The organism is Roseovarius sp. B-10 (assembly GCF_056859295.1).
Map to the genome: position 1 here is coordinate 1 of NZ_JBSXOE010000045.1, position 56,671 is coordinate 56,671.

At 60.9% G+C, this 56,671-nt stretch carries 56 protein-coding genes and 3 pseudogenes (1 of these 59 cut by a window edge); 27 read left to right on the plus strand and 32 right to left on the minus strand.

The window, feature by feature from the left end:
- A partial coding sequence (locus AC13D8_RS20460; protein WP_482970359.1) for a DNA-binding domain-containing protein occupies positions 1-852 on the minus strand: 852 nt, incomplete at its 3' end.
- 177 nt (positions 853-1,029) lie between these two features.
- On the opposite strand from AC13D8_RS20460, the pseudogene AC13D8_RS20465 reads away from it, so the two are divergent.
- Positions 1,030-1,287 (plus strand): annotated as a pseudogene (locus AC13D8_RS20465) (integrase core domain-containing protein); the annotation flags it as partial.
- Positions 1,288-1,538: 251 nt separating this feature from the next.
- Here the strand turns inward: AC13D8_RS20465 and AC13D8_RS20470 are convergent.
- Genes AC13D8_RS20470 through AC13D8_RS20485 form a run of 4 tightly spaced genes read right to left on the minus strand, consistent with a single transcriptional unit; the run spans position 1,539 to position 6,427 of the window.
- The gene (locus AC13D8_RS20470; RefSeq protein ID WP_093037098.1) at positions 1,539-2,642 is read right to left on the minus strand and encodes an ABC transporter permease; all 1,104 of its coding nucleotides are present in this window, start codon (positions 2,640-2,642) and stop codon (positions 1,539-1,541) included.
- Positions 2,642-3,736, minus strand: a complete 1,095-nt coding sequence (locus AC13D8_RS20475; RefSeq protein ID WP_093037095.1) for an ABC transporter permease — start codon at positions 3,734-3,736, stop codon at positions 2,642-2,644. Before AC13D8_RS20475 ends, AC13D8_RS20470 begins: the two co-directional genes overlap by 1 nt.
- Positions 3,733-5,487, minus strand: a complete 1,755-nt coding sequence (locus tag AC13D8_RS20480) for an ATP-binding cassette domain-containing protein (protein ID WP_217649895.1) — start codon at positions 5,485-5,487, stop codon at positions 3,733-3,735. Before AC13D8_RS20480 ends, AC13D8_RS20475 begins: the two co-directional genes overlap by 4 nt.
- Before the next feature lie 10 nt (positions 5,488-5,497).
- Positions 5,498-6,427: an HlyD family secretion protein gene (locus tag AC13D8_RS20485; RefSeq protein ID WP_454277193.1), complete on the minus strand. Its 930-nt coding sequence runs from the start codon at positions 6,425-6,427 to the stop codon at positions 5,498-5,500.
- On the opposite strand from AC13D8_RS20485, the gene AC13D8_RS20490 reads away from it, so the two are divergent.
- The gene (locus tag AC13D8_RS20490; RefSeq protein ID WP_482970360.1) at positions 6,417-6,680 is read left to right on the plus strand and encodes a hypothetical protein; all 264 of its coding nucleotides are present in this window, start codon (positions 6,417-6,419) and stop codon (positions 6,678-6,680) included. The genes AC13D8_RS20485 and AC13D8_RS20490 overlap by 11 nt on opposite strands.
- 78 nt (positions 6,681-6,758) lie before the next feature.
- Here AC13D8_RS20490 and AC13D8_RS20495 read toward each other — a convergent pair whose 3' ends face one another.
- The gene (locus tag AC13D8_RS20495) at positions 6,759-6,971 is read right to left on the minus strand and encodes a hypothetical protein (RefSeq protein WP_093037090.1); all 213 of its coding nucleotides are present in this window, start codon (positions 6,969-6,971) and stop codon (positions 6,759-6,761) included.
- Between the two features lie 375 nt (positions 6,972-7,346).
- Between AC13D8_RS20495 and AC13D8_RS20500 the strand changes: the two genes are divergently transcribed.
- Together AC13D8_RS20500 and AC13D8_RS20505 are read left to right on the plus strand one after the other, a co-directional pair.
- Positions 7,347-7,631: a transposase gene (locus AC13D8_RS20500; protein WP_441347332.1), complete on the plus strand. Its 285-nt coding sequence runs from the start codon at positions 7,347-7,349 to the stop codon at positions 7,629-7,631.
- A gap of 37 nt (positions 7,632-7,668) precedes the next feature.
- Positions 7,669-7,857, plus strand: coding sequence for a hypothetical protein (locus AC13D8_RS20505; protein WP_441347333.1), 189 nt, complete (start codon positions 7,669-7,671; stop codon positions 7,855-7,857).
- Positions 7,858-7,991: 134 nt separating this feature from the next.
- On the opposite strand, the gene AC13D8_RS20510 is transcribed toward AC13D8_RS20505, so the two are convergent.
- The 6 genes from AC13D8_RS20510 to AC13D8_RS20535 all read right to left on the minus strand — a co-directional run bounded on the left by AC13D8_RS20510 (position 7,992) and on the right by AC13D8_RS20535 (position 15,269).
- Positions 7,992-9,104, minus strand: coding sequence for an ABC transporter permease (locus AC13D8_RS20510; protein ID WP_008282866.1), 1,113 nt, complete (start codon positions 9,102-9,104; stop codon positions 7,992-7,994).
- 3 nt (positions 9,105-9,107) lie between these two features.
- Positions 9,108-11,849, minus strand: a complete 2,742-nt coding sequence (gene rbbA / locus AC13D8_RS20515; RefSeq protein WP_482970361.1) for a ribosome-associated ATPase/putative transporter RbbA — start codon at positions 11,847-11,849, stop codon at positions 9,108-9,110.
- On the minus strand, positions 11,846-12,889 hold the full coding sequence (locus AC13D8_RS20520; protein WP_065334265.1) for an HlyD family secretion protein: 1,044 nt from the start codon (positions 12,887-12,889) through the stop codon (positions 11,846-11,848). Before AC13D8_RS20520 ends, rbbA begins: the two co-directional genes overlap by 4 nt.
- A gap of 133 nt (positions 12,890-13,022) precedes the next feature.
- Positions 13,023-13,511, minus strand: a complete 489-nt coding sequence (locus AC13D8_RS20525; protein WP_065334266.1) for a luciferase domain-containing protein — start codon at positions 13,509-13,511, stop codon at positions 13,023-13,025.
- A gap of 23 nt (positions 13,512-13,534) precedes the next feature.
- On the minus strand, positions 13,535-14,428 hold the full coding sequence (locus AC13D8_RS20530) for an NAD(P)H-binding protein (protein ID WP_065334271.1): 894 nt from the start codon (positions 14,426-14,428) through the stop codon (positions 13,535-13,537).
- Positions 14,429-14,456: 28 nt separating this feature from the next.
- Complete coding sequence (locus tag AC13D8_RS20535) at positions 14,457-15,269, minus strand: DODA-type extradiol aromatic ring-opening family dioxygenase (RefSeq protein ID WP_008282860.1); 813 nt, start codon at positions 15,267-15,269, stop codon at positions 14,457-14,459.
- A gap of 128 nt (positions 15,270-15,397) precedes the next feature.
- Here AC13D8_RS20535 and AC13D8_RS20540 point away from each other — a divergent pair, with 128 nt between their 5' ends.
- The 5 genes from AC13D8_RS20540 to AC13D8_RS20560 all read left to right on the plus strand — a co-directional run bounded on the left by AC13D8_RS20540 (position 15,398) and on the right by AC13D8_RS20560 (position 21,487).
- Complete coding sequence (locus AC13D8_RS20540; protein WP_037275416.1) at positions 15,398-15,748, plus strand: winged helix-turn-helix transcriptional regulator; 351 nt, start codon at positions 15,398-15,400, stop codon at positions 15,746-15,748.
- A gap of 193 nt (positions 15,749-15,941) precedes the next feature.
- Positions 15,942-16,538, plus strand: a complete 597-nt coding sequence (locus AC13D8_RS20545) for a TetR/AcrR family transcriptional regulator (RefSeq protein WP_482970362.1) — start codon at positions 15,942-15,944, stop codon at positions 16,536-16,538.
- 143 nt (positions 16,539-16,681) lie between these two features.
- On the plus strand, positions 16,682-17,236 hold the full coding sequence (locus tag AC13D8_RS20550; RefSeq protein WP_482970363.1) for a TetR family transcriptional regulator: 555 nt from the start codon (positions 16,682-16,684) through the stop codon (positions 17,234-17,236).
- 1 nt (position 17,237) lies between these two features.
- Complete coding sequence (locus AC13D8_RS20555; RefSeq protein WP_482970364.1) at positions 17,238-18,371, plus strand: efflux RND transporter periplasmic adaptor subunit; 1,134 nt, start codon at positions 17,238-17,240, stop codon at positions 18,369-18,371.
- A gap of 32 nt (positions 18,372-18,403) precedes the next feature.
- Positions 18,404-21,487: an efflux RND transporter permease subunit gene (locus tag AC13D8_RS20560; protein WP_037239679.1), complete on the plus strand. Its 3,084-nt coding sequence runs from the start codon at positions 18,404-18,406 to the stop codon at positions 21,485-21,487.
- 236 nt (positions 21,488-21,723) lie between these two features.
- On the opposite strand, the gene dctP is transcribed toward AC13D8_RS20560, so the two are convergent.
- The 4 genes from dctP to AC13D8_RS20580 form a co-directional block, all read right to left on the minus strand.
- Positions 21,724-22,815 carry a TRAP transporter substrate-binding protein DctP gene (gene dctP / locus AC13D8_RS20565; RefSeq protein WP_008282854.1) on the minus strand — a complete coding sequence of 364 codons (1,092 nt, stop codon included), beginning with the start codon at positions 22,813-22,815 and terminating at the stop codon, positions 21,724-21,726.
- 15 nt (positions 22,816-22,830) lie between these two features.
- Positions 22,831-24,153, minus strand: coding sequence for a TRAP transporter large permease subunit (locus AC13D8_RS20570; RefSeq protein ID WP_197060303.1), 1,323 nt, complete (start codon positions 24,151-24,153; stop codon positions 22,831-22,833).
- Positions 24,143-24,643, minus strand: coding sequence for a TRAP transporter small permease subunit (locus AC13D8_RS20575; protein WP_482970365.1), 501 nt, complete (start codon positions 24,641-24,643; stop codon positions 24,143-24,145). The genes AC13D8_RS20570 and AC13D8_RS20575 overlap by 11 nt, the downstream gene beginning before the upstream one ends.
- 495 nt (positions 24,644-25,138) lie before the next feature.
- On the minus strand, positions 25,139-25,342 hold the full coding sequence (locus AC13D8_RS20580) for a hypothetical protein (protein ID WP_482970366.1): 204 nt from the start codon (positions 25,340-25,342) through the stop codon (positions 25,139-25,141).
- 52 nt (positions 25,343-25,394) lie between these two features.
- Between AC13D8_RS20580 and AC13D8_RS20585 the strand changes: the two genes are divergently transcribed.
- Complete coding sequence (locus tag AC13D8_RS20585; RefSeq protein WP_482970398.1) at positions 25,395-26,201, plus strand: acyl-CoA dehydrogenase family protein; 807 nt, start codon at positions 25,395-25,397, stop codon at positions 26,199-26,201.
- Between the two features lie 50 nt (positions 26,202-26,251).
- Here the strand turns inward: AC13D8_RS20585 and repC are convergent, their stop codons facing one another.
- From repC to AC13D8_RS20600, 3 genes are all read right to left on the minus strand, one after another.
- Positions 26,252-27,499 carry a replication initiation protein RepC gene (gene repC / locus AC13D8_RS20590; protein WP_348409308.1) on the minus strand — a complete coding sequence of 416 codons (1,248 nt, stop codon included), beginning with the start codon at positions 27,497-27,499 and terminating at the stop codon, positions 26,252-26,254.
- Between the two features lie 225 nt (positions 27,500-27,724).
- Positions 27,725-28,357, minus strand: coding sequence for a hypothetical protein (locus AC13D8_RS20595; protein ID WP_482970367.1), 633 nt, complete (start codon positions 28,355-28,357; stop codon positions 27,725-27,727).
- 112 nt (positions 28,358-28,469) lie between these two features.
- Positions 28,470-28,739 (minus strand): hypothetical protein, encoded by a 270-nt coding sequence (locus tag AC13D8_RS20600; protein ID WP_416551695.1) that lies wholly within the window; start codon positions 28,737-28,739, stop codon positions 28,470-28,472.
- Between the two features lie 621 nt (positions 28,740-29,360).
- Here AC13D8_RS20600 and AC13D8_RS20605 point away from each other — a divergent pair.
- The 11 genes and pseudogenes from AC13D8_RS20605 to AC13D8_RS20655 all read left to right on the plus strand — a co-directional run.
- Positions 29,361-29,909 (plus strand): lytic transglycosylase domain-containing protein, encoded by a 549-nt coding sequence (locus tag AC13D8_RS20605; protein WP_375342699.1) that lies wholly within the window; start codon positions 29,361-29,363, stop codon positions 29,907-29,909.
- The gene (locus AC13D8_RS20610) at positions 29,906-30,190 is read left to right on the plus strand and encodes a TrbC/VirB2 family protein (RefSeq protein WP_037239483.1); all 285 of its coding nucleotides are present in this window, start codon (positions 29,906-29,908) and stop codon (positions 30,188-30,190) included. The genes AC13D8_RS20605 and AC13D8_RS20610 overlap by 4 nt, the downstream gene beginning before the upstream one ends.
- A gap of 23 nt (positions 30,191-30,213) precedes the next feature.
- Positions 30,214-30,489 (plus strand): VirB3 family type IV secretion system protein, encoded by a 276-nt coding sequence (locus AC13D8_RS20615; protein ID WP_446192914.1) that lies wholly within the window; start codon positions 30,214-30,216, stop codon positions 30,487-30,489.
- A gap of 55 nt (positions 30,490-30,544) precedes the next feature.
- Complete coding sequence (locus tag AC13D8_RS20620; RefSeq protein WP_482970368.1) at positions 30,545-32,848, plus strand: VirB4 family type IV secretion/conjugal transfer ATPase; 2,304 nt, start codon at positions 30,545-30,547, stop codon at positions 32,846-32,848.
- A gap of 165 nt (positions 32,849-33,013) precedes the next feature.
- On the plus strand, positions 33,014-34,102 hold the full coding sequence (locus AC13D8_RS20625; protein ID WP_482970369.1) for a lytic transglycosylase domain-containing protein: 1,089 nt from the start codon (positions 33,014-33,016) through the stop codon (positions 34,100-34,102).
- Entirely contained in the window at positions 34,092-34,901 is an 810-nt protein-coding gene (locus AC13D8_RS20630) for a type IV secretion system protein (RefSeq protein WP_416616990.1), read from the plus strand. The genes AC13D8_RS20625 and AC13D8_RS20630 overlap by 11 nt, the downstream gene beginning before the upstream one ends.
- Before the next feature lie 3 nt (positions 34,902-34,904).
- Positions 34,905-35,393: a hypothetical protein gene (locus tag AC13D8_RS20635; protein WP_416616989.1), complete on the plus strand. Its 489-nt coding sequence runs from the start codon at positions 34,905-34,907 to the stop codon at positions 35,391-35,393.
- Positions 35,394-35,395: 2 nt separating this feature from the next.
- Positions 35,396-36,397: a TrbL/VirB6 family protein gene (locus tag AC13D8_RS20640; protein WP_458296347.1), complete on the plus strand. Its 1,002-nt coding sequence runs from the start codon at positions 35,396-35,398 to the stop codon at positions 36,395-36,397.
- Positions 36,398-36,399: 2 nt separating this feature from the next.
- Positions 36,400-37,044, plus strand: coding sequence for a VirB8 family type IV secretion system protein (locus AC13D8_RS20645; RefSeq protein ID WP_067296170.1), 645 nt, complete (start codon positions 36,400-36,402; stop codon positions 37,042-37,044).
- A 3-nt stretch (positions 37,045-37,047) separates the two neighbouring features.
- Positions 37,048-37,779 (plus strand): TrbG/VirB9 family P-type conjugative transfer protein, encoded by a 732-nt coding sequence (locus AC13D8_RS20650; RefSeq protein ID WP_067296172.1) that lies wholly within the window; start codon positions 37,048-37,050, stop codon positions 37,777-37,779.
- A 638-nt stretch (positions 37,780-38,417) separates the two neighbouring features.
- A pseudogene (locus AC13D8_RS20655) lies at positions 38,418-38,918 on the plus strand (TrbI/VirB10 family protein); the annotation flags it as partial.
- Positions 38,919-38,924: 6 nt separating this feature from the next.
- Here the strand turns inward: AC13D8_RS20655 and istA are convergent.
- A pseudogene (gene istA / locus AC13D8_RS20660) lies at positions 38,925-39,893 on the minus strand (IS21 family transposase); the annotation flags it as partial.
- Between the two features lie 229 nt (positions 39,894-40,122).
- Between istA and AC13D8_RS20665 the strand changes: the two are divergent.
- Both AC13D8_RS20665 and istB read left to right on the plus strand, forming a co-directional pair.
- Positions 40,123-40,692 (plus strand): Mu transposase domain-containing protein, encoded by a 570-nt coding sequence (locus tag AC13D8_RS20665; protein WP_482970370.1) that lies wholly within the window; start codon positions 40,123-40,125, stop codon positions 40,690-40,692.
- 10 nt (positions 40,693-40,702) lie between these two features.
- A complete protein-coding gene (gene istB / locus AC13D8_RS20670) occupies positions 40,703-41,461 on the plus strand; it encodes an IS21-like element helper ATPase IstB (protein WP_482970371.1) in 759 nt (252 codons plus the stop codon).
- 31 nt (positions 41,462-41,492) lie between these two features.
- On the opposite strand, the gene AC13D8_RS20675 is transcribed toward istB, so the two are convergent.
- Positions 41,493-42,335: a TniB family NTP-binding protein gene (locus AC13D8_RS20675; RefSeq protein ID WP_482970372.1), complete on the minus strand. Its 843-nt coding sequence runs from the start codon at positions 42,333-42,335 to the stop codon at positions 41,493-41,495.
- Positions 42,295-43,677: a Mu transposase C-terminal domain-containing protein gene (locus AC13D8_RS20680; protein WP_482970373.1), complete on the minus strand. Its 1,383-nt coding sequence runs from the start codon at positions 43,675-43,677 to the stop codon at positions 42,295-42,297. The genes AC13D8_RS20675 and AC13D8_RS20680 overlap by 41 nt, the downstream gene beginning before the upstream one ends.
- A 377-nt stretch (positions 43,678-44,054) precedes the next feature.
- Between AC13D8_RS20680 and AC13D8_RS20685 the strand changes: the two genes are divergently transcribed.
- The 3 genes from AC13D8_RS20685 to AC13D8_RS20695 all read left to right on the plus strand — a co-directional run bounded on the left by AC13D8_RS20685 (position 44,055) and on the right by AC13D8_RS20695 (position 46,473).
- Positions 44,055-44,900 carry a TniQ family protein gene (locus AC13D8_RS20685; protein WP_482970399.1) on the plus strand — a complete coding sequence of 282 codons (846 nt, stop codon included), beginning with the start codon at positions 44,055-44,057 and terminating at the stop codon, positions 44,898-44,900.
- A 144-nt stretch (positions 44,901-45,044) separates the two neighbouring features.
- Positions 45,045-45,923 (plus strand): TniQ family protein, encoded by an 879-nt coding sequence (locus AC13D8_RS20690; protein WP_482970374.1) that lies wholly within the window; start codon positions 45,045-45,047, stop codon positions 45,921-45,923.
- Positions 45,924-45,993: 70 nt separating this feature from the next.
- Positions 45,994-46,473 carry a recombinase family protein gene (locus tag AC13D8_RS20695; protein WP_482970400.1) on the plus strand — a complete coding sequence of 160 codons (480 nt, stop codon included), beginning with the start codon at positions 45,994-45,996 and terminating at the stop codon, positions 46,471-46,473.
- 75 nt (positions 46,474-46,548) lie between these two features.
- Here AC13D8_RS20695 and AC13D8_RS20700 read toward each other — a convergent pair whose 3' ends face one another.
- From AC13D8_RS20700 to AC13D8_RS20710, 3 genes are all read right to left on the minus strand, one after another.
- A complete protein-coding gene (locus AC13D8_RS20700) occupies positions 46,549-47,997 on the minus strand; it encodes an NAD-dependent succinate-semialdehyde dehydrogenase (RefSeq protein ID WP_482970375.1) in 1,449 nt (482 codons plus the stop codon).
- A gap of 123 nt (positions 47,998-48,120) precedes the next feature.
- A complete protein-coding gene (locus tag AC13D8_RS20705; RefSeq protein WP_482970376.1) occupies positions 48,121-49,179 on the minus strand; it encodes an enoyl-CoA hydratase/isomerase family protein in 1,059 nt (352 codons plus the stop codon).
- Complete coding sequence (locus AC13D8_RS20710) at positions 49,179-50,333, minus strand: iron-containing alcohol dehydrogenase (protein WP_482970377.1); 1,155 nt, start codon at positions 50,331-50,333, stop codon at positions 49,179-49,181. Before AC13D8_RS20710 ends, AC13D8_RS20705 begins: the two co-directional genes overlap by 1 nt.
- Before the next feature lie 149 nt (positions 50,334-50,482).
- On the opposite strand from AC13D8_RS20710, the gene AC13D8_RS20715 reads away from it, so the two are divergent.
- Positions 50,483-51,529 carry an AraC family transcriptional regulator gene (locus AC13D8_RS20715; RefSeq protein ID WP_482970378.1) on the plus strand — a complete coding sequence of 349 codons (1,047 nt, stop codon included), beginning with the start codon at positions 50,483-50,485 and terminating at the stop codon, positions 51,527-51,529.
- 3 nt (positions 51,530-51,532) lie between these two features.
- Here the strand turns inward: AC13D8_RS20715 and AC13D8_RS20720 are convergent, their stop codons facing one another.
- The 7 genes in view from AC13D8_RS20720 to AC13D8_RS20750 are tightly spaced (at most 9 nt apart) and all read right to left on the minus strand, a layout consistent with a single transcriptional unit that may run on beyond the window.
- A complete protein-coding gene (locus AC13D8_RS20720; RefSeq protein ID WP_482970379.1) occupies positions 51,533-52,405 on the minus strand; it encodes a 3-hydroxyacyl-CoA dehydrogenase NAD-binding domain-containing protein in 873 nt (290 codons plus the stop codon).
- Positions 52,393-53,325 carry a 2-phospho-L-lactate transferase CofD family protein gene (locus AC13D8_RS20725; RefSeq protein ID WP_482970380.1) on the minus strand — a complete coding sequence of 311 codons (933 nt, stop codon included), beginning with the start codon at positions 53,323-53,325 and terminating at the stop codon, positions 52,393-52,395. The genes AC13D8_RS20720 and AC13D8_RS20725 overlap by 13 nt, the downstream gene beginning before the upstream one ends.
- Positions 53,322-54,080, minus strand: a complete 759-nt coding sequence (gene cofE / locus AC13D8_RS20730) for a coenzyme F420-0:L-glutamate ligase (RefSeq protein WP_482970381.1) — start codon at positions 54,078-54,080, stop codon at positions 53,322-53,324. Before cofE ends, AC13D8_RS20725 begins: the two co-directional genes overlap by 4 nt.
- Positions 54,081-54,089: 9 nt before the next feature.
- Complete coding sequence (locus AC13D8_RS20735) at positions 54,090-54,788, minus strand: ABC transporter ATP-binding protein (RefSeq protein WP_482970382.1); 699 nt, start codon at positions 54,786-54,788, stop codon at positions 54,090-54,092.
- A complete protein-coding gene (locus AC13D8_RS20740) occupies positions 54,781-55,554 on the minus strand; it encodes an ABC transporter ATP-binding protein (RefSeq protein ID WP_482970383.1) in 774 nt (257 codons plus the stop codon). The genes AC13D8_RS20735 and AC13D8_RS20740 overlap by 8 nt, the downstream gene beginning before the upstream one ends.
- A gap of 2 nt (positions 55,555-55,556) precedes the next feature.
- Positions 55,557-56,501, minus strand: coding sequence for a branched-chain amino acid ABC transporter permease (locus AC13D8_RS20745; protein ID WP_482970384.1), 945 nt, complete (start codon positions 56,499-56,501; stop codon positions 55,557-55,559).
- A gap of 1 nt (position 56,502) precedes the next feature.
- Positions 56,503-56,671 carry the final stretch of a branched-chain amino acid ABC transporter permease gene (locus tag AC13D8_RS20750; protein WP_482970385.1) on the minus strand. The gene runs 695 nt beyond the window's last position, so 169 of the gene's 864 nt are visible here — the last part of the coding sequence; its start codon lies beyond the right edge, outside the window; it ends in the stop codon at positions 56,503-56,505.

Below are 56,671 nucleotides of genomic sequence, written 5' to 3' on the forward strand. Positions count from 1 at the left end.
GACCAGATCGATCCCCCATTCCGCACATGCCGACCGAAAGGCATGCGACCGGAAATCGCGCCCGTTATCGACGTGGATGCTATGCGGTTTACCCTGCGCGGGCCAAGGAACATTGCACACCAATTCCGCCAGAAGTTCCGCCTTGGGGGCCACAGCCTGTGTCAGGCAAAGCGCCACTGACAGACGCGAAGGGGCCTCCAGAGAGGTGTAGTATCCAGTTACCATCCGCGTTGCGATGTCGATCGCCAGCGTGACCCAAGGCCGCCCAATTGGTTGGCGTTCAAAGCTGTCGACAAGAATGATGTCCGCCGGCGTATGATCAATTTGGACGATCTCCAGTGGCACACTGGCCTTGACCTCACCTGTGACCGGCGCAAATTTCTGGCGGGCCACCTTTGCGCCCTCTCGTGCTTTCGCAACTTCGCGGGCATCCATCGCATCCAGACGACGCTGAACCGTCCGCCGTGTCGGCGGCTGCAAGCCTTGTTGCCAGCACGCGCTGCGGATTTCTGTCACGACGCGCGACAGGCTCGAACGCTCCCGGCGCAAGAAATAACGGCGAAGATGTTCTTCGATCACCGCTTCAACTTTGCCGGATATCAAAGTTGTTCCAGTCGGGCGGCCCCGTTTCCGCGGCACCAGAGCGCTCGTGCGCCCACCCTCTTCGGCCAGCCGCTTTAACCAACGCCATACCGTAGCCCTGCTGACACCGAGTTCCCAAACGGCATCATTGATGCCACTTTCCAGACCGCCAGTACCTTTCAGATATGCCTGAACAAGCGGACGCAGCACTGCAGCCCTGCGCGCCTCTTCTGCACCAACGGCAACTGAGTCTTCGCCATCATTTTCCATCGATATCTGCCGCACAAGCCTGTGAACCCTGTCTCAGGTTTAAGGGCAAAAATATCGGAATTAAAGGCAAAATCTCATATTTAAGGGCAAAACACAGTCGTTGAATTCATTGAATTTCTCATCTCACAATTAAGGGCTACGCGACAACCGCCAAGAAAAACGCCTGATAACAAGGCGTTGATCCACCACTCAGATCGCGGATCTCAATATCTGTCGATCAAATACACCGAGCGGCTCATCGAAGTGGGTATCGATCCATCGGTCGGAACTGTGGGCGATTCCTATGACAATGCGCTTGCAGAATGTGTCATCGAGCTGTTCAAGACCGAGGTCATCAACCAGATCGGCCCATGGAAATCGATGCGCGAGGTCGAGTGGGAAACCCTCAAATGGGTGGATTGGTATAACAACCGCCGCCTGCTCGGCCCCATCGGATAGCCGGTTTCAGATTGCCTCGCAGCATCACATCACAGGGTGGCCGGATGTCCCGGAATCGGCGGCCGGATGATCCCGGAATACGCAATGGACACCCAATTTCGGTTCAGACATCCGGGATGCCTCCTTTTTTCAATCAAAGAATGGTGGCCAGACTGATCCCGGCCGAGATGAAAACGACGAGGATCAGCAGCAAGGGCCAGACGAAGACGACCCAGCGGTCGAAAGATACGCGTCCGATCGCCAGACCACTATGGCTTGCCGCGCCGAAAGATGAGCATCGCTATGGCGAAAAGAGGCGCGCCGATCGCCAGGAGCGCGAGCGCCTGCGGCCAAAGCTCGGACAGGCCTATCCCTTTCAGGAACACGCCGAGGATCACGTCCATGTAATGGCGCAGCGGGCTCCCGAGAGAGAGAGTCTGCAACAGCGCGGGCATGCTTTCAACGGGTGCAAGTGTCCCGGAGAGGAACATCAACGGGAACAAGCTGAAAAAGCTTAGCAAAAGGGCCTGCTGCAATGTTCGGCTCACGCTTGCGATCAGCACGCCCAGCGAAATCGCGCTCACAAGGAATACGGCAGTGAGCGCAAGGAAGAGAAGGATGCTGCCCCGCATGGGCACGCCGAACCACCAGACGATCAAGAGGCTCGGGAATATCGAGAGGAGCCCGATAACGAGTGTCGGGAAGGTCTTGGCGACGAAGAGCTCCGCCGTGCCGATCGGCGTCACCTGGAGCTGCTCGATAGTGCCGGTTTCTTTTTCGCGGACGATGGAGGCCGCTGGATGGATCACCCCCACCATCATGGCGGCAAGCGCAATCATGGAGAGCACCACGAATGAGGTGTAGGTCTGGTCAGGGTTGTACCAGACCCGGACGACCGGCTGGACACCCCCTCCGGACACCGCTGCGATTGTCGGAGCCGCCCGGAAACGGTTGACGATCTCAAGCGCATAACCGCGGGCCTGTGCCGCCATGTTAGAATTGGTCCCGTCAAGGATTACCTGCAAGGTAGGCGCGTCGCCCCGCGCCAGATCATGCTGGAAGCGTTCCGGGATGACGAGCGCAACACGGGCCCGGCCCGTCTGAAGCCAATCTGTCGCCGCAGGCGCGCTGGCGGGATACCCGGCGGGCGCGAACGCGTCTGTTACCATAAAGCTTTCGACCAGGGCGCGACTCGCTGATGTCTGATCGAGGTCGACGACGGCGAGCGGCATGTCATTGACTTCGAAGGACAGGGCGTAGGCGCAGATGACCACCTCGATCGTGTAAAGCCAGAGGATCAAGACCAGCATCACGCGGTCGCGCAGCAACTGAATCATCTCCTTTACAAGGAGGCCCGCAAGCCGCGTGCCCATCACACCACCTTCTTTCGAAACCGCCACACTGCGAGCGCGAAGATGATCGCCGTATAGGCGAAGAGAAGCAGGACCGAGGGCCAGAGTTCCGGCAACCCAGCGCCCTTGAGCACGACGCCCCGCGAGAAGTCCACGAAATATTGCACCGGGAACAGGCGCGTATAGAGCTGGAGGACATATGGCATGGTGAATATTGGGAACAGGAATCCCGAGAACAGAAACGACGGCATCAGCGTCACGATAAGCGCCAGTAACATGGCGACGAGTTGGCTATTGGTGACCGTGGAAACCAGGAGCCCAATGCCGACGGTGCAAAAGACATAGACGAGTCCCACCAGAAGCAGGAGGCCGATGCTGCCACGCAGCGGAACATCGAACCACAGGAAGCCCACGGCGATAACCATGACGATCTGAACAAAGGCAATAAGGCCATAGGGCACGAGCTTGCCGGTCAGATACTCAGCCGGCGTAAGTGGTGATGCGAAGATCTGCTGAATCGAACCGCTTTCCTTTTCACGGGTGATGGCAAGCGCCGTCAGAAGAGGTGGAAACGCCATCAAGATCACGCCGAACAAGCCTGGAATCACGAAAGTTACGCTGCGCAACGCCGGGTTATACCAGACGCGGGCCTCAACGTGGACGCTCGGGGACGCCTCACTATGAAAATCCGAGACGATGGCTGCTGCGTAGGCTGCGACGAGGTTGGCAGTGGCGGAATAAGTGCCGTCCACGAGCACCTGGACAGGTGCCGTTCCATCGCGGGCGAGGGTGTTCTGGAACTTCGGCGGGATAACGAGCGCGAGTTTGACTGTGCCACGCTGCAGCCCCTTCTCGACATCCCGATCATCAGTGAAATCCTGTGCGAGCTGGAAGTAGCCGCTCTGAATGAAACGATCGACCAGTGCCCGGCTGTCCGGGGACCGGTCCTGGTCGAAAACCCCCATGGGAACGTTGTCCACGTCGAGCGAGATCGCATAACCAAACAGGAAGAGCATCAGTAACGGCATGAGAAGGGCGATCACGACCGTGATGGGATCGCGAACTATCTCGGTCGTTTCCTTTTCAACAATAGCGGCTATACGGCTGAATTTCATCCTGCTTCCTCGATTGGCCGAACTGCCTGCGTGCGCTCCCGCTCGATATAGGCAAGAAACACGTCCTCGATCGTTTCCAGACCATCTTGCGGCAGGCCGGCGCGCAAGGCCGCGAGGTCGCCCGCCGCGATCAGGCGGCCCTCGTACATGAGCCCGAGGCGGTGGCAGTAGGCGGCCTCCTCCAGATAATGCGTCGTAACGAGCACAGCTGTGCCGGCCGCAGCCAGCGTGTTGACGAGACGCCAGAAGCGGGAACGCGCCTGGGGATCGACCCCGGAGGTCGGCTCGTCAAGGAACAGGACGGCCGGACGGTGCAGGATGCCGCAGGCGAGTGCAAGCCGCTGGCGCACGGGGCCGGAAAGGCCGGAGACACTTTCGTCCGCGAGGCCATGGAGCCCGGTGACGGCGCTTGCCCAGGCTATGGCCTCTCGGGCCGGGCGGCGCTTTATCCCGTAGGCGCTGGCGAAGAATGCAAGATTCTCATGCACGGTGAGATCGTGGTAAAGCGAGAAACGCTGGGACATGTAGCCGATACGCTGGCGCAAACGGCGCGGTTGCGAAGCAATGTCGATACCCACGACGCGCGCGGTCCCGCTCGAAGGCGGCAAAAGGCCGCAGAGCATGCGGATGAGTGTGGTCTTGCCGGCGCCGTTCGGGCCGAGCAGGCCGAAGATTTCTCCGGGGTTCACCTCGAAGGTGACATCGTCTACAGCGACAAAATCACCAAAGCGGCGGGTCAGCCGGCGCGTTTCCACACTCTGGGCCGGTTCGCGATGACCCTTCGAAGCGGCAAGCCGGGCGACTTCTGCAATGCCTGTCGGAACCTCGGTACGCTCGCCCTTGCGCAGGACAACGAAGACATCCTCCATCGAAGGCGTGGCCGGTTCCACCCGTCCGAGCTGTTCGAGCTGTTTGCGTAACTCGTTCGAAAGACCCTTGGCCGACTCCACAACAAAGCGGAGGTCCGTCGGCCGCCACTGGCTTCCCAGCATCTCCGGAGCCTCACTCAAGACATCCTCGACCGCGACCGGATTGTCCGTTTCCACCTGAAAGACAGCTCCCTGCGCGCGAGCACGCAGCGCGTCGGGCGTCCCTTGCGCGGTTATCGAACCGTGGTCGAGGAAAGCGACGTGATCGCACATTTCCGCCTCGTCCATGTAGGATGTTGCAAAGACAATCGTCGCACCCTCGTGCCGGAAGTCTTCCAGCATCCGCCAGAGTTCGCGGCGCGAGAGCGGGTCCACCCCAAGGCCGGGCTCGTCGAGGAGAAGCAGGGGCGGCTGATGAATCAGGTTGGTGCAGAGGGCGAGCTTCTTGCGCATGCCGCCCGACAGTGTGCCCTCCCGGCGATGAAGAAAGGGGGTGAGCGCGGCCATCGCGAGGAGGCGCTCGCTCCTTGCGGCGTACACAGCCCGAGGCACGGCGCGCACCTTGCCGGCGAAGGCCAGGTTCTCCGCGACGGTCAGGTGATCATAGAGCGTGAAGCCTTGCGCCATGTAGCCAATCCGGGACGTGACTTCGGAGGCTTGCCGTACTGTGTCGAAGCCGAGGACCCGGCAGTTGCCCTCACTCGGATCGAGAATGGCGGCCAAGAGTTGAAGGAGTGTCGTCTTGCCCGCCCCATCAGGCCCGACGAGACCAAAGATCTCGCCCCGCGCAATTCGCAGATCGATTGCACTGATGGCCCGAGCGTGGCCGAACCGCCGGCCCAGTCCCTCGGTTTCAATCATGTTGTCGCCCGCGCCGCTCATCGCCCCCGCCTCACTGCGGAACGAAGAGTTGCGGTGGCCATCGCGTGCCGGAATCCCAAAGTATCCAGGCATCAGCAGGCATGCCGGGCTTGAGCACACCATCAGGATTGCCAAGAACGAGCGTCAGGCCGAAAACCATGCGCGTCCGCTCCTCCGGCATGTGGATATCGCGGGGCGTGAACTGCGCCTGCTGATCGACCCGCGCAACCCGCCCTTCGAACAGACGGTCGGGAAAGGCGTCCACCCGAACGCGCGCGGAGGCGTCGAGCTTGACCTTGCCGATGTCCTTCTCGGGAATGAAAACCTTGAGTTCGATGCGAGAAAGGTCGGCCAGGATAGCCACCGTTCGACCTTGCTGGGCGAACTCTCCCACCTCTATCGTCTTCGCCAGAACGGTCCCGGAGACCGGTGTGAAAACGCGCGTCTTTTTCAGTTGGTTCGCCACAACGGCAAGCTCCTTGCGCGCGGCTTCGATCCGGCCTTCGGTGGCGCCGATCTCCGCTTCCAAAGCGCCAACCCGGCCCTGGGCATTCCGGAACGCGTTTTCCGCCTGCTCGACCCGCTGTGGCGTCACGGTACCCCGCCTGCCAAGTTCCCGGTAGCGGGAGAGCTCACGCTCGGCAATCTCATAGTGATGGCGCCAGACCTGCAGCTCGCGCTCCGCCTGTTCGCGCTCCCGCCGTCGCGCCTCGACCCCGGCCTCGGCTTGCTCTTTGCGCAGGATGAAATCGGCGTCATCGAGTCGAAGCAGGAGGTCGCCTTTGGTGACGGTTACACCTTCGTCAATCCCACTCTCGACGACACGGCCCGCGACCTCGACGGCCACCCGCACTTCCGTACCTTCGATGTGGCCGTTGCCGTAAAGCAACTGTTCAGGAAGCGGCGCTGGCCGCAAATAGAGGAACAAGCCATAAGAGCCGCCAGCAATGATGGCCAGCAACAGCGCGCTCAAGAGCCATGTATTTCTCACGCGGGCGTCCTCCTTCGTTCTCCTTGTTTATATCAGCGCCAGGGAATTGTTACTATGCGTGATCGTATTCCGTGTCGAACTCACTCACGGTTCCCGGCGCGATGTCTCCAGGAAGCGAAGAGGCACGACTTCCCATGCGCCACCAATCTGGGCCATGGCCGGGCTTTCCGTCCTGGCGCTTGCTGCCGGGCTGCTGATGGTCCGGGTATTCGCGGGGCCGTGAGGTGCAGGCGCACATGACGCCGGGGCGAATGTAACGCGCGAACATTGATCCAGATTAATACCTGCGCAATCGAAAGCCTTATGATAACATAGGGGCGAGGGGAGATTCCGGGTCGGCCATGACGGGACGACGCATCACCTTGTCCTTGAAGAAAGTGCTGTCGGCAAGATCGCCGGTGCTGCACTTTCTCATCGTTGTGGCCATGGTGGTTTCGGCGACGTTGGGCCAGATCCACAACGACGAGGCGTCGGTGTCATCCGACCTATTGTAGGCGCGTCGCTTGACCGGCATGTGGATAGGTCAGCGGCTCCTGCAAGCAGTCCGTCAGGTCACTGCATGTCGGGTGCCAGCTGTTCCGGCGCGGTGCTTCCGGCGACGCTGGAAGCGCCCCTGCCGATTGCGATACGATCCAGTTCGTATTCCGTCATACGTGAGAGACCCGCGACCGGCTCTGTTGCACAAATTCCGTGAGGGATTCATCTTGTGAATCCAGTGTGGTAGCTGGACTGCATGAGCAGACCCATCCCCCCGCCTACAAGACCAGGAACTGGACGGCCTATAACGAAGCGCTCAAGCGCCGTGGCTCGCTATCGATCTGGTTCGATCCCGCCATGACCTGGGAAGCCGCGCCCAACGGTAAGCGTGGTCGCCCGCCCGACTACAGCGGTGAGGAGGGTCGGAAACAGTCCGGGGGACTGCTTCCCGACGAACCCGATCCAGACCTACCTGACGATGAAAGTTCTGTTCGGCATGGCGCTCAGGCAGACGACCGGGTTTGTCGAGAGCCTTCTGCGCCTGATCGGCCTTGACTGGGCGGTGCCCGATTTCAGCACGCTGTCACGTCGCCAGAAAACCCTGACGTCTCGAACCAGTGGCGTTCGTGCCCTCACTCCCGCCCCGCAAGAACGTCAAATCCTAGAAACCCGACACCGTCGGCGCAGTCGACCGTAACGAAATCCTGCGGAGATCGAAGCGCGGCGGAAGGACCATCTGGCGACGATGGAGCGGCTATCACCGCCGAAGCCGCGTCGAAACAAAGATGCATTGCGTGAAGCAGCTCGGCCAACGCTTGAGCGCGAGGGGTTTTGACCGTCAAGTCGCTGAGTTCCAGGTCCGCGTCGCCATGCTGAACGGCTTCTCCGCGCTCGGCATACCCATCACAGAGGCCGCAGGATGAGTCTGCCCAGGGAAAGGGGCCCCTCGGCCATCAGCCGATTTGTGCAACAGAGTCGCAAAAGGTCGTCAAGGAGTCTGAGCTTTCCACCAAGGCTGAACAAGTATAGCCGAAAAGCGGTTACGCCGCCCCCGCAGTCAGCGCAGAAAGGCGCGGAACCGGTGCAGGGCGAAGGCGAACATCACCGACCCGATCAGCATCAGCGCCACAAGTTGCGGCCAGACCACGGACAGCCCGGCCCCGCGGAACAAGACCCCTTGTGCCAGCGCGATGAAATGCGTGTTGGGGGCCGCGAGCATGATGTATTGCACGGCTTGGGGCATCGACTCGCGCGGGGTGACGCCGCCCGACAGGATATCGAGCGGCAACAGCACCAGCAAAAGCAGCATGGCAAACTGCGGCATAGAGCCTGCGATGGTGGCCAGCAGGATGCCCATCGAGGTCGTTGCAAAAAGGTGCAACGCCGCGCCCACAAGATAGAGCGCAACCGATCCCCCGATCGGGATACCCATCCCCGCCTGAACCACCAGAGTGAGCGAAAGCGCCGTCGCCACCAGCACCACGCTGCCCATGCTGAGCACCTTGCTCGTCATGATCTCGGCGGCGGTCACGGGCATGACCAGCAGATGTTCCAACGTGCCGTGGTCGCGCTCACGGATCAGGGCGGCACCCGAAAGGATGATGGACAGCATGGTCACCGTACTGATGACCGAGGTCACCGCCCCGAACCAGGCCGGGTCGAGCGAGGGGTTGAAACGGGCCCGAACGGCCAGATCAACCGGCATCCCGACCGGGGCGGCATCGCGTGCCAGCCATCCGGCAATCTCCTGATTGACAATGGCGCTGATACTACCCGCCCCGGTAAAGGCCTGGCTGACCCGTGTCGCATCGACATTGAGCTGTAATTCGGGCCGGTTCCCGGCCAGCAGGTCGCGCTGGAACTCGGGCGGGATCACCAGCGAAAAGGTGTCGATCCCGGCATCCATCCGCGCATCCATTTGCGCGATGTCGATCTGGGCGGGCGGCATGAAATACGGCGGCAGGAACGCATCGGCCACCCGCCGCGACAGCGGCGAGGCGTCTTCGTCCACGATCCCGATCGTGGCGCTGTTGAGCGATTCGGGGATGGCGGTCGCGCTGACATAGACGTCGAGCGTGAAGGCATAGGCGACCAGCACCATCAGAAGCGGATCGCGCAACAGCCCGCGAATTTCCTTCAACGACAGTTGCAGAACATGCCTGAGCCGCATCGGTTATTTCTCCTGTTTGCGCACGAAGATGGCACCCAGCAGCACCACCACGGGCACAAGCGCCAGCATCGGCAGGAAAGACCCGCCCAGATCATCGAACCCCAGTGCCTTGGAAAAGGTCCCGCGCGAGATGGTGACGAAATGGCTGGTGGGATAGATTTCACCGATCACCCGACCCATGCCGTCCATTGACGCAACCGGATCGATGATGCCACCATATTGCATCGCCGGGATAAGCGTCGCCATGAAGGTGAAGAACAGCGCCGTGACCTGGCTTTGGGTGAAGGCGGAAATCAGCAGGCCCAGCCCGGTGGCCAGCACGACATAGATCAGCGCCCCGAGCGAAAGCGCGAGCAGGCTGCCCTTGACCGGCACCCCGAAGACCACCACCGCCAGCGCCAACAGCAAAAGGTAATTCATGAAACCCAGAACGACATAGGGCACCTGTTTGCCCAGCAGGAATTCCAGCCGTCGCGCCGGGGTGACATAAAGATTGACGATCGAACCCGTTTCCTTTTCGCGGGCCACGGACAGGACGGCCAGCGTGGCCGGAATCAGCATCAGCAACAGCGGGATCATCGCGGGCACCATGGCCGCCAGGCTCTCGACATCGGGGTTGTAGCGGTAGCGCACCTCAAGCGTGAAGTTACCCGCCACCGCTTGATCGCCAAAGACCTGACGCATCTGCTCGGTCAGCCAGTGGGCGTGCATCCCCTGGATATACCCGCGCACCGTATCGGCGCGCATCGGCATGGCCCCGTCGAACCACGCGCCAATGGCGACGGGGCGGCCGCGTTCAAGATCCGCGGCGAACCCCGGCGGAATTTCCAGAGCCAGACTGATTTCACCCGCCCGCATCCGGTAGTCAAGATCGGCATGATCGACAAGCGGCGGTTCCTCGTCAAAGTAACGCGACCCGGCCAGGTCGTTGACATAGGATTGGCTAAGGATGCTCCGATCGAAATCGAGTGCCGCGAATTTGAGGTTTTCGACATCCATGGACACGCCATAGCCCAGCACGATCATCAGGATCACGCTGCCGAGGCTGGCAAGCGTCAGGCGGATCGGATCGCGGCGCAACTCCAGCGACTCGCGCCATGAAAAGCTCAGCAGCCGCGCCAGGCTGAACCCCCCGCGCCGCCGCCGGGCGGAGGTGGCGGGCCCGGCGGAAAGCTCTTCTTTCATCTCGGGCGCAGGCGGGGTATCCTGATCCTGCGCGCGTTGCAGATGGTGGACAAAGGCATCGTCCAGCGTCTCTGCGCCGACCTCCTCGCGGATCGCTTCGGGCGTGTCGCTTACAAGCACGCGGCCCTGGTGCATCAGCGAAATCCTGTCGCAGCGCGTGGCCTCGGCCATGTAATGGGTGGAGATGAAGATCGTCACGCCATCGTTTCGGGACAGATCTATCAGCGATTGCCAGAAGATATCGCGCGCCACAGGGTCCACCCCCGATGTCGGCTCGTCTAGGATCAGGATTTCGGGGCGATGGATCAGCGCGACCGCCAGCGACAGGCGCTGACGAATACCCAGCGGCAGGCGCATCGGCAGGCTGTCGAGCACGTCTTCAAGATCGAACCGCTCAGCGAGTTCCGCGATCCGCGGCACGATCTCTGCGGATGTCATGTCGAAAAGCTGCCCGTGCAGATCAAGGTTCTGCCGCACCGTCAGCTCGGAATAAAGCGAGAAGGATTGCGTCATGTAGCCGATGCGCTTGCGGGTGGCCATGTCATGGGCATCGACCTTGCGACCGTAAATCTTCGTGGTGCCGTCACTCGGATCCAGCAGCCCGGTCAGCGCCTTCATGGTGGTGGTCTTGCCGCACCCGTTGGAGCCCAGAAAGCCGAAGATCTCGCCCCGCTTGATGCGAAAGCTCACCTGGTCCACAGCTGTGAAATCGCCAAACCGCACGGTAAGGTTCTCGGCCTCGATGACGTTTTCCCCGTCGGACGCCGGATCGCGCGGCGGGATGCTCAGGTCTTTGTGGCGGCTGCGGTTTTCCTCGGGCAGAAGTGCGATGAAGGCCGCATCCAGATCAGCGGCACCGGTGCGTTCCAGGATTTCGGCCGGGCTGCCGGTCGCCAGAACCTTGCCCGCGTCCATCGCCACCAGGTGATCGAAGCGCGCGGCCTCTTCCATATAGGCGCTCGACACCAGCAGGCTCATATGTGGGCGATCAGCGCGGATTCGGTCGATCAGGGCCCAGAATTCGCGCCGCGACAGCGGATCGACGCCGGTGGTCGGCTCATCAAGAACCAGAAGGTCGGGGTCGTGGATCAGCGCGCAGCACAGGCCCAGCTTCTGCTTCATCCCGCCCGAAAGCTTGGCCGCCGCGCGGTCGGCAAACGGGGCGAGACCGGTCGCCTTGAGCAGTTCGTCGATCCGCTGCGCGCGTTCCTGCGCGCCCTCGCCAAAAAGGCGCCCGAAAAAATCGACATTTTCGCGGACCGAAAGCGTCGGGTAAAGGTTCCGCCCCAGCCCCTGCGGCATATAGGCGATGCGCGGGGCGATGCGCGCGCGATGCCCGGCGCGGGCCATGTCGCCCCCCAGCACCTCGAGCCGCCCTTTCTGCATCCGCCGCGCCCCGACGATCAGCGCCAGAAGGCTCGACTTTCCCACGCCGTCCGGCCCGATGACGCCGACGGAACGGCCTGACGGCAGGTCGATCGAAACATCGTCCACGGCCCGGGTCTTGCCATAGCGGAGCGAGAGCCCCTCGGCACGCACCGCAGGCATGGAATCGGTCATTCCAGCACCTTGCCCTGCGCCGCCGCCGGCCAGGGCGCGGTCGGGTCAAGCCGCACCCAGGCGACGCCGGGAAGCCCGGTCTTGATCTGATCGAGATACCGCGCCAGCAGCTCCGGCGCGATCCTGGCCCGCACCCTGAACATCAGCTTCTCGCGCTCGATTTCCGTCTCGACCGTCTTGGGCGTGAACTGCGCCACGTCCGACACGAAGGAAACGCTGGCGGGGATGACGATGCCGGGTGCCGCATCCAGCAGCAAGCGCACCTCGGTTCCCAGCCCGATACGCCCCGCATCCGCCGTCGAAAGGAAAAACGTCATGTAAACGTCGTTGAGGTCCAGCATGTTGACAACGCGACCGCCGGCCCCCACGATTTCGCCCGCGCGCGCGACGATATATTGCACCCGCCCGGCACGCGGCGCTTTCAATGTGCTATCCTCGATCTGCACGTCGATCGCCTCGATCGTCGCCTGGGCCGCGGTCACCGCCGCCTCGGCCCCAATCACCGAGGCTTTCGCCGATGCGACCCCCGCCCGCGCCGCCGCAAGCGACGCCTGTGCAGAGGCAACCGCCGCCGCGGCGCCAAAGGCGTTGGCCCGGTCGATCTCGAATTGCCGTTCGGATGTGATGCTGTTCTGCGTCAGAGACTCGGAGCGCTCATACTGGCGCCGCGCGACATCCTCCTCCGCGCGGCGCTGTTCCAGAAGGGCCTCGGCCGCGCGTACTTCGGCCGCGCGCTGTTCGACAAGCAGCGTGGCGTTTTCCACGGCGATTTCAGCGCGGCGCAGTTCCGCCACCATCTGGTTGCGATTGGCCTGCAATTGCCGCGTGTCGAGCGTGGCCAGAGGCGCACCTGCCGTCACGAGCCCTCCTTCGTTCACAAGCACCGTGTCAATTCGCCCGGGCAGCTTGGCCGCAACGTCGATTTCGACCGCTTCGATCCGCCCGTTGCCGCGCGCGAATCCTTCCGCGTCCGTATCGGATAGGGTGCTTTGCCAGATCAAAAAGCCGGATACGGCGACAGCGATGACGATCGCGGCCATGATAACGGGTCTGTTTTTTGCCACTGGATACTCGCTTGTTGTGATGATTCGGGCGTGTTTTTTATTCTTGCGACGCGCCTGAACCCTAAATCATCCGCATGCGGTTTCACAACCGGATTGAACGGCGCATCCGTTACAGAACGATGTTGTCCACCCGTCCGAGCCGACCCCGGGCAAAGTCATAGGAAAGGCCCAGCAGGCCCAGAACTGAATCGATTTCGGGCTCATTTCTGGGCGCATAGACCATGACAGCCGTGGGCGGGATCATGCCCGCCGCAGCCATCGGATGTGGCTCTGCCCAGCCAAGATCGACGATCTTCGGCACCGCATCCTCTGGCAGCATCATGTGCAGGCTACCGTCCTGCGGCGGATGGACATGGGCGAACTCGGTGCCGATCATGAACGCCTCGCGGCAGCCGCAGCCGCGCCCGTGTTCGAGGCAAAGTGCCTCGGCCCCCGGCACCGAGATCATCGAGGGCTGGCGGATGACAAAGGGGAAATCGAAGGCCCTGTCCCTGAATGCCTGAGCTGTCGCGGCATCTGGGTTCTGACTGATCTGGGTATGCGGGGCACAAGGCGTGGTGACGGGCCTTGGCCCCTCGCGCGGCGGGATATTCAGCATGACGGGGCCTCCTTGGGTGTCGTTTACGCCTGCCCGCTCAGTGCGGGCGTGTTGGCCAGCAGGAAATCGCGGACCGATTGTGGCTTTTGCCCGGTCAGCTTTTTCACGTCATCCGAGGCCACGTCGAGATTCCCCTTGGCAACGGCGACATCGAAGGAGGAGAAGACATTCGCCATGAACTCCGGCAGGCCGTGTTCCTTCATCGCCTCAACCAAGGCGTCGCGCGTGATCGGGACGTAGGGGATCTCCTTGCCGGCAACTTGGGACAGTATCGCGGCGATCTCGGCATGGCCGACGGCCTCGGGTCCGGTGATGTCGCGCAGGGTCGATCCGATCTCGGACAACAGGGCCGCTGCGGCGGCGCGGGCGCAATCGGCGCGCGTGACATAGCCCGCCTTGCCGTCACCCGCCGCCGCGTAAAGCGCCCCCGCGCCAATCGCCTGCGCCCCGCTCATCAGCAAGAGATCGGCGTAAAGACAGTTGCGCAGGATCGTGTGCGGGAGGCCGGTCTGCTTGATCAGCGCCTCGCTCTCGCGGTGATCGGCGGCAAAGGTGATCGGGCTGCTTTCATCTGGATTGGTGAGCGACGTATAGACGATATGCGTTACACCGGCCTCCTGCGCGGCGGCGATTGCATTGCGATGCGCGGCAAGCCGCTTGCCCGGCTCAAGGTCGTCCGTCGAGATGATCAGCAGCCGCCCGCCACCGGCAAAGGCCGCGCCAAGCGTGGCCGGATCATTGAAATCGCCCGCCCTGACCTCAACCCCGCGCGCGCGCAAATCGGCGAGCTTGTCGGGCGTGCGGGTGATGGCGACAACGGGATTCGCGCCCTTCGCAAGCAGGTTCTCGACGACCTGACGGCCAAGCTGACCGGAGGCGCCGGTGACGATGAAGGGGCCTTGGATGCTATCGGACATCTTGTGGTTCTCCTTTTGCGTTTTCTGTTCAACCGAAGCGGAAGGCGCTTTCGACAGCGCCAAGAACGTGATCCTCCAGCGTCTTGCGACCGATATCGTTGCCCGCCGCGCCCACCACGATATGCAGTGGGATCAGATGCTCTTCGCGCGGATGGGCATCGCGACCGCCCGGTGCGTCTGACCAGTGCACGAGCCTGCGGTTGCGTTCCTCGGGATCGGGACAGGTCATCACCTCGGTCAGCCAGGCGTCGAACGCGCCGCCAACGACGGGGCCGCGCGGCCCGCCACGCAGGCTTTGCATCAGCACGCCCATGTTGTGATAGGTGTTGCCGCTGCCGAGGATCAGCACGCCATCATCGCGCAGGGGGGCCAGGGCCTGACCGAGCGCAATGTGGCGCGCGGGGTCCAGATCGCTGGCAACCGACAGCTGGACGCAGGGAATGTCAGCCTCTGGAAAGGCGACCTTGAGTGGCACAAAGACGCCGTGGTCAAAACCCCGTGCGGCATCCTTCGCGGCGGCAAGACCGGCGGCGCGGATCAGGTCATGCACGCGATCGGCCAGCGCCGGATCGCCGGGGGCGGGCCAGGTCAACTCGTAGGTATGCGGCGGAAAACCGCCATAGTCGAACAGAAGCGGCGGGGTGGGACTTGTCTGCACGGTAAACGCGGGTTCCTCCCAGTGACCCGAGATCACCAGAAGCGCCCTGGGGCGCTCAGGCAGTGTGCCCGGAAGATTCTCCAGAAACTGCCGGTGTCGGTCCCATTCATCGGGCGGAGTCCAGTCCATGAAGAAGCAGGGGCCGCCCCCGTGGGGAATGAAGAGCGTGGGCTGGCGGGCCATGTCCGATTGTCCCTCCCGGTTGCCAAGGTAACCCTCGAGTGCCTGTATCAGGAGGTGTAATAGTTGAGTTATGGAAAAAATTAAAGTAGGGACGATAAAGTAACCATCTGGGAAGGAAGCGCACAGCGATGTCCAAAACGCCGCCACAGTGCCCGATGGATGCGATCCTGCGGCTGCTCATGGGGCCGTGGACCACCTACATCATCTGGGTCCTGAACGATCAGGGGCCGCAAAGGTTCGGGGTGCTGAAGCGCTCTGTGCCGGGGATATCGACCCGAATGCTGACCGAGCGTCTGCGGATGCTGCAAGGTGCCGGGGTCATCTGGCGCGAACAGGCCGAGACGATCCCGCCTGCGGTCACCTATGGCTTGACGCCACGCGGGAACGACCTGCGAAGCGTTCTGGACGCACTGGGAACTATCGCGGAACGCTGGAAAGCTGAGGGGGTGTTTCAGGACGATGACTTGGGCGCTGTTTGACTGCGCCAGCCCGAAAAACGCGTGCGTTTACCAGCTTTGGGCGGTGCCGATTCATGACGGTTGTGTTTGTGAGCTACGCAGCGCCGCTCGGCTTTTGCGAATGACAGTTGATGGACCTGTTGGACGCCTTTGAGCGCGGCCAGTCATGTTGCACTGTGCGTTCGTTATCACGTTTTGGAACCAGGTGATCGCCATGAGAGAAAGTAAAGTTGCCGATGTGCTTAGAGGGGCGAGGGAGGTCTTCTTGAAGTGCGGCTTCGAAGGCGCCAGTGTCGATGCCATTGCCGAACAAGCCAAGGTTTCGAAGGCGACCCTTTATGCGCATTTCCCAAGCAAAGACAGGCTTTTCTTAAGCGTTTTACAAGCTGAATGCGACAAACTTTCAGAAGAAATCTGTCGTCCGCTTTCAAGCTTGGGCGATGCACGAGGTGCCCTTGAAGAACTCTCGCGGCGCATGATCGGGCTGGTCATGGATGAGGGTTACATTCGTCTCCTTCGCGTTTGCATCGGCGCGGTTCCGGTTCTGCCGGAGGCAGGCGAAATATACATGGATGCAGGCCCGACGCGCGCCATCACACACGTCGCGCAAATACTCAAAGACTTGCACGAAACGAAATCACTGAACGTTGAAAACGTTCAAAACGCCGCCAGTCAGTTCATTCACCTGTCCATCTCCGGCGTCATCATGCCGCGATTGCTGGCCGTCGACCAGCCTGTCGATGCATCTGAGCATTCAAAGAGGGCGGTTGACGCTTTTCTGGCGGTATATGGCCGACGCAATGACTTATAGCGTGGGAGGCCCAACAGCTTGCCTTCTGGTGCTTCGACAGGTGCCATGCCGCGCCTCAAGGTGACTGATCCGGTTGAACACTTGACCCAGATGGTGCCGGACACTAGCTACCCTCGCATATGCACCGACCGGACGGTACAGTTTTGAGTGAGCACATGACCCCAGCAGAAACCAGAAGCGCGTCTCGCAGGATACTGTCTGCTGCGCGCGCGATCGCCGCGCGCGCAGGTGCGGGAAAGATAACGATCGACGCGGTTGCAAAGGAGGCGGGCCTCAGCAAGGGGGGCGTGCTTTACAATTACCCGACAAAGAAGGCCCTGCTCTCGGGGCTGCTCGATGCGATGTTGGCCGAACACCGGGAGCTGCTGGACAGCGTGCCGGAGCGGCACCCCGCGCGAACCCTGCGTGGGCATCTCGAAACGGTTCTGCAATCGCAAGAGGTGGATGATGACCTGTCGATGGCGATCCTCGCGACAGCGGCCTCAGATCCGCAACTGCTCGATCCGCTGCGGGGAGAATTGACCGACGACATCGGGCGTATCCTGTCCGACACACAAGACCCGCAGGGTGCCATGGTGGTTTTTTGGGCGATTCAGGGGGTGCGCTTCCAGAAACTTCTCAAGCTGCCAGACGGCGGGGCGGATCTCCGTGGTCGCGTCATCGAAAGATTAAAGACCCTGATCGATGAACTCGAATAGAATGAAGCAGAGCTGGAAACGGATCGCATCGGTTACCGTGATCGCGGCGGCGGCGCTGCTGGTTTTGTCGGTGTTTCCGGCGCTCCGGACCGATGTCCGGGCCCAGACAACGACTGACGCGCCAAAGCCTGCGGCCGAAACCCGCGAGGGGGCTGAACACGACCGGAAGGTCACAGTAGAAGTGACCCGAGCAACAAGTCGCACCGTCACGCGTGGCCGCACCGTTGCCGGGCGGGTCGCGCCAGCCCGCACCGTAGACATCGCTTTCCAGGTTTCTGGACAGGTCCTGCGCCTCGAGGTGGAACCGGGCGACAAGATCAGCCAAGGCGATCTGATCGCGGAACTCGATCCGGTCGATTTCGAACTTGCGGTGGATCGGGCGCGGGCCGCCTTTGACCTTGCGAAATCCGAGCTCGAGCGCGCGAAGAGCCTTGCCGAACGAGGGGTTGCGGCCGAAGCGCGCTTCGAAACCGCCCGTGCCGAATACGCGCAGGCCGAAGTTGCGCTGCGCGAGGCCGAGCGGCGCCTCTCACAGACGCAGATCATCGCGCCTTTCGATGCAATCGTGGCGCGCACCTTCATCGAGGAATATGTCAACGTCACCTCCGCGGCGCCGGTTGCGCGTCTTCAGGATGTCAGCGAGATGCGGATCATGATCTCTCTGCCGGAAGAACTGGCGGCGGTCGCACGCAGCGCACCCGACGCCTTTGATCTCGTGGCAAGTTTTCCAGCCGTGCCCGGCTACACGGCTCCGCTCGTGCTTCGGTCCTTTGCAACCGATGCTGACCGCACGGCGCAGACCTACGATGTGGAATTCGCCATCCGGGGTGATGTCGACTCGCGTCTTCTGCCGGGGATGACGGCCAGGGTGCGTCTTTCAAATGCGGCGGCCGAAGCCAGTGCACAATCCGCCATGGTCCCCGTGTCGGCGATCGATACCTCTAGCCGAACCGAGCCTTCGGTCTGGATTTACGACGAAGAGTCGGGGCAGGTCACGCGCCGGACCGTGCGTCTGGGCCTTCCCGTCGATAACGAGATCGTGGTTCTGGAAGGTCTCCAAGGCGATGAACTGGTCGTCTCCGGCGGGTGGTGGCGGCTTCGCGACAATCAGACCGTGACGGTTGCGGGGCTCTGATCCCGCCCCCTTGACAGGACACGAACAGATCCATGGCATTCAGCATTTCCGGCGCAAGCATCCAGAGGCCCGTGGCGGTCTGGCTCCTCATCCTTTTTTGTCTTTTCGGCGGGTATTGGGGGCTGAACACCGTGGGCCGCCTTGAAGACCCGAGTTTCACGCTCAAGACCGCGCTCGTGTTCGTGCCGTATCCCGGCGCGACAGCAGTCGAGGTCGAGGAAGAGGTCTCGGACGTCATCGAAAACGCGCTGCAGCAGATGAAGCAGCTTGACCGGGTCGAATCGAAGTCGATGCCGGGCATGGCGCAGATCACGGTCGAGATCGAGGGCACCTATGGCCCGGATGAGATTCCGCAAGTCTGGGACGAGATGCGGCTGCGCATCAGCGACGTGCAGGGCGACCTGCCCCAGGGCGCGCGCGCACCCATTGTCAACGACGATTTCGGCGATGTCTACGGCATGTTCTACGCGGTGAAAACCGAAGGTCTCAGCCCGCGCGAGGAGCGGGATCTGGCCACGCGATTACGGCTTGGGCTGGTGACCGTCGACGGCGTTGCGAAGGTTGAGGTTCAGGGCCTTACGGAAGAGACGATCACCCTCTCGATCCCGTCCGCGCGCCTGACGGAATTGGGCCTGCCGCCAAACCAGGTTCTGGGCGTGCTGAACGATGAAAACCTCGTTTTCAACAATGGCGAGATCACCGAGGGCCCCGCCCGCATCGGCCTGTCCGTTCCGCCGGGTTACGTGACCCCCGAGGGGATCGAACAATTACGGCTTGGCGCGGCCGGAGAGGTCGGACAGGTTGCGATCCGTGACATCGCCCGCGTCTCCCGCGACGAGGCGGAACAGCCGAGCCAGGTGATCCGCCACAATGGCACGGCAGCCTTCACCCTCGGGGTTTCGGCGTTGACGAACCGCAACGTGGTCGAAGTTGGTTCGGCGGTCGCGGCCCGGCTTGAGACGTTGAAGGCCGACTTGCCGGACAGCGTCGAGATCACGCCGATCTACGAACAGCACGTCGTCGTTGACGAGGCCGTCTCCAGCTTTCTCCTGAGCCTTGCGATGTCGGTCGCCATCGTTGTCGGGGCGCTGATGATCACAATGGGCTGGCGCGCCGGCCTGGTGGTCGGCGCGACGCTCGGGCTCACTGTGTTCGTCACGCTGTTCTTCATGTCGGTCTTCGGGATCGCGATGGAACGGATCAGCCTTGGTGCCCTGATCATCGCGATGGGGATGCTGGTCGACAACGCCATCGTGATCACCGAAGGAATGGTGATTGGCATGGCGCGCGGAAAGAGCGCGATAAAAGCTGCGGCCGAGACCGAAAGTTCCACGTCCATTCCGCTGCTTGGAGCCACCGTGATCGGGATCATGGCCTTTTCCGGGATCGGACTTTCGCCGGACTCGACCGGCGAGTTTCTGTTCTCGCTCTTCGCGGTGATCACCATCTCGCTGCTGATGAGCTGGATTCTGGCTGTTACGGTCACGCCCTATCTCGGCAAGTTGCTGCTCAAGACCCCAAAAAATACCTCGGACGATCCCTACAAGGGCGCGTTCTACGGGATCTATCGCGGGTTGCTCTGGCTCGTGCTGCGCGCGCGTGTGCTGGTTGTGCTAACAATCGTGGGAATCACGGTCTTGTCGGTGATGGCCTTCGGGCAGGTCAAGCAGGCCTTTTTCCCGGCGTCAAATACCCCGCTTTTCTATGTCGAATTCCAGATGCCGCAGGGAACCGACATCAACGTCACCGACCGTGAAATGAAACGGCTCGAGCAGTTGATCCTGTCTGAAGACAAGGTGACGGACGTGACGACCTTGGTAGGGCGCGGCGCGAGCCGATTCATGTTGACATACAACCCGGAGCAGGCAGATGCCAGCTATGGCCAGCTTATCGTTCGTGTGGCCGACGCCGAGGCGATCCCGGCTATGGCCAATCGATTGAATCGTGATCTGCCGGCCGAATTTCCCAACGCGCTCGTCCGGGTCGAAGAGCTCGTCTTTGGCCCACCCTCAGGTGCCGATGTGGCGGTCCGGTTCTCTGGTCCCGATCCGGTCGTTCTGCGCCAACTCGCCGACGATGCATTACGGATATACGAGGCCGCAGGCACAATTACCAACCCGCGCACCAATTGGCGCCAGCGCGAAATCCTTGTTGAGCCGATCGTCGATGAGTCGCGCATGCGGCTGGCCGGGGCCACGCGCAGCGCGATTGCTGATACCGTCCGCTACGGAACGTCGGGCTTGCGGGTCGGTGAATTGCGCGAAGGCGACGAGGTCATCCCGATCCACCTGCGGCTGCCCGCGACCGAACGGGACGGGGTTGACCGCGTTCGGGATCTGTCGGCCTGGTCCGATGGTGCTGGCACCTACGTTCCCATGGCCAACCTTGTGGAACGGTTCGAGCCGCGCCTCGTCGAGGCGCTGATTCACCGGCGCAACCGCGAACGCACCATTACTGCCCTTGGCGGTGCACGGGCGGATCTCACCGCCGATGAGGCCTTCAAAAGCGTGCGGGCCGAGATCGAGGCACTCCCGCGTCCCGACGCCTACAGCATGGAGTGGGGAGGCCAGTATGAAAGTTCAACCGACGCCCAGACCAGCCTTGGCAAACAGCTTCCCCTAGGCTTCCTTGTCATGCTGACAATCTCCATTCTCATGTTCAACAAGGTGCGCCAACCCCTCATCCTTTGGCTTGTCGTGCCAATGTCCGTGACGGGCATGGTGCTCGGGCTGCTTTTAACCGGCCTGCCTTTCACCTTCACTGCTCTGCTCGGCTTCCTGTCGCTGTCGGGAATGCTGATGAAGAACGCTATTGTTCTGGTCGAAGAGATCGACGTTCAGCGCGCAGAGGGTGTGGCGGATTACAAGGCAGTGATTGACGGTTCGGTCAGTCGTCTACGCCCTGTGGTGCTCGCCGCCGGCACGACGATCTTCGGCATGATACCGCTGCTGCCGGATGCGTTTTTCGCGTCTATGGCGGTGACGATAATGGGTGGCCTCGCGTTTGCCTCGGTGCTGACCCTTGTCGCCGTGCCGGTACTTTACGCACTTCTTTTCCGTATCCGTCCACCAAAAGAAGAAAGCACCGACTCGAAAACCGGAACAGCCTCTGGTTGAAGTGGTTCATGCTTCAAGTAGGTAGGGATCACCCTTGGAACAAAATGCCTTTGTAGAGTAGCGCCAGCTTCTAAATCGTGGCGAAGGCAGGCGATATTTTCTTTAGACCATCAACATTTCTTGCTTGCGCGAGGGTCAGCTACGCCCGGAAAAGAGAATGTTGCCGCAAAGCGGTCCGTTCGTTAAACGCAAAAGGCCCACCAGTGATGGCGGGCCTTCCGGTTGAATTCTCTGTATCAGTTCGCGCAGGCGCGGATGGCTTCGATGTCCGGCCCATTGGGTGACCGACCCAGATTGAAGGGGGCGGACGCATCGCGCCATTTGGCGTAATCGGCCAGATATTCGAGCTGGCTGAGATAGACCTTGGCCGAGGCGGGGTTTTCGCAGGCGGTCTCGATGATCACCTCATTGGCGAGTTCCTGCACGCGCGCCAAGGTCTCGTCGTCGTAGCGGGTGATCTCGATGCCAGCGTCCTTGAACTGCTGATAGGCCTCGGTGGCGCGCTTTTCGGTGAAGGAAAGCGACCAGATCAGATTGGCCTGAGCCGCGATTTTCAGATCCTCCTGCGTTTCAGGAGAGAGCGCATCCCACGAGGCCTTGTTGATCATCACGCCAAAGACCGAAGCCGATTGGTGCCAGCCCGGAGTGGCCCAGAACTTGGTCACCTGATGGAAGCCGCCTGAATAATCAACATTGGGGGTCGAGAATTCTGCGCCGTCGATCACGCCGCGTTCTAGCGACTGATAGATTTCGCCACCGGCCATGGAGACCTGATTGCCGCCGAGTTTTTCGAGCAGGCGACCCTGTTCCAGACCGGACAGGCGCAGGCGTTTGCCTTGCAGATCCTCAAGGGTCACGATGGGCTCATTGGTACGGAAACCGGATTCGTTGTTGGTCACGCCGTAGGGCAGGTAGACCATGCCGAATTTGCCGTAGATCTCGTTATAGAGATCGGCACCACCCCATTGTTCGATCCAGTTGACGTAGTCGATGGCGTTGAAGAGGCTGGCGGTGGTTGCCAAGGGGGAGAACGCCGAATCGCGGCCTGCCCAATAGCCCGGCCAATCCCCGCCAGCCTGAATGGTGCCAGATTCCACTGCGCCAAAGACTTCGCCTGCGGGCACAAGCGCGCCTCCCTCGAAGAACTCGATGGTCAACGCGTCGCCGGTCAGCTTGTTGGCGAGGTCGACGAAATGCTTGTCGATCTCGATCAGCTCCAGAGAGCTGGGCCATGTGGTTGTCATGGTCCAGCTTTCCTGCGCGGCAGATTGCGTCGCAATCCCTGCGGCCAGAGCGAGGCCGGTTACGAGAGTAATCTTCGTCAGCATGGGTAGTCTCCTTGTTTACTTGGTGTAGAGCGTCTCTGGTAGCCATGTGACCAGTTGCGGAAAGATGGCTACACCGAGGCACATGATCAGGATCAAGCCAATGAATGGCAACACCCCGATGATGATCTGTGAGGTTTTGACCGACTTGGGCGCGATAGCGCGCAAATAGAACAAGGCATAGCCAAAAGGCGGCGTCAGAAACGAGGTCTGCAACACCACCGACATGAGAACAACAAACCACAAGAGGCTGACATCCATCTCTTGCACGATGGGCAGAAAGATCGGGAACGAAAGCAAGACAATCCCCGTCCAGTCGAGGAAAGCGCCCAAAATGAACACGATGAACAGCATCATCGTAATGAGCATCCACGGCTCCATATCCATGCCCCGGATGATTTCCTGAGTGGCGCGCAACCCGCCGGTGATGTTGAACACGCCGGTAAAGGCGGTTGCTCCGATCACGATGAAGAGGATCATCGCCGAGGTGCGCCCGGTCTCCAGCATTGCGCCGTAGAAGTTGATCCATCTGAACTTGCCGCGAAAGATCACGATCAGCAGCGCCAGCATGGCCCCGATGGCAGAGGCCTCTGTTGCCGTGGCTATGCCCGCTAGGAGCGAGCCGAGGATGCCGAGGATCAGCACCAAGGGCGGTACGGCCTCAATCGCCAGCATCTTGAGCAGGGCGCTGCGGCTGACCTTTTCGTCCGACTCAACGGCGGGGGCCATATCGGGGCGCACGAAGGCCACGATCACAACCCAGACGGCGTAGAGCAGTCCGAGCAATATGCCGGGGATCATTGCACCGGCAAACAGTTCGCCCACCGAGAGCGGTGAGTAGCTGGCCATCAGGATGAGCATGATCGAGGGCGGAATGAGAATGCCGAGGCAGCCCGAGGCCGCGATGACGCCGGTGGTGAGCGTCGGGCTATAGCCATATTGCAGCATCGGGCGCAGGGCCATGACGCCCATCACGGTGATCGAGGCGCCGATGATGCCGGTGGTCGCCGCCAAGAGGATCGAGATGAACACGACCGCCAGTGCCAGACCGCCGCGCACATTGGACATCATCAGCCGGAGGGATTCGAACATTCGGTCGGTGACGCCGCTGTCCGAGAGAAACCGGGCCATCAGCACGAACAGTGGAATGGCAATCAGCGTGAAATTATCCAGCACATCGCCGAAGATGCGATTGATGACGATGCCCAGCACCATCGGCTTGCCCGCGATCAGCGCACCCAGAACGGCGGTGCCGCCCAGCACAAAGGCCAGCGGATGGCCCATGAAGAGGCCAAGCAGCAGCAGGCCGAACATGCACAGGGCGATGACTTCAGGCGTCACTGCGCACCTCCTGACGATTGAATACGAGTTTCAGAACCTCTGCGATCCCCTGCAACAAGAGCAGGGCCGCCGCCGCAGCCATCGCCATCTTGAGCGGATAGACGGGCAATTGCACCGAGCCATAGGTGGTTTCACCCTGCGCATAGGACCGCATCGCAAATTCATAGGAGCGGGTTGTGAACACCCAGGCGAAGGGAAAGAAGAAGATCAGATAGCCCAGAGCATCGACAATACGGGCCGGGGTCTCGGACAGATTGGCGGTCAGCAGATCCACCCGCACATGCGCCTGATGCCGCAGCGCATAGCCGCCGAGCAGCACAAAGTAGAAGCCGAACATCTGCTTTGTGACGTCAAACGCCCAGCGGGTCGGATCGTTGAGCACGTAACGCATGAATACGTCATAGATGATTAATGCCGCTAACACGATCGCCACCACAGAGACGATTCTGCCGACGGTTTCGTTAAGCCCGTCAATGGCGCGAATGATCATGGTTTCCTCCGCCAGTATGTGTCAGCATACTATCCGGACACGGGCAGGATACAAGGCGAGGAATTGAGAAGAAGAACTATTTTAGGATTGCAGAAAGACACGGTAACTACTCACGGTTCGTTAAGCCGGTGAGCGTCACTCGGCTCGCTTGACGTTTTCAAGCGGCTTCGGTGCAGGCGAGTCGGGCTTTTGTATTAAACATCGGGCTGAACGCTCCACGAAGATAGAAGCCATAGCTTCATATCCAAGCAACCAAAAGGGTAGGTAAAGCACCCAATCATCAAGATCTTGATCGTGCCTAAAATCACTTGGACCCGCTAATCGTAAGTGGCGGAATTCCCCGCCATCCAGTCTTGTACTCTCCGTGGATATCGAGCAAAAAATGGCATTTACCTGAGTCCAGCCGAACGGTTCTCCATCGGCGTATGCACTTGGCACCTTTACCGGCGGACAGGAACTGTCAGGCCTCTGTGGGCGGTTCGGAAATCATCGTCCTCAGGTTTGTCTGTACCAGCGCCGCTCTTCCAGAAAGTGCAAGTTGTGGGTCGAACGCACCGCCAGCGCATAGGGCTGACCACGATCCTCCAGCATGTGCGGGAACCCATAGTCCGAGCTATAGACCACATGGGTGAGGACAAAGGCGCTTGGCGCCCCCTCACCCAGCAGCTTTTCGGCCACGGTTCTGGTGCATACCGACATGGCCTCGCCGCATCTGGAAAACGCGGGCTCACCCGAACAGAAGGCGCGCTGGATGCCTTTGATCACCTCGGGCGAAAAGATCGCAGCCGTGGCCGTGACCGAACCGGGCGCCGGTTCCGATGTCGCGGGGATGCGCACGCGCGCGGTGCGCGACGGTTCGGACTGGGTGCTCAACGGCACCAAGATGTTCATCACCAACGGGGTGCATGGCGATCTGTATTTCGTTGGCGCGAAAACCGACCCCGACGCCAAGGGCTCGCGCGGGATCACCATATTCGCGGTTGAAAAGGGCACGCCCGGATTCTCGGTCGGCCGGGCCTTGAACAAGACCGGCTGGCTGTGCTCGGACACTGCCGAGCTGATCTTCGAGGATGTGCGCATCCCGGCCGAAAACGTGCTGGGCGAGGTCAACCGGGGCTTTTATTCGGTGATGAAGAACTTCCAGAACGAACGGATCGTGCTGGGCGCGATGGCCTGCTCCGAAGCGCAGACCGCGCTCGACATGACGGTGGATTACGTCAGGCAGCGCAAGGCCTTCGGCGGCGTGCTCTGGGACAAGCAGGCAGTGCGCCAGCGGCTGGCCGATTGCCAGACCCGGATCGAGGCCGGACGCCAGCTTACCTATCACGCGGCCAGGCTGGACGCGGCGGGCCGCGATTGCGTCAAGGAGGTCTCGATGGTCAAGGCCTATTGCGGCGAACTGGTGAACAGCGTGCTTTACGATTGCGTGCAGTTTCATGGCGGCATGGGCTACATGCGCGAAACGCCGGTGGAACGCATGTCGCGCGACGCCCGCGTTCAGGCCATAGGCGGGGGCGCCACCGAGGTCATGCTCGAAGAAGTCGCCAAACGGATGTGAGCCATCAACCCAGAAAATTCAACTGCCCTATTGGCGCTGATAGCGGACAGTTAATGGGAAGTTGTTCTTGTAGCTTTCCGTACACCCCACGAGTATATATATGCTGGTTCCAGGGCGTCTGTTACCGCACGAGTTACCGCAGAATTCACACCAGAGCGTCGCCGTCGTAGGGCTGCAAGGCTCGGATTTACGTCTAGCCTCCCTGCCTTGGCCCGCCGGATCATCTCGCGCATCAATCCGCCCGGATTGCGAACGGGATATGTGGGGTGATCTCGCCCCGCATCAACCAGAAGAAGGCAGAGCGCCAATCCGTGGTCGCCCAAGGTGCTCTGGCCTTCAAACCAGACTGACGGATGTATATCGAGCATGGGCAATAGCCGCCAGGCGGCCTCAATGATGTCGCGTTCCCTGAGCGGCGCGTTCTTTTGTTGGCGCGCGTCAAGCATCATGCGCAGCCCGTCACCTGCAATTGCGTAAAGGATCCCAGGCGTCAGAGTGGGAGGCGCGGGGCAGGGAAGTGATGGCGGCAATTCACTCTCTGCAACTTCTTCGCATCTTGCGGAGTTATCCACAGCAGAGGGCTCTTCTACATTTTGAATTTCTTCCTTGGTGTTCTGTGTAAAGGGCCGGAAGTTTTCCGCTGGTTCGCCGGAAGAAAGCCAATGTTTTTCAAACCAGTCATCGATACGGCTGCATAATTCGGAACTCGCCTGCAGATGGGCGGTAAGCCGGTCCAAACCAAGATGGCTCAACGCATCGCTGCGTGGCCAGCTTGCGAAACTGGCAAGAATATCTGTGACCTCCGGATCCTCAGTGGCCCAGGAGGGCAGGGCAGCGATGCACCGCTTCATTTGCCGCAGACGCAGTGATCGAAGATCCCTTAAAGCGCGCAAATGCTTCCGTTCCGCGCGGAGCCGGTCACGAAGGGCTATGAACTCCTCCAGGCGCGCGATCAGCGGCGTGAGGATCAAGCCGAGACCGGCGCGGCCATAGCGAGCCCCGTTCGCCGCGACGCGTTTGACGATCAGGCCGAGCCTTGCCAGCGCGGCCTCATCCGAGCGCAACTGGCGCGGCGTCTTGCCAAGTTCGACCGCTGCGAGGTCTTGCGCCCCAAAGAACACCGGTTCGCGGTGCGGGGAGATCCAGTCGGAGGCGCGGGTGCGCCCGATGATGTAGTTCAGCACCGCGAGGCGCGCCGGGCGCAGACCGATATGCGGGGCTATCTCCGAGAGAAGCGCCATTAAAGCGCCTTTGGTCCAGACGTCCGGCAAGGCCGGGTGGTTTCGAGTGGAGTTCATATCTTGTCCTTGTCAGTATGGGACAAGGCCGCAACAGGGCATTCGCATCCCGGCAAGAGATACGTTTTTTCTTTGCCTTGACCGTCGGGGCTGCTAGAACAGGGTCACAGTTTGAGTTGACCTATCGGAACGCCAATTCCGTTGCTCTTTGAGCCCCTCGCATGGTTGCCGCCTTGCGGGGGTTTCTCTTTTCTGGGGTGTCGAGTCCTTCTATGGGGTTTGGGATCAGTAATTGACCTGCTCAGAGCCGTAAGTGCCCTCGTGATCTTCCCAGTCGACAAAGACGGCACGGACCCGGATGCTCGGGCAGGTGGCCCCGAAACCTTCGTCGCCCTGGAAGGCTGGCGGTAGGTCGCCCGGGGAGGCGATCCGCCATCGAAACTGCCCCGTGCTGTCGTAAGAACCATGCCGGATCAGGTCCGTGCGTCGACAATGCTCACCTTCGCCAACCACCCCCTGGGACAAAGAAGCGTCAAACACATCAATGGAGCGGATGAAGGCAAAGGCGGACCCACTGACATCGATATCAGCACCATGTCCGACGGCCTGCGCGAGATGGAGCCCTTCCATCTGGGGGGCCGGGGAAACTGCTGGCCCGGGATTGACCCCCGCCAGCCTGTAAAGGCGCGCGACTGGGTCCGGCGTTTCAAGCGCCGCGCGCATCGGGCAGCGCCAGATCTGCAGTGGTGGCTCGACCGGCCAGGGTGTTATGCGGCGGATGAACTCCGCGCGCGCGCGGGCACAGGGAACCGACGCGGGCCAACCGCCTGCGAGGCACAACAGGATCGCACAGTCGATCTGGTAGCCTTGTGCGGCAACGGGTTTGGCAGCGAGCGGTGTGAGCCCGATCGCGATCATCGCGGCCGTTGACAGAAGCCGCCTCATGACAGAGCGCCGCCGCTAACCTGTTGTCGTATAATCAGACTTATGTTAATTGTGTCATAATTGCTGACATATTTTGCGCGTCGTTTCATTGGAACATCTCCTGGTAAGCGTCAAGCACAAGACGGACTTCGGCCTGCGCGGAAGCTGATGCTGCGGCGAGGCAATTCAGATAGGTTTGTGCCTCATCGAAGTAGGTGTTGAACGCGGCTCTGATGTCGTCGCCGTACTCGTTCAGGAGCGCAGGCGAGGCCGCCAGCTCCGGCCGCAACGGCAACACGCAGTCCATCGCCAGCGTCTCGGCATTTGCTGGGATCGCTAGGGCGATGAATGTGCTACATGCCAGCAACCGCGACATCTGGTGGTCTCCCGACAATCTGGGGGCGAATCGTGTGTCGGACCTATCACCGAAAAAATATCTTAATCAATCAAAAGATATCTATTGACCATATAAAGGGTTTTCCGCTACGTCGCCGCATATCTTGTGACATGCACTGTTTGAAGCGGTGCAAAAGCAGGTTACTTCCGTAGGAACTTCTTTCCTTCGGAGGCAAAATGGCAGGAACAAAATACCCCGTGATCCTAACATCGCACATGCAAGAGGCGATCGAGGGTGGGGCATGGATCGAGGTGGAATGCGTTGAAGCCCCGGAAAAGGGCGGCAACACGCATAGGGGTGGCTGGACGGTTTTCGTCTGCTCCAATGACGGTCAAGGCGGTGTGCACCGGTCGGTCTATGTGACCAACCGGGATCTTAAACCACGCGTCTTCAAGACCGCAGCAGGGCTCATGAGCTTCTGCCTGGAGCTCGACGCAAAGGTATTCAGCTGCCCTCTCCGAGAAGGTGAGAGAGGCACGTGGGAGTTTGAGACGACAAGGTATCCTACCAGCGGCTAGTCTCGTTCTCTGGGGGCTTTCAGGCCCTTCCACTTATGCACAATCCGTTATCGATCTCGATGCTCCAGACCGTGTTGGTCGACTGACCAGTAGCGTTCTCGACTTTGCAAGACCCCAACCCGAGCAAAGCGACGGTGTCGCACGCTCTGAGGTCGTCCCTCTTGATTCACCACGCCTGTCTCCGCCTCGGGTCCCATCGGGCCGCCCTGCGATCGAGACTATGATCCTTGATGTGGGGTCGGTTTACGTGGACCACCCGGCCCTGCGGAGGGCCGGGATGTCCTCTCGCGACTGGCTCGCATTTTTTCGCGCCAACATCGCTATTGAAAGCGCATTTGATCCAGGCGCGCGGTCGCATGTCGGCGCAATCGGGCTTGGGCAGTTGATGCCGGACACTGCGCGCGTGCTTGGCGTCGATCCGCATGATCCTGAGCAAAACCTGCATGGATCCGCCCGCTACTTGCTGACACAACTTGATCGTTTCGGCACGCCGCAGCTTGCGCTTGCAGCCTATAATGCCGGCCCCGAAGCCGTGGCGCGCCATGGCGGGATTCCCCCCTACCGCGAAACCCAAGGCCATGTCCGCAAGGTCATGGCCGTCTATGCCCAATCCATCGGAGACCAGATATGAAACGCATCGACTATACCCGGGCGGCATTGGCCGCGTTGCTGATAGTGGCCGCAGCCCCGGCGCTTGCACAGGACCTCAGCCCGGTCTCTGACATGATCGACAACATCATCGACGCGGTGACGGGTCCGATCGGTCGTGGCCTCGGCGTGCTCGCTCTCGTGGGATCGGGTGTCATGATGTTTTTCGGGCGTCTCAACTGGCCGATCTTCGTCGCCGTGTTTGTCGGCGTGGTGCTGATCTTTTCGGCCGAGACCATCATCGATGGCTTTGCGGCTCCTTGATCTGACAGGCCGCAGAGACCTCCATGCGCGACACACCACTCTTTCTGGGGCTGACCAAGCCGCCACGGATATTCGGTCTCCCGATCGGATATTTTGTGGCGCTGGTCTTCGCATCCGTGATCCCTTTCATTCTGGTTGACGACATGCGGTTCCTGCTGGTGTTCCTCGCGGGCTACCCACCGCTTTGGGTGGTCGCAGACCGCAATCCACATCTGTTCCAGATTTTGAACGTGGTGATGTCGCGCACACCGCGAACGAGTGTGCGATCCCGCGATGGGGGCGATCTCTATGTCGCGTGAGTTTCGGGGGTTGATTGCAAGCAACGCTGTTCGGGATGCACTTGGGGACAAGGTCTTGAAAGCCGAGCGTCTTGGGCGGCACTTACCTTACATTGCTGCGGTGCGAGACAATGTCATCCTGACGCGGCAGGGTGATCTGATGGCGTCGGTCACGCTTGGCGGGATCGACAGCTTCACCAGCGATGACACCCGGATCGATGAGATCAGTGAAGGCTTTGCCCGGATCGTCAGTCAGTTGGGCGAGCGTTTCGGTTTCCACATCAACAAGGTATCACGCCCGGATGTCGCGGACCTTGCTGCGCCTGACGGTATGCCTTTTGCAAATGCGGTAGACGCGGCGTGGCAGAGAAGCCTGCGCGCACGTGACCTGAAAGCCCGCACCTTGATGCTGACAGTATTGATGCGTCCGTCGATGCCGCAGGCATTCTCGAAGGTTCTGGGTGCCCTAGGCGGGGGCCGCGATTTCCAGAAAGACATCGATACGCGAATTGTTGCCCTGGAAGAGGCCATGACGCTGCTCATGGCGATGTATTCCGACGCAGGCGCAGCGCGCCTGACAGTCTCGAGCGGGGACTGGCTTGCAGTGTTGGCCGCGGTACACGGACAGAGCTACGGCAAGATCATCGCGGCCCCCGGGCAACTGTTGGCTGACACGATGAGCAATTTCGACGTCAGCTTTCAAGGCAAAACCATGCGGCTGGAAAGCGGCGACAGCGCACGATACGGCGCGATTTTCGGGATAAAATCCTATCCCAGTCGCACCTGGCCAACCATGCTTGACGCGTTGGAACTGCCCTATGACATTACGATCACCAACTCTTTCACGCCGCGGCGCGCCAATGAGATGGTTGAGCGCATTCAACGCACCTTTCGCCAGCGGGGTGCCTCCGAGGATGCTGGTGTCAGCCTGACAGAGCAATTGATCGAAGCCGCCGACGCCGTGGCATCCGGCCGGTCGACCTTTGGGACACACCATGCATCCGTGCAGGTCTTCTGTGACAGCGCCGAGGAACTGGAACAGGCAGCTTCCGAGATCTGGCGGGCGGGGCAAGAGACCGGTGCCGTTCTGGTAAGGGAATCCTGGGCCGCAAAGGCGCTTTATTTCGCGCAAGCGCCGGGAAACTGGGCCTACCGGATCCGTGACGGGATCGTTTCGTCGCACAATTTCGCGGAACTTGCAGCGTTTCACAAGACAAGGCCGGGGCGCGGACCCGAGGCCAGCCCATGGGGCAAGACGATCACGGCCTTCCCGACCGTGACCTCCAGCCTCTACCGGTTCAACTTTCACGAAGCGGGGCGCAGGACCGATGAGCCAAGCGTCGGGCACACGCTTGTTCTGGGCCGCACCGGATCCGGCAAGACACTCGGCACGGCTTTTCTCATGGCGCAGGCCCGCAGAGTGGGTGCGCGGGTCATCGTTTTCGACAAGGATCAGGGGTTGGAGATGGCGATCCGCGCTTTGGGTGGCAGCTACAGCGAAATCAAGGTGGGCCAGCCCACCGGCTTTAACCCGATGACCACGGAGACCGATGCGCGGGGGGCCGCCTGGCTGACAGATTGGCTCGGCGACATTCTGGCCCGTCACCGTCCATTTGAGACGGTCCAGACCGCAGCACTGAACGAGGCGGTTCGTCAGATTGCCGCTGCGGAGCCGGGCCTCAGAACCTTCGACGGTTTGGCAAGTCTCGTGGCCTCCACTGATGATGATGGCGACCTGGTGTCCCGCGTGCGGGAATGGACAGAAGTCGGCCGGTACGGTTGGCTTTTCTCAAGGCCTAGTGCCCAGGCGATAGCCATTGGCGAGGATGTCCTTGGTCTCGACATGACTGAACTTCTGGACCAGGACGCAGAACGCTCCGCCCTCCTCGCCTATCTCTTCCGCCGTATCGAGCGCGTGATCGAGGATCGCAGACCAACAATCATTGTGATCGACGAGGCGTGGAAGATGTTGGCTGACGATATCTTCGTCAAGCGTCTCCATGACTGGCTGGTTACCATGCGCAAGCGCAACTGCGTGGTGATGATGTTGACCCAGACACCGGGTCATCTGGACCAAAGTTCGGTCGGCCAGATCATCGCGGAAAGTGTGGCAACCCAGATCCTGTTTCCCAATCCACGGGCAAATCCAGAGGATTACAGCATCCTGCGCCTGAACGCGCGCGAGGCGGATTTTCTTTCCAGCCCGACAGCCGGATTGCGGCTGGCATTGATCCGTTCCGGCACCGACAGCGTGTTCGTCAATACCGATCTCGCAGGCTTGGGCGGTCTGGTTACTGTTCTTGGTGGCGGCAAGACCGGCGAGGAAAAGGCGCCTGCTGATTGGCGCAAGAAAGAAGAATTCTGGAAGGACATGATGTGAAAGCACGATTTTTTCTGTTGGTCGCCATGACGGTCCTGAGCGCTTGCGAAGGTGCATCAACAGGCGTGCGATCGCCCTGTTTTGAGCGGCCCGTTATGGCGTTCTCGGCCCCTGCTCCCGACCTTGTTTCACGGAATGCGCATTGTGATTTCCAGAGCTTCTAGAATGGCGATTCCGTTGGCCCTGGGTCTTGGCTCGCTTGCCTCCGCGCAGGGCGTGCCAGTGATCGATGGCTCCAACCTTGCCCGCGCTGTGTCTCGCGTCGAAGAGCTCGCACGCGACGCCTTGCGGCAGGGCCAGAAGCGCGACGCCCGCCAGGAACAAGCGGATATCTATCAAGAGCAGCTTGAAGCCTATGAGCGTTTCCTGGCGGAGACCACCGGTGTCACCGACCTGAGTGGGTTCGAGGCTGGTGGGCCTGGCTGGGCGAGCGCTGCAGAGACTTACCCAGCCCAGGAAGATCATCCTGACGCCGATCGCCTCTTCGGTGAGCCAAGCGACGTGGAGCGCATGATCATCACGGTGGCGCGGCGCTATGAGGGTCATCCCGGTGTTGCGGCCGCCGGTCTGACGCCGCTGACATGGCGTATCCTGTTTCAGTCACTGATCAAGCAGGAAAGTCGTTTCAACAATGCAGCCGTCTCCCACGTGGGTGCGCGCGGTTTTTGCCAGCTGATGCCGGGCACAGCATCGGATCTCGGTGTGAACCCGTATGATCCTTGGGAAAACCTGGACGGTGGCGCACGCTACATTCTCACGCAACTGAACCGCTTCGGTCGGATCGATCACGCTCTGGCGGCCTATAATGCAGGCCCCGGCCGTGTTCTCGAATATGGTGGTGTGCCTCCTTTCGAGGAAACCCAGACCTACGTCCGGCGCATCAACGGCTATTACAACGACTATCTTGGCACCATCACCGGCGTCGATATGACGGGGTCACTGGCGGGCTTCGATGGCGCTTCGGCCGCCTGGGGCAACTGGGCGGATGCCTCGGTCGGCTATAGCGCCTACATGGGCACCCAGATCGATCAGGCCATGACGAGGATCGCGGCGCTTTTGCGTGAAGATCCGCCCCGTAACGCAAAAGAGGCACTGGACCGCTCCACCTACATGCTTGCTGAACGGGCGCGGCTCATGGCGCTGACGCTGCGTCTGCGCGCGGCCCACGTGAAAGTCGAAGCGGCACAAGGTTTGACCGAGGCCGCCGATCACCTGGAGCAATCCACTTTCTGGAGGTATTCCGATGAGGGCTGACACCCGCCTTGCCGCAATTATTGTCGCGGGCACACTCATGGCGGCACACCTGCCCCCTGCCTTCGCTCAGGGTGTGCCTGTGATCGATGGATCGAACCTCGCGCAGAATATCGAGCAGCTGCAGGCCGCGCTGCGCGATGCGGAAAACCAGCTTCAGCAAATCGAGGAATTGCGTACCCAGATCGAGCGCCTCACTGATATTCAGGGCCTTCTTGATGACGTCCTGGGTTCAATTACCGGCCTGAATGAAATCGCAGCCCTCTACAACGATGTGGAGGACCTGCGTGCCCGCGCCCAGAAGATCACCGATCTATCGGGTTTCATGGACAGTCTGTCGCTCGGGGATTTTGATAGCCTGCTGGACGATCTGCTCGATGGCGACGTCACCATGGGAGAGCGCCGGGCCGCCGATGCCATGCGCGAGACGATGGCCAGTGCGGGGTTCACCTCAGAAAAACTCACCGAGCTGAACGACGCTGGGAACCCGCAAGGCGCTTCCATAGCCGATCTGGCGGCTGCCAATGCCATGGTTATCGGGCAAGCCCAAATTTCCTACGAGGAAGCCGCCCAGAGCATTGAGCGTATCGATGGGCTGGTGGAAGCGATTGGTGATCAGGAAACGCTCAAGGAATCGATCGATCTCAACACGCGTATGGCCGCGGAGACGAATTACATGCTGGGCCAGATGTGGCGCCTGAATGCCGCCCAAGGCTTAGCGCAGGGTCAAAATGGCATCGATTTCGCGGCCGAGCAGGCCCGCACCCGCTCCTTCTTTGATTATTCCGGCGCTGAGGATTGACCCTTGAATACATCACTCAAATTACTTGCAATTTTCTTCGCCCTCACAGGCAGTGCCTGGGCGGAAGACTTGCAAGACCTGCCAGACGATACGTTGCTCGGGGAGGTCGTCACTGCCACCGAAAACGGGGAGGAGGAACGCCTCCTCAAGCTGATGCGTGAGGTCCAGGCAAGAGGGCTTTTGATGTTCCCGAAGCCGCAAACCTGCACCTTCAGTTATCCGGACACTGAGTTTTTCGGCAACGAAATTTTCCGTGGAGCGGTTCGATGGGGCTTCGGCACCGACCTGAGAGAGCTTGCAATGTCGCAGGGCTTCTGCGGCTGCATCTATGATCTCGAGTCGCTCGATGCGTTTACGCAGGAACGGATTGGCAAAGCGGCGCAGGATGCAATTACCAGCGATTTCAGCGTCTTTCGCAAATACCGCCGTAGCGATTGGTCAGATGTAAACGAGCGCTATCAGATCTTTCAATTGGAGCGGTGTGGTAGTTAAGGATGGCCATAATCGCTGAGGTTCTGGCACTGGTAGATGCAACTGTCGCGGGCGTGGCAGCTGACACGTATGCTGAAACGGTTGCCGCAGTACGCCCGGTTGTACAGACCGCATCTGTGTTGGTGGTCGTTCTTGTAGGCGCAAATGTGGGTCTGCAAGCCGTGCCGCTCTCGGTTTCCACAATCGTGTCGGTGGGGCTGCGCATTGTCCTGGTCAATGTGTTTTTGATCTACGCAAACCTTTCTGTTCCGTACGAAGCGCTGACAAATGCTCCTGCTGAACTTGGTTCAGGTATTCTCAACTCCCTCTCAGGTGGTGATGTCACAAACCTTTATGACGGCATAGACGATCTCTATTCCCAAGCTCTGAATGTCGGACAGGCGATCAGCCAGAATGGCGGCTGGCTGGCCGGTGCCATGACCAGCGTGATCATGTTTCTTGTGGCCGCTGCCATGGCGACGATCACCATCATCGTTCTGTCGGCTGCCAAAATCATGTTGGCGGTATTGATCGCCATCGCACCTGTGGTCGTGGCTTGCACATTGTTCAAACAATCCGCGCCACTGTTCGAGGCCTGGGTCAAACTCGCCATCGGATTTGCCTTCGTGCCTCTATTCGTGGCTGCCATGGCTGGCTTCACCATAGCGACGGGTGAGGCCGTCGCACCTGATAGCCTCGACAGCGTCGAAACACTCGGGGACGCGATTTCGTTCGTCGTGGTGATGATGATCGGCGCCGGCCTGATGTTGCTCGTGCCAACTTTCGCGCAAGGGCTTGCCGCCACGAACATCGGCCTCGCCTCGATCGGTGCAAATGCCGCGCGGATGCCCGGGAACGCGTGGCGCAATACCGGTGCTGCGATCCGGGGCGGCGATGACATGCGACGGGGCTTCAACGCAGGACGTCAGGGACAGGGCGTCTCCGACAGATCGTCCAGCGCGGCCCGTGCCGGGAGCTATGCGGGCGGTGCGGTCAAGCTCGCCGGAAAGATGAAGAAGGGATAGTCATGAGTGGTTTCGATATCGATTTGGTGATGGGTCCGCGCCGGGCAGCGCGCGTCGCATGGATCGTTGCGGGCTGTTCCTGCGCCGTATCCGTGCTGTTGGCTCTGACCATTACGGTTATGTTGCCCCTGCGCGAAACCGAAGTGTTTACCGTCCTCGTCGACAGCACGTCGGGTGCAGCAGAACGCATCTACCAGGTTCAGCCGACCGGTATCACCGATGAGGAAGCGATCAAAGAATCCCTGCTTGTCAGCTATATCAGCGACCGCGAAAGCTATTTTAGGAACGGCATTCAAGAACGGCTCGAAAGTGTCCAGCGGCGCTCCAGCGGGTCAGCGCGCACCTCGCTGATAGAACTCTGGACCACGGGGTCCGAGAATTATCCCCCGCGCAGCTATGGCGCGAATGCGCAGGTCGATGTCCGCGTGCGGGCGATCACCTTCCTGGAAGACGAAGTGGCCCAGATCCGGTTCGACAAACGCCTCACCCGACCCAACCAGACCCCCGTCACGCAAACATTCATCGCCACCGTAGGGTTTGAGTTTGCCCCCCGCCGCGAACGCTCCCTGACACGCGTTTGGGAAAACCCCCTAGGCTTCTCGGTGACCGCTTACCGGGTCGATGCCGAAACACTGACACGAGAATAGTTCATGAAAACCGTCATAATTGCCATCGCAACGGTCGGCGGGTTGCTCGTAACGCCCGCCTTGGCCGAGCGCGCACCGGTCACCATGGGTCAGGACGCCCGCGTTCGCCACGTGACCTTCAACCCTACGGATGTGATCCGGATCGACACCCACCTTCGGGTAAACACGTCAATCGAACTCGGTCCCGGCGAACGGATCAATCAAGTCCTGATCGGTGACTCCGCGTCCTATGAAGTGGAGGTTCTGTCAAACCGCAATACGATCTCGATCAAGCCTGTCGAGGCACGGGCCGCGACAAACCTGACGATCTTTACCAACCGCCGCGCTGTCGCCTTCTATCTGACAGAGGGACGCTCGCGGACACAGTCTTTCCGGGTCGTCGTAAACTTTCCCGACGAGCGACCCGCCGGGCGCCAGCTTGCGGCTGGAGGCCGAGATACCGGCTATCAGTTCGCGGGCAGCGGTGCGATCCGCCCGACGAGGGTCTGGAATGATGGGCGCTCGACATTCTTTGAATTCCGGCCCGGCGTGCGGCCCTCGATCTTCGGCTTGAACGCCCAAGGCTACGAGATCACCCAGAACAGCCAGACGCAAGGTGCGGTCGTGCGGGTCACCGGCGTGCGGGACGCCTACACCATCCGCATGGGCGAAGATCATATCTGCATTACCCGGGAAACTGGTGGGTTCACGACCGAGGCTGCCGCCGTGGCCGCCCTGCGTGGACGGGAGTTCTGATCATGAGCGACGAGAAAACAGGGGGAAAGGAATACAGCTTCGCGCCCAAGCGGCGCGCATCTCTCGGGCTCAGGCTTGGTTTGGGTGCATTGCTTCTGGCAGGGACCGCCATCATTGCCTACCCGCTTGTGCAAGGCAGCGGCATCACTTCTGCCGTTGAAACATCGAAAGCCGACGACTTTCAGGATCAGGTCGACGGTGACGGGTTCGGCCGCATGACAACCGACGCGGAACCGACCGAACAAAGATCAGAGCCGAGATTCGATCCCGGACCAATCGAGGATGAACTCGCGGCGCAGCGCCAAGCCCTCGAGGAACAGAACGCCAAGCTTGCGAGCGACGTGGTCGCCCTACAAGCCCAGTTGGCAAGACTGGCCGAAGCCCCTGCCCCCGACAATTCCGCCGAGCTGGCCGAAGCGCTGCGCTCGGTCCAGGAACAGAACACGGCGCTCATCGCCCAGATGCAAAGCGAGATGGACACCCGGTTGGCAGAAGCCGATCTTGAAGCGCAAAAGCGTATCGCCGATGAGGTTGCCGCACGTGCGCGTGTTGCCGATGGCCGGATGGAGCAGTTGATGGAGCAAATGCTCGGACTGCAGCGCCAGAACGACGCCCTGCAACAGCAGATCGATGACGGAATGAATGATGCTCTACGCGCGCAAACCGAGAGGGATCAGCTCGCCGCCGAGGAAGCCGCGCGGCGGGCTGAACTGGACCGTCGGCGTGCCGAGGCGGCGGCGCTGCGCGACACACAAATCCGGTCCGAAGGGGTGATCTTTGATGCGGGCGGACAGACGGGCAGTCCGGCATCCGACCCCGAGAGGGGGCCCGCGCTCGGAGATGCGGCGGCGCGCGCCTTCGTGTTGGACGGTGCCCAGCCCGTTCAAGTCGCGACAGCGGAGGTAATCGCCAATCCTTCCAATACGGTTCTGCAGGGCACGCTCATTCAAGCGTCACTGGAAACCGCCATCGAATCCACATTGCCCGGACAGATTACCGCCATCGTGAACTACCCGGTCTGGAGTTTCGATCAGTCCCGCGTTCTCATTCCCGAAGGCTCCCGCCTCTTCGGGACCTACAATTCGAATGTCTCTTTGGGCCAGGCCCGCATTCTGGTTGGCTGGTCACGCATCGTCACACCCGAGGGGCAATCGGTTCAGCTCGCCGCATTTGGCGCGGACGATCAGGGCCGCTCGGCTTGCCCCATAATCGCGCATGACACGCATGTTCAATTCGTCCAGCAACGGCCGGATGGCGGCATTCAGCTCTGCCAGCGAGAAGAACCTGTGATTGCGCAACCGCGCGAGGATCCAGCGTTGGGCAACCTGAACGGCCACCTCGACCTTGGCTTTATCCTTGGGTTTGCGCACGCGCGCAGGCAGGATCGCCGTGCCGTAATGTTCCGCCATTTCGGCATAGGTCCGGTTCAAGCCGGGATCATATCGGTCTGCCTTGGTGACGGCTGACTTGAGATTGTCGGGCACAACGACCTGTGGCACGCCGCCCAGATAGGCGAACATTCCGACATGGGCCGCAATCCAGTCCTCAAGGCCTTCGCTGGCAATAGCCACAGCATAGGTATAGCTGGAAGCCCCCATCGCAGCGACAAACAGCTTGGCCTCGCTGACCTCACCCGTGGCCGGATCGACGATGTCGATCGTGTCACCCGCAAAATCGATAAATACCTTTTCACCGCCGACATGCGTTTGCCGCATGCTCGGTCGGACGCGCCCTTTCCACGCCTCAAAATGGGTGCAAAACCAGGTGTAACCAAACCCGTTGGGGTGCTGCGCACGATATTCCTGCCACAGCAACATGCGGGTCACGTTGCGACGGCGCAGCTCTTTATCGATCTCCGCCCAATCCGGAACCGGGCGGTCCGGGTCAGATACATCCGATGCGTTTGGAAACAACAACAACTCGAGGCTGTCGTCATCCAGACCGTCCGGCAGCGGCCACGCCAAGCCAGCGTCGCGCGCGCGGCGCAGGTAGGTCCCAACACTTCCTTTCCCAAGCCCCAGCGACGCCGCGATCGCACGTTCGCTCAGCCCTTGGGCAAATCTCAATCTCAATACGTCCCGAATGCGGCGCATGGTCAAACGTCCTGTCGGCATTCCAATCCTCCTGTTCTTCAGGAGGCGGAGTAACTTCAGTTCGTTGGCCAGTCCTGCCCATGATCGCGTGAAATCACTGCCCGCGATCGCGTGAAACAGGTGCCCGCCTTCCCGTGAAATCGCTGCCCGCGATCAGCTGAAATCAGTGCCCGCGATCCCGTGAAACACGCACGCCAGCCGCAGGCAGCTGTTTGAGCAGCTCGACAAGCCCGCTCTGAAGCCGCTGCCAGTGGCGCCTTATGTCTATGTCGAATGGAAGAAGTGCCGCGCCGGGCTCGATTACCACATCGCGATCGACGGGCATTATTACTCGGTGCCCCATCAATTGCTGAAGAAAGAGCTGTGGGCGCGCATCACCGCCCGGACGGTTGAAGTCTTCCATATCGGGCAGCGTGTCGCCTCCCATGTGCGCACCTCCGGCAACGGGCAGCATTCCACGCAGCGCGATCACATGCCCGCGCACCACAGGTTCCGCGAGGACTGGACGCCGCAGCGCATCCAAACCTGGGCCGCGCGCATCGGGCCGAACGTCGCCATCTTCGCCGAGGTCGTGATGCGCGACCGCAAGCACCCCGAACAGGGTTATCGCACCTGTTTGGGCGTGATCCGACTGGCCGACAAGTTCGGTCGGGACCGGCTTGATGCGGCTTGCAAAAGGGCGCTCGAAATCAATGCACGATCCTATTCGTCGGTCCAATCCATTCTGAAGAACGGGCTGGACAGCAAGCCCCGCACCCGCGCCACGGAGGAGCCTGCCATCACCCACACCAACATCCGTGGTGCCGATTACTTCCATTGAAAGGAACACAATGCTTGACCACCCAACCCTCGATCACCTGAAGGCGCTGCGGCTTGACGGTATGGCCGAAGCTTTTGCCGAACTACAGGCTCAGGATGCTGCTGGCGATCTCAGCCACGCCGAATGGCTTGGCTTGCTGGTCGACCGCGAAGTCGCCAGCCGCGAAACCAAGCGCTTCGAGGCCCGCATGCGCTCGGCCAGGCTGCGCCATGTGGGCGCCTGCCCGGAAGATGTCGATTACCGCGCCCGGCGCGGCCTCGACAAGGCGCTGTTCCAGAGCCTGCTCTCCGGCAAATGGATCACCGACAAGCGCAGCTTGATCATCACCGGCCCCTGTGGGGTCGGCAAGACCTGGCTTGGGTGTGCCCTGGCGCAGGCGGCCTGTCGCGATGGTGTCACCGTGATTTACAAACGGATGCCACGCCTGTTCGAAGACCTGGAACTGGCCCACGGTGATGGCCGCTTTCCCCGCCTGTTCCGCAGCATCACGAAAGCTCAGCTGCTCATTCTGGATGACTGGGGACCGGACCGGCTCACCGCCACACAACGCCGCGACCTGATGGAAATCGTCGAAGAGCGGTATGGCCGCGGCTCAATCATGATCACCAGCCAGTTGCCCATCAAGGCCTGGCACGACGTCATCGGCGAGCCGACGTTCGCGGACGCCATCCTCGACCGCATCGTTCACAACGCTTACCGCCTCGAACTCGAGGGCGCCTCCATGCGCAAAACCATCGCCAAAATGGATGACGAAACGCCTCAAACCTGATACCCGAAACACGCTGCCTCACGGCAACGCGTCACTGGTGGGCGGATACCCCGGAACAAGTGGGCGCATGTTGTCGGAATGGGTGGGCGCATGCTCCGGAATACGCAACCCCGCCAGTCAATGCAAGGATCTGCTTGAGCGACCGCACTTTCAGATTGGATTTTCTCTCCAGCGGCATGGCCGCAATCAAGGTCTGAATCATGTCCGAGAACTCAGCATCATCGCGCCAATTCGGCAGGTGGTGTTCATCAAGCCGACGGGCCAGTTGGACATCGCCGCGAATGGCATCGACGGCTTCGCTTACACCGTAGCAGACCAAAGATGCTTCCAGCTCGTTGCTCAGATACCTCAGGACATTGAGAAACCGGCGCTGTTCTCGGTGCGTGCCTGCCAGAAGGTTGTGAACTTCGTCGATCATGATCATCCGCAGCCCGAGGTCGCGCAAAAGACCCACGACACGAACTTCCAGCGAGGCAACACTCTGCGCCTTCAGACTCAACGTCGACGACGGGGCTCCGACGGCTGCGAGGATGTGCATATAGAACCGCCGCTCATCGGGTGCGGGTGGCGCCTGCAACAGAAGTAACGGGGTGTGAGTGACGCCAGACTCCGGATCATACTCCGGCGCATAGCGTCGCGACAGGTTGCGGGCGATCATTGTCTTGCCGATGCCGGACGTTCCATGCACCAGAAGGCCAGGCATGCGGGTCTGCCGCGGCATCTCAATCAGTCCCTGTAACCGGTCCAGCACTTGCTCTGCCCGGGGAAAGCCTATCCAGATGTCCGACTGAATGAGAGCGATACGGCCGTCATCTTCAGTTTCTGCCCTCAATTCACCAGCGCTCCACCTTAAACATCGGGCGCGATGTATCACCGGTGTCGACCGGTCGCAGCCCCTCGGATCCCCGATCATCGGCGGCCAGACCCTTCATTACAGTCCTTTCGCGGGATCGGCGTTCTGCCTTGGTCAGCGCGCGGCTTTCACCCTCAATTTGGCGTTGCTGCCGGATCAATTCGGCGAGGACCAATTCATTCGTGCCCACTTTCCCCATGGCCCGTGCCTTTTGCATGGCCTCGCGGTATTCCCAGAGCGACACCGGCGGGATTTCCAGGTTGCGGTACCGGGCCTCGACACATCTGCCGCCATCCAGTTCGACCCAGACGGCCGAGAGATCGCGGGGATCGTAGCGGACAACCACCTTTCCGTCCCGGCGACCAACATAACCCGCGAGGGCGTCGGACCAGTAACGCAGGTCGAACAGATGGATGCCGTCGCGCCGAACTTGTCGCTGCTCACTTGGCAGGAAACTCACCCGAAAGGCCTCCATATCGAAGGGGATGTCGCCGGACATTTCCCCTGCGAGCGCGTCCCACTTGGCAACGGGCGTGCAGTTGAGGCTTGAGTGAACGCTGTTGTTGTAACGGCAGATCTCGAGGGCGAACCACAAATCGAACTCTCGAAGGGTCATCGCCGCATTGGCTTCGGCATCGTAGCCGCCCTTGGCCGCAACTGACGACTGGGTGGTCCCCGGCAGAAGATGCACTGCGCCCATCATCGTGCCGATCAGCCGTTCGATATGCCCACCAAAATGAGGGCTTCCCGGAGGTCGGTAGACCAGGTTGATCCCCCATTCCGCACAAGCTGACTGAAAAGCCTGGGACCGGAAATCGCGGCCATTGTCGACATGGATGCTGCGCGGTTTGCCCTGGGCAGGCCACGGCACGGCGCACTCAAGGTCAGCCAGCAGTTCTGCTTTGGGGGCCACAGCATGCGTAAGACATAAGGCCACCGAAAGGCGAGATGGCGCTTCAAAGCTGACGTGGTATCCCGTCACCATGCGTGAGGTGATGTCGATCGCGAGGGTCACCCAAGGCCGGCCGATGGGTTTGCGCTCGAAACTGTCGACAAGGATGATGTCCGCCGGTGTGTGATCAATCTGAACAACGTCCAGCGGCCATTTCGCCGCGTTTTGCCCTGTCACCGGCGCGAAACGCTGCCGTGCCGCCTGCGCCCCCTCGCGCGCTTTCATGACTTCGCGCGCATCCATCGCATCGAGGCGGCGCTGAACTGTCCGGCGCGTCGGCTGTTGAAACCCCTGCTCACCGCAAGCACTGCGGATTTCGGCGACCACCCTCGCCAAGCTGGGACGCTCCCGGCGCAAGTAGTATCGCATAAGGTGATCTTCGATGATGGCTTCGACTTCGTCGGGCACCATGGCAGTTCCCGTTGGACGACCACGTTTTCGCGGAACAATCGCACTGGTTCGGCCGCCGCCTTCGGCAAGCCTCCGGATCCACCGCCAGACCGTCGCTCGGCTTACCCCCAGCTCCCAGACAGCGTCACGGACCCCGCTCTCCAAGCTGCCGGACCCGGAAAGATAGACCTGCACTAAGGGCCGCAAGACCGACGCCCGGCGCTGTTCCTCTGCGCCGAGCCCCCCGATTTCTTCGCGATCAGCTTGCAACCCCACTAATAGACCAGTCCCGTGAACCCTGTCTCACCATTAACGGCAAGAATCTCAGAATAAAATGCAACATCTCGCATTTAAGGGCAACGGTGTGCCATTGTTTTTGTTGAATTCGTCATCTCAGAATTAAGGGCCACGCGACAGTAACGCTAGCTCCCTGCACCGATGAGCTGCTGTCGTCGTGGGTTGCTCGGCATGCGGTGTTCTATGGTGTCCCTCCCCTTGCCATGCTTCGGCATTGCCTCCCAGAGACGCCATCCCTGCGCGCCACCGATCTTAGTCTCAACGACAATCAGATCCTCCGCCTGGCGCATATACTCTGCGTGGATGAGGCAACGATCCGCCGCACCACCTTCACAGATATCGCCCGGTCGTCGCGGTGCCTGATTGCGACGGATGCGATACAGTCATGCTCAGCCTGTCATCCCCCAGAGACGGAACCGAGGCTTGTTCTTCGAAGTCAGCTTCTCGGCTGGCGTATCACCTGCACTCTTTGCGGCACGTCGCTCGCTTACCCCGGCGCGCCTGACCGCCGCTCTGCCTTCGGCAGCTACCATGCTGTTGCTCTTGCGGGAGAGAGGCTGCTTCACAATGAGGCCGAACGCGGAGTCCGAACCTGGGCATCGCCAGCCAAGATCGCACAACTTCTGCTGATGCGACGAGGGACGAAACACAGCCTGGAAGACTATCAGCCCTGGCGCTACAGGGTGCTCGGCGCACTCATTCCAGATCTAGATGATGCTGTTGAACGGCAGAGCCTACCGTCATCGGCAATCCCAATTCTGTCATTACATCTTCGGCCGGCTCTGCTGGCCGGAGTAGCAATCGTTGAACGTTCCGGACCCGAGATGCTTGAGATGCTATGCGGCCAAATGATGGGTGAGAACAAAGCGCGCTTCAGGAGTGCCATCGAAGAGATAATAAGCAGTACCTGCCGATCGACCGCGTCATCGCAAATTCAATTAATTTGAGAATCTTCCCGGAACGATTCTCACGTTAACTGCCAAATTGGATCAAAGCGGCCGCATTCTCACGGTTAAGTGCCAAGCGACACAGGTCACGGATGAAGCAATTGAGCGTTGGGTACCCGAGTTCGACGCCGAAGCCGCATTTGCATGAGCCGCTTCACCAGCGCCGGATTGCCGCCCTCAAGACTGCCGGTCTGCTTCAAGCCGCATCGGGATGAGTTGTTGTCGTCCTGGATCGGACGTCATGCCGACTTCTACGCAGTGCCGTCGCTCGTCATGCTTCGGCATTGCTTGCCAGAGGCCGCATCGTTGCGAGCAGCTGACCTCAATCTGGCTGAAAACCAGGAAGTTCGCCTCGCCAACATGTTCGCTGCAGAGCAGGCTGACATACACCGTATGACCTTCACCAACGTCCCGCCGTCGTTCCATCGATGGATCGCCGTGAGGCCGTCACAGCGTTGCACAATCTGCAATCCTGTCCATGCGGCGCCCCTACCCGTGCTGCGAAGCCAGCTGCTGGGCTGGCGGATCACATGCTCTCGCTGTGGAGACCTCCTACGAGACCGAGATGGGCACGAAGTCCCCTCTCCTTTCCGGCATTATCATAGCATGGCAATACGGGGCGAGAAGCTTCTCGACAATGAGATCGAGCGCGGTGCTCGGACCTGGGCTTCGCCAACTGAAATCGCCCGACTTCTGCTCATGCGGCGGATAATCTTCCCCGTGCCATCAAAGCATGAGCTTTATCTCTTCCGCGTCCTCGGCGTCATCATCCCCGATCTCGATCGGGTGGTCGCCGCAGAACGGGTGGACCTTTCCACGCCTGCAAGGCCAATCCTGCCGCTCCACCTGCGGGCAAGCCTATTGACGGGCGTGGCCATAGTTAAACGCGCCGGACCTGAGATGCTCCGAATGCTCCGCCGTTACATGCTTGGCGACAACATGACTCGATTCAGCGACGCCGCCGAGAAACTGATCGCACAGGCTGGTAAACACCCGTACGCCTCACAGAGGCAGTTAATTTGAGAACCACGTCTATCAGATTCTCATGGTTAAATGGAAAACTGCAAGGAATCGACCGCATTCTCGCGGTTAGCTGCCAAGCGACAACGTCAAATCGGGAAAGAGCATGGACCGGCCAGGCCTCGCCGATCTTCTCGGCTACGCCCGTCCCGGCGATACGCTCGCCATCGTCCGTCTCGATCGTCTCGGCCGCTCACTGGCGGAACTACTTGCAACGGTGACGATGCTTCGGGAGCGGCAGATTGCTCTGCTCAGCCTTGAGGAGAAGATCGACACATCCTCGGCCGCCGGCGAGCTTGTCTTTCACGTGTTCGGCGCCATCGCCCATTTCGAGCGGCGTCTGATCTCCGAGCGGACGAAAGACGGTGTGGCAGCCGCGAGGGCGAAAGGCAAACGGCCTGGCCGACAACCACTCGACATGAGAAAGGTCGAGGCCGCCATCAAGCTGGTCGAGGCGAAAACCTCACCCGCCGAAGCTGCCAGGCAGCTCGGCCTTGGCCGATCTACGATATATCGGGAGATGAGGCGGCAGGGCATCAGACGACCTGCATAGCGAAAATCACGCTTTGTTCTACCTTGCCGTTGTTTAGCGAACTTTCAACGCGATGCCCTCAATCAGAGAGGGCTTTCAGATATCGCCCAGGCAAACATATTTCAGTTCGAGGAAATCATCGATCCCATGGCGTGAGCCCTCGCGGCCGAGCCCCGATTGCTTGATCCCGCCAAAGGGTGCTTCCGGGGTTGAAATCAAGCCCGTGTTGACACCAACCATGCCGTATTCCAACGTCTCAGCCACGCGAAACACACGCGAGAGATCCTTTGCGTAGAAGTAGGATGCGAGACCGAATTCGGTATCGTTTGCCTGACGGATCACGTCGTCCTCGCTGGTAAAGCGGAAAAGCGGGGCGATCGGCCCGAATGTCTCTTCAGACGCGACGGCCATTTCGGCAGTGACACCAGTCAAAACTGTTGGCTCGAAGAAAGTGCCGCCGCGGGCGTGACGCTTGCCGCCCACGACAATTTGCGCACCCTTATCGGCCGCGTCAGCGATATGCTGCTCCACCTTGGCGACTGCCGAGTTGTCGATCAGGGGACCGAGGTCGACGTCGGCCTCAAGGCCGTTGCCAACCTTGAGCCGGGACACCGCATGCGCCAACTTGCTGGCAAAAGCATCATACACTCCATCCTGAACGTAGAAGCGATTTGCGCAGACGCAGGTTTGCCCGTTGTTACGGAACTTGGCGATCATCGCGCCCTGGACGGCGGCATCGAGATCAGCGTCATCGAAGACGATGAAGGGTGCATTGCCGCCCAGTTCAAGACCCAGCTTCTTGATGGTCCGCGCCGATTGCGCGTAAATCTGCGCCCCGACTTCTGTCGAGCCCGTAAAGGTCAGTTTGCGCACGGTTGGATTCGAGGTCATTTCCGCGCCGATCTCGCGTGACGATCCGGTCACGACGGAGAAAAGGCCTGCCGGAATCCCAGCTCGTTCGGCAAGAGCGGCCAAAGCGAGAGCAGAAAATGGTGTTTGCGCCGCGGGCTTGAGCACGACCGCACATCCGGCCGCCAGCGCAGGGCCGACTTTTCGGGTAATCATCGCAACTGGAAAATTCCATGGCGTGATCGCTGCGACTACGCCCACAGGCTGCTTGAATACGAGAATGCGCTTGTCGGGATGGTGACCCGGCACGATATCACCATAGACGCGGCGCGCTTCTTCCGCGAACCATTCTATGAAAGAGGCGCCATAGGTGATTTCGTTCTTGGCCTCCGCAAGAGGCTTGCCTTGTTCGCGCGTGAGGATCATCGCCAGGTCGTCGCGATGGGCGACGATTAGATCGTACCAACGGCGCAATATGTCCGCGCGATGTTTAGCCGTGGTTCGCGCCCAGACCTTCCGGGCGGCTTCCGCCATCTCGATTGCCTGGCGAACCCGGGCGACGGGCACATAGGGAACACGCCCTAATTCTTCACCGGTAGCCGGGTCGATCACCCTCATGCTAGAGGCGTCCGCGGGATGCCAAATGCCCCCGATAAAGGCAGCTTGCCGGAACAGTGCGGGATCGCTGAGTTTCATGCCATGTCCTCCAGTTCGGCCCTAAGCGACCCCAGACCGTGTGGACCGTAATTCTCAAACCGCATTCGCAGTCTCCTTGATGCGTTGTGCTGCCGACATTTGCCTGCCCGAACCGACAATCAGTCATTCCGAGAAGCAAATACCCCGCAGATTTTCATGAAATATTCTGTTGAACTGGGGCGGCCATGCCGTCGCCGGATCGTCCTTCCAGACCGGTTCAGTCCCGCGAACGAAGAACAGAGACCGGACGCCTTCGTAGAAATCATGACGCTGGAGGATCATGGCGTTCATCATCATGTCCCGCCGCAGACAATGCGGGACGGTGGGAAGTTCCTGCGCATTCGTGAGGGCTTTGAACGCGATATGCAGCGCCGCCGGCGAGAAGCGGAGAAGCATTTCGCTGAGGTCCATACCGATGTCACAATGACGCGCCGCTAAACGTTCGCTGCATTCATCCCAGGTTGGCGCCGAAAACACCTCTTCGCAGAAGGTGGACAGCTCATCCGGCATCGTTACCGGTGTCGGCAGGGCAAGACGCTGAATCAGCATGAGGGGATCCGCTTCGTTCGCGATTGCGGCGATCAACTCGCCGTGCAGCCTTTGTGGCACGACCGCCTGAGCAAGGCCCATTTCGACGGCCCGTCCGGGAGCAATCGGGCGACCCGACAAGCCATAATAAAAGCCGAGCCTGGCCGGAAGGCGGCTCAAATGGAACGTCACGCCAACATCGGGATAGAACCCGATGCGCACCTCGGGCATGGAAAGCTGCGCCGTCTCTGACAGCACCACCATCCGGCCGTGTACAGCCATGGCCATGCCGGCACCCATGCATAGTCCATCGACGAGGCAGAGCCAAGGCTTGGGGTAAGTCGCTATCCTGGCATTCAGGATATACTCCTCGCTCCAGATTCTGACGGCCATTTCACGGTCCTGAAGCGCAAGGTTATAGAGTTCCTTAAGGTCCCCTCCTGCACAGAATGAGCGAGCGTCCTGCGCGGTGACCACCACGGCGCTTATGTCGTCCCGCGCCTCAAAATCCGACATGGCCCGAAGGATAATCCGAACCATAACGTTGTTGAGGGCGTTCATGGCCTGGGGTCTGTTGAGATGGATTCTCCCCGCCGCCCCCTCGCTCCAAACCAGGACGTCGCCCTCGCCTTTGGGAATATCTGCTCTGCGCATCAATAGGCTTGTTCGTACATCGCCAGGGCAGCGGCCTCGTTGACCGGCACTGGGTTATTGACCAGAAGGCGCGTCTGCTTCATCGCATCGGCAGCGAGCATCGGCAGAGCTTCGCGCGGCACGCTCACGTCTCTCAGACGCCGTGGCGCTCCGGACCTTTCCACCAAAACGAGTATGGAATCGATGAATGTCTGCGCGTCGACTTCGTCGTTACCTGTACGTGGATTGCCAAGCACCTCGGCAAGCTCCGCATAGAGGGCAGTTGCACCGGCACGATTAAAGGTCAGCACCGGCCCGAGCATCAGCGCATTCGACAAACCGTGAGGGATATGGAACCTGCCGCCGAGCGGATACGCGAGCGCATGCACCGCCGCGACGGGCGCATTGGCGAACGCCTGTCCCGCCAGCATCGATCCCAACAACATCGCCTCCCGCGCATCGGCATCGGTTCCATCCTCGCAAACTGCGAGCAGGTTGGCGGAAAGCAGTTTCAGCGCCTCGCGCGCCAGCATGTCGGATAGCGGGTTCTTGAGATGCGCGGAGGTATAGGCCTCGATGGCGTGAACCATCGCGTCGATCCCGGTCGCGGCTGTATGTGCAGGAGGCAGGCCGAGGGTGAGGTCGGCATCGAGGAGAACCCGGTCGGCATAGAGCGCGTCGGCGACGATCCCCAGCTTGGTGCTTTCCGCCGTGGTCAGAATCGAGATGCGGGTGACCTCCGACCCCGTGCCGGCAGTGGTTGGCACCTGCGCCAGAGGCAGCCGCCCCCCGTGAAGGTTTCCGATGCCGTAGGCTTCCGCGATCGGCTGGCCGGAATGGGCGATGGCGGCCACCACCTTGGCCACATCCATGGACGAGCCCCCGCCGATGCCAATGACGATCTCGACCTTCTCGCGTATCGCCATCTCAACGCACAAGCTGACGATTCTTTCCGCCGGATCGGCTTCGACACCGTCGAAAACGAAAGCCGGATATCCGTGCTTCACAAGCGAGTCCAGCGCGCCGGACAGCAGTCCCGAGCCATGCAGGAACCGGTCGGTGACGACGAGAACCTTGCCGGCGGGGAACCATTTCTTCAGGAGTTCGCCGATACGGGCTGCACCGCCGCGTTCCATGTGAATATGGGGAACCGTCGCAAAATCAAACGCTCTCATGGCGTCGCTCCTTCCTGATGAACTGTTCGTACGGGCGCGGGATATGGCCTCGGATGCAATGGGTCCGGTGGATCCGCTGCCCTTGACGCCCTCCGTGCGAGACGCAATGTTCCGGGCGCCGCCACTCGTGTTCTGAAAGGTGAAATTTTTTGGCTACATCCTGCTCGCACTACTTTCGTGAAACGCTCCGGGGCGCGGAACGGCTCGGGGTCAGTGTCGATCATCTTCTGGAACATATCGGGCTCGACCCCGCCGAGGTGAACGACCCCACCTGGCGCGGGCCATCCGAGAAACTGGCGGAACTGGTCCAGATGGTCTGGCTCCTTCTGGACGACGAATTCATGGGATTCATGAAGAGTCGCTGCAAGCCCGGCGTCTTCGCCATGATGTGCAATGTCAGCATCCACGAGCACACGATCGCGGCGGCGCTGCGGAAAGGCGTTCTTTTCTACAGCCTGTTCACCGACGAGATCCGGATGGACTTCTCCAGGGTGGAGAACCGCCACGTTCTCGAAATCAGCTTCCGCAATCCGGAGTTCGACCCAAACCACTACTTCCTCGAATTCTGGCTTTCCATCTGGTATCGGGCGATCTGCTGGATGGCTGGCCGCAATATTCTGGTGGAGGCGGTGGAGTTCGAATATCCCCGCCCTGTCGAGCGCGCCGAGGAGCTGCGCTACATGTTCCCCGGAGAGCACAGGTTTTCGCAGGAAAAGACCCGGCTGATCTTCAACGAGGATCTCGACGACGTCGCAAACGTCCGCAACCGCGCCGAACTGAAGACCATGCTGGAGCGCGCGCCGCTGGTGTTCATGACGGTTCCGACCAATCTGAACAGCATGGCGAGGCGCATCCGCAACGACATTCTCGCGGCGAAGGGTGAATATGTGTTCTTTCCGCAGGTCGCCCACGTCGCCGACCAATATGGCATAAGCGCGCAGACGCTGCGGCGGCGACTGCACGACGAGGGAACGAGTTTTCGCAGCGTGATCGAGGGCATTCGCCGGGATCTCGCGCTTCGGCAATTGCTGAAGACGAAGCGAACCGTCAGCGCCATAGCGGTAAATCTCGGATATTCCGAAACACGCGCCTTTACCCGCGCCTTCAAGCAATGGACCGGCATGAGCCCGCGAGACTATCGCAAGAAGATTCTCGGCAAGTTCCTGGAGAACGGGCTTGAGCGCAACCGGGGCTGACATTCACTTGCTCCAGCCGTAGCTCTGCGTCATGATCCGCCGCAGCGTTTCCATATCGAGGCCGTTCTGTCCGGCCACCAGTGCCATATAGTTGTCACGGTCGCAGGCCAGTGCGGCCACGACCGCCTCCGCCGCGCTTGCCCGTCCGGGCGCGTCTTCCCGTCCCAGCGCCTCCAGCGCGGTGGACCCATGCTCAGAGAGCGGGTCGTCGGCCGGCAAGCGCTGCATGAGGGCCGAAAGCAGGGCGATCAGCGTCGGAAAGCCGATCAGGCCAGCTGTGCCGAACAGGCCGGAGCGCGGCAATCCGAGCGCGGGTATCGCCATGGAGTCGATTGCGCCGCGATCCGCTTCGCTGCTGAGGGCGCGGGAGAACGCGACCGCGATGGTGAAAAGGCCGACACGGTTGGCGCAGAAGCCGGCATTGTCCGGCAGACGCACGACGGCACGGCCAAGATCCCCCGACAGCCGCGACTGCAAAATAGCGACCGCCTTGTCGTTCATCGGCGCAGCGGCCTCCGATCCGGTCACGAGTTCGACCAGCGGACAGTATTTCAACGGAAAAAAGAAATGGGCGACCGCATGGCGTCGCTGGAAATCGGCGGGGAGTCCGGCGATCAGTTCCGCGCGCGTTATCACCGAGGAATCCGACGTTACGACCGGGCAAACGGTCGTCGCGCAATGCGCCAGCACCGCCCGCTTCCGCTCCGGGTCTCGACCCGCCGCCTCGATGATCCATTGAGCGGTCGCCAGACTGTCCTGAAGGTCGTGAGCGTCGGGTGAGACCAGCCGCACGCCACCCCGGTCGGCGAGGAAGCCGGTAAGCGCCTCGGCATAGCCGTCGTCGCCCACAACCACAACGGGATTCATCCGCGCCATCCCAGCCGCTCCAGAACCCGCCGCGCCACCCTGCCGCGTCCCTGCGCGTCCGGCATGAACGTGTCCCCATCCTCGATGCTGATGTGGTCAGCGGCGTGACAGTCGCTTCCGCTTGTGAACAGGATGTCCACCAGACCAGCATAACAGGCGAGCAGCCCCGCATCGCCGGCTGGAAGGCCCAGATCGGCCTGCAGCCGCGCCACAGGTCCCTTGACGGCTTGCCCGTCAATATAGGGAGAAACGGCAAGAACCGGGACGGTTCGCCCGGCGAGTTTTTGCCGCAGGTCGCCCGTCGCCAGCATCGGCGCAATGCTCAGGAAGGGATTCGAAGGCGCAATGATGATCCCCGCTAGATGAGGGTCGGCAAATGCCGTCTCGACTTCTTCGGACAGGGGAGTGGCTGGCGTGGCTCCATACCGCAACCCGAGGACGCTCACATCCGCCCTGCGGCGCACGAAATAGTCCTGAAAAGCAAGATCGCCCTCGACTGTCCGCACGATCGTTGGGGCCGGAATTTCGGTTACGGGTACAGGCGCATACGAAACCCCGAGCGCAGACGCAAGACGGCGGACAGTTTCCGCAAGTCCCCTGCCCTCGCTCAGCAGCGCGTTGCGTGCAAGATGCAGGCCGATGTCGCGGTCGCCGAGCTGAAACCAGGCCGGCCCACCGAGCGTTGCAAGCGTCTGGTGCGCCACCCAGCTTTCGTCGTCGCGACCCCAGCCCCGTTCGCGGCTGACGCATCCGGCCAGCATGTAGAGCACGGTGTCGATATCGGGGCATATGCGCAGCCCGAGATGGTCGAAATCGTCGCCCGTATTGACGACGATGGTGAGCGCTTCGGGCGGCAAATGCTGCGCCAGCCCCTCTGCCAGACGCGAGCCGCCGACGCCGCCGCACAGAACGATAAAACGCTGAGTCATCGAAACAGGTCGCTTTCAACGGGTCGAACGAGATTCGCCGCCGAGTGAGGGCTTTCAGTCCAGTCCAGTCCCCGGACAACCACAACCGGCCTGCCTTCAGCAGCCTGGCCCATCGTCAGCGAGGCTGCGGCGGCAATCTCGTCGGCGAAGCCCAGTTCCGACGTTTCGAGACGCCGACCGAACAGGTCGGGCTGGCCGCGCAGGTCGCGCAGCGTCTCGATCCCAGCCGCACCGATCGTGGTCCCGCAGGTTCCGTTGCGCCACGCCCTGCCAATGCTGTCGATGATCAGTACCGCCAGCCTGACGCCGGTCCGCCTCTGGAGCCTGTCACGCAGCATCGCTGCGCTACCGTCAGGATCGGCCGGAAGCAGGAGCACTTCCTCGGCGGCGGTGTCTTCCCCCCGCGGCAGATTTGAGTGATCGATACCGGCATTCGCGAGCACGAAACCGAGGCGATGCCTGACGATGATGGTGCCTGGAACCGTCCGCATGACCTCGCGGCTCTCCGAGAGGATTACTTCGACCAGACGCGGATCCTTGCGAGCGGATTCCGCCAGGCGCTCCGCCTCCGCCGACGGCGAGATGGTTCGCAGATCGACGTAGCGACCCTCGGATTTGGACACGATCTTCTGCGCCAGAACCACAACGTCGCCGTCCTGAAGGCCGATGCTTCCGGCAGCGGCGACGATCTGCTCGTCGAGCGCATCGCCGGGCGCAACGAGAGGAAAATCCGTCAGAGGTATTAGCGAAACCATGCCTGCTTCTCAAACTCCCAGATAAACGTCTTGGACATGCGGATCCGCAAGCAGGTCCGCCGAGCGGCCTTCCATGACGATTTGGCCGCGATCGATCACATAGGCGCGATCCGACACACGCAGCACGGCCTGAACGTTCTGCTCGACGACGAGCACGGTCGCTCCCTCATCGCGGATGCGCAGCATCGTTTCCATCACTTGCCTTGCGAGCAACGGGGCAAGCCCCATGGTGGGTTCGTCAAGCAGGACCATGGTGGGCTCCGACATCAGGGCTCGCCCCATTGCCAGCATCTGCTGCTGCCCACCCGAAAGGGAGCCGGCCGGACGCTTGCGGAATTCGCCGAGAATCGGGAACATCTCATAGATCCTCGTCCGGTTCCGCTCGATCTTGCCGGGAGCGATCCAGGCGCCAAGCGCTAGATTGTCCTCAACCGAGAGGGGCTGGAATATCTGCCTGCCTTCGGGCACCTGCGCCAGACCCTGCGTCACCCGCTTCGCGGCGGAAACGTTCTGTATCGGATGGCCGTCCAGTTCGATCCGGCCCGCCGTGATCGGCTGCACGCCGGAAATGGCGCGCATCAATGTGGTCTTGCCGGCGCCATTAGATCCGACAAGCGCCACGATCTCGCCCTTGCCGACCTCCAGACCAACCCCGTGGAGAACTTCGATGCGGCCATAACCGCCTTTGAGATCCCGAATGCTAAGCATGGACGGTATCCTCCTCCGGCGCGCCGAGATAGGCCTCGACCACCGCCGGATCGGTTCGGATTTCATCCGGGGTGCCGTGGGCAAGGGTGCGTCCACGGTCGAGAACGTGGACACGGTCGGCCACCCCCATCACCATGTGCATGTCGTGTTCGACTAGGACTACCGCCACTCCCATCTTCGCGACCCTGCGGATGACCGCGTCTACATCGCCGGTCTCGGTGGCGTTGCAACCCGCCACCGGCTCGTCGAGCATCAGCACCCGCGGACCGCTCGCCAGCGCCCTCGCAATTTCCAGCCGCTTCAGCACACCGTAGGATTGCGCCCCCGAGTTCTGCTGCGCCCGGTCGCTGATACCGATCAGATCGAGCAACTCCATCGCCTTCGTATGAGTTTCCCGGTTCTGCCTCTTGATCGAAGGCAGCCCCAGCATGTGCGAGACCACGCCGCCGCGCTCTTTCGTCCTAAACCCGACCATGACATTCTCGACCACGGACATGTTCTCGAATATTTGCAGATTCTGGAATGTCCTGGTCATGCCACGGCGAGCGCGTTCGAAGGGCCTCAGCTGCGAGATATCTTCTCCCGCAAGCGAGACGCGACCCTGTGTCGGAACATAAACGCCCGAAACGCAATTGAAGAGCGTGGTCTTTCCAGCGCCGTTCGGCCCGATCAGGGCAAAGACTTCGCCAGCTTCCACCGAGAAGCTGACGCCATCGAGCGCGACCAGCCCGCCAAAACGGATACCGATATTTTCAACCGTCAGCATGCTCATTTCTCTCCGGAACCGAAGCGGGCGCGCAACGTCGGAACGATGCCTCCAGGAAAGAAAACCATGATCAGGATCAGGATCAGACCGAGAATGGCGTGCTCATATTCATGGAAGACAGTCAGCAGCTGCGGCAGCACCACCAGAATGGCCGCTCCCAATATGCTGCCGATTGCGGAGCCCAACCCGCCGACCACCGTCATCATCATGAATTCGATGGAGCGCATGATGCCGGCCGCCTGAGGCGTGATATATCTGTCGAACATCACGAAGCAGCATCCGGCGAGCGTTGCGAAAACCGCCGAGACGACGAACGCCTTCAGCTTGGCGCCGGCGACGTCGACGCCGAGAACGGCTGCGGCCGTCTCGCTGTCATGGAGCGCGCGCATCTCCCGTCCCGAGGGACTGTCGAGAAGGCTCGCCAGCAGATACATCACGAGAACGAGCAGGCCGCCGCAAATCCAGTACCAGCTCCAGCGTGCGGACATGCCGAACAGCCGAACCGACGGCATATCCAGCGCCATGCCGTCCGGTCCACCGGTGATAGAAAGCGCATTGTTGAGGAACATCGCGAAGATCGACCCGAAAGCCAGTGTGGCCATGGCCAGATGATAGCCTCGCAACTTGAGGAGCGGCCGGCCGATCACCCAGGCGACGGCCCCCGCCACCGGCAGTGAAAGCGCGGCAAGAAGCCAGGGCGAGAGCCCGTACTGCTTCGCTCCGATGGCGACGATATAAGCGCCCAGACCGAAGAAAGCGCCATGCCCGAGACTGATCTGTCCGGCATATCCCATAAGCAGATTCATACCCAAAATGACCATTGCGAAGATGAACAGCAGCGTGGCGAGGCGGATCTGGAAATTCGAGATCGGGAAAAGCGGAACGACAAGAACGGCCAGCGCCACGAAGAGCATCGGCGCATAGGGGGAGGTAAGAAAACGCCGCATGTCAGATCCTTTCCACCGAGCTGGAGGCGAAGAGCCCCTGCGGTCGCAGTGCGAACACCATCAGCAGCACGACCAGCGCGAAGGCGTCCTTGTAGACGGAGGAGACATATCCTGCGCCGAAGGCTTCCAGCAGGCCAACCAGTAGGCCGCCGACGACCGGCCCGTAAGGC

Coding starts and splice junctions, on each gene's coding strand:
- AC13D8_RS20470 (WP_093037098.1), bottom strand. CDS start 2,642: ATGGGCACGCGGCTTGCGGGCCTCCTTGTAAAGGAGATGATTCAGTTG.
- AC13D8_RS20475 (WP_093037095.1), bottom strand. CDS start 3,736: ATGAAATTCAGCCGTATAGCCGCTATTGTTGAAAAGGAAACGACCGAG.
- AC13D8_RS20480 (WP_217649895.1), bottom strand. CDS start 5,487: ATGAGCGGCGCGGGCGACAACATGATTGAAACCGAGGGACTGGGCCGG.
- AC13D8_RS20490 (WP_482970360.1), top strand. CDS start 6,417: ATGGCCAGCAACAGCGCGCTCAAGAGCCATGTATTTCTCACGCGGGCG.
- AC13D8_RS20495 (WP_093037090.1), bottom strand. CDS start 6,971: ATGCCGGTCAAGCGACGCGCCTACAATAGGTCGGATGACACCGACGCC.
- AC13D8_RS20510 (WP_008282866.1), bottom strand. CDS start 9,104: ATGCGGCTCAGGCATGTTCTGCAACTGTCGTTGAAGGAAATTCGCGGG.
- rbbA (WP_482970361.1), bottom strand. CDS start 11,849: ATGACCGATTCCATGCCTGCGGTGCGTGCCGAGGGGCTCTCGCTCCGC.
- AC13D8_RS20520 (WP_065334265.1), bottom strand. CDS start 12,889: ATGGCCGCGATCGTCATCGCTGTCGCCGTATCCGGCTTTTTGATCTGG.
- AC13D8_RS20525 (WP_065334266.1), bottom strand. CDS start 13,511: ATGCTGAATATCCCGCCGCGCGAGGGGCCAAGGCCCGTCACCACGCCT.
- AC13D8_RS20530 (WP_065334271.1), bottom strand. CDS start 14,428: ATGTCCGATAGCATCCAAGGCCCCTTCATCGTCACCGGCGCCTCCGGT.
- AC13D8_RS20535 (WP_008282860.1), bottom strand. CDS start 15,269: ATGGCCCGCCAGCCCACGCTCTTCATTCCCCACGGGGGCGGCCCCTGC.
- AC13D8_RS20540 (WP_037275416.1), top strand. CDS start 15,398: ATGTCCAAAACGCCGCCACAGTGCCCGATGGATGCGATCCTGCGGCTG.
- AC13D8_RS20545 (WP_482970362.1), top strand. CDS start 15,942: ATGAGAGAAAGTAAAGTTGCCGATGTGCTTAGAGGGGCGAGGGAGGTC.
- AC13D8_RS20555 (WP_482970364.1), top strand. CDS start 17,238: ATGAAGCAGAGCTGGAAACGGATCGCATCGGTTACCGTGATCGCGGCG.
- AC13D8_RS20560 (WP_037239679.1), top strand. CDS start 18,404: ATGGCATTCAGCATTTCCGGCGCAAGCATCCAGAGGCCCGTGGCGGTC.
- dctP (WP_008282854.1), bottom strand. CDS start 22,815: ATGCTGACGAAGATTACTCTCGTAACCGGCCTCGCTCTGGCCGCAGGG.
- AC13D8_RS20575 (WP_482970365.1), bottom strand. CDS start 24,643: ATGATCATTCGCGCCATTGACGGGCTTAACGAAACCGTCGGCAGAATC.
- AC13D8_RS20580 (WP_482970366.1), bottom strand. CDS start 25,342: ATGTCGGTATGCACCAGAACCGTGGCCGAAAAGCTGCTGGGTGAGGGG.
- AC13D8_RS20585 (WP_482970398.1), top strand. CDS start 25,395: ATGCCTTTGATCACCTCGGGCGAAAAGATCGCAGCCGTGGCCGTGACC.
- repC (WP_348409308.1), bottom strand. CDS start 27,499: ATGAACTCCACTCGAAACCACCCGGCCTTGCCGGACGTCTGGACCAAA.
- AC13D8_RS20595 (WP_482970367.1), bottom strand. CDS start 28,357: ATGATCGCGATCGGGCTCACACCGCTCGCTGCCAAACCCGTTGCCGCA.
- AC13D8_RS20600 (WP_416551695.1), bottom strand. CDS start 28,739: ATGTCGCGGTTGCTGGCATGTAGCACATTCATCGCCCTAGCGATCCCA.
- AC13D8_RS20610 (WP_037239483.1), top strand. CDS start 29,906: ATGAAACGCATCGACTATACCCGGGCGGCATTGGCCGCGTTGCTGATA.
- AC13D8_RS20615 (WP_446192914.1), top strand. CDS start 30,214: ATGCGCGACACACCACTCTTTCTGGGGCTGACCAAGCCGCCACGGATA.
- AC13D8_RS20625 (WP_482970369.1), top strand. CDS start 33,014: ATGGCGATTCCGTTGGCCCTGGGTCTTGGCTCGCTTGCCTCCGCGCAG.
- AC13D8_RS20630 (WP_416616990.1), top strand. CDS start 34,092: ATGAGGGCTGACACCCGCCTTGCCGCAATTATTGTCGCGGGCACACTC.
- AC13D8_RS20640 (WP_458296347.1), top strand. CDS start 35,396: ATGGCCATAATCGCTGAGGTTCTGGCACTGGTAGATGCAACTGTCGCG.
- AC13D8_RS20645 (WP_067296170.1), top strand. CDS start 36,400: ATGAGTGGTTTCGATATCGATTTGGTGATGGGTCCGCGCCGGGCAGCG.
- AC13D8_RS20650 (WP_067296172.1), top strand. CDS start 37,048: ATGAAAACCGTCATAATTGCCATCGCAACGGTCGGCGGGTTGCTCGTA.
- istB (WP_482970371.1), top strand. CDS start 40,703: ATGCTTGACCACCCAACCCTCGATCACCTGAAGGCGCTGCGGCTTGAC.
- AC13D8_RS20680 (WP_482970373.1), bottom strand. CDS start 43,677: ATGGTGCCCGACGAAGTCGAAGCCATCATCGAAGATCACCTTATGCGA.
- AC13D8_RS20690 (WP_482970374.1), top strand. CDS start 45,045: ATGAGCCGCTTCACCAGCGCCGGATTGCCGCCCTCAAGACTGCCGGTC.
- AC13D8_RS20700 (WP_482970375.1), bottom strand. CDS start 47,997: ATGAAACTCAGCGATCCCGCACTGTTCCGGCAAGCTGCCTTTATCGGG.
- AC13D8_RS20705 (WP_482970376.1), bottom strand. CDS start 49,179: ATGCGCAGAGCAGATATTCCCAAAGGCGAGGGCGACGTCCTGGTTTGG.
- AC13D8_RS20710 (WP_482970377.1), bottom strand. CDS start 50,333: ATGAGAGCGTTTGATTTTGCGACGGTTCCCCATATTCACATGGAACGC.
- AC13D8_RS20720 (WP_482970379.1), bottom strand. CDS start 52,405: ATGGCGCGGATGAATCCCGTTGTGGTTGTGGGCGACGACGGCTATGCC.
- AC13D8_RS20725 (WP_482970380.1), bottom strand. CDS start 53,325: ATGACTCAGCGTTTTATCGTTCTGTGCGGCGGCGTCGGCGGCTCGCGT.
- cofE (WP_482970381.1), bottom strand. CDS start 54,080: ATGGTTTCGCTAATACCTCTGACGGATTTTCCTCTCGTTGCGCCCGGC.
- AC13D8_RS20735 (WP_482970382.1), bottom strand. CDS start 54,788: ATGCTTAGCATTCGGGATCTCAAAGGCGGTTATGGCCGCATCGAAGTT.
- AC13D8_RS20740 (WP_482970383.1), bottom strand. CDS start 55,554: ATGCTGACGGTTGAAAATATCGGTATCCGTTTTGGCGGGCTGGTCGCG.
- AC13D8_RS20745 (WP_482970384.1), bottom strand. CDS start 56,501: ATGCGGCGTTTTCTTACCTCCCCCTATGCGCCGATGCTCTTCGTGGCG.